General features: G+C 32.4%; 42 protein-coding genes and 1 pseudogene. 19 read left to right on the top strand and 24 right to left on the bottom strand.

Annotated elements, in window-relative coordinates; all coding sequences use genetic code 11:
• Positions 1-506 precede the first annotated feature (506 nt).
• Positions 507-1,262, top strand: a complete 756-nt coding sequence (locus tag H8R24_RS02250) for a hypothetical protein (protein ID WP_187017014.1) — start codon at positions 507-509, stop codon at positions 1,260-1,262.
• A 77-nt stretch (positions 1,263-1,339) separates the two neighbouring features.
• Here H8R24_RS02250 and H8R24_RS02245 read toward each other — a convergent pair whose 3' ends face one another.
• The 13 genes from H8R24_RS02245 to H8R24_RS02185 form a co-directional block, all read right to left on the bottom strand.
• Complete coding sequence (locus H8R24_RS02245) at positions 1,340-2,206, bottom strand: phospholipase D-like domain-containing protein (RefSeq protein ID WP_187017015.1); 867 nt, start codon at positions 2,204-2,206, stop codon at positions 1,340-1,342.
• Between the two features lie 1,051 nt (positions 2,207-3,257).
• Entirely contained in the window at positions 3,258-3,866 is a 609-nt protein-coding gene (locus H8R24_RS02240; protein WP_187017016.1) for a hypothetical protein, read from the bottom strand.
• 3 nt (positions 3,867-3,869) lie between these two features.
• Positions 3,870-4,073 carry a hypothetical protein gene (locus H8R24_RS02235; RefSeq protein ID WP_187017017.1) on the bottom strand — a complete coding sequence of 68 codons (204 nt, stop codon included), beginning with the start codon at positions 4,071-4,073 and terminating at the stop codon, positions 3,870-3,872.
• 238 nt (positions 4,074-4,311) lie between these two features.
• Positions 4,312-5,916 carry a hypothetical protein gene (locus H8R24_RS02230; protein WP_187017018.1) on the bottom strand — a complete coding sequence of 535 codons (1,605 nt, stop codon included), beginning with the start codon at positions 5,914-5,916 and terminating at the stop codon, positions 4,312-4,314.
• Positions 5,917-6,150: 234 nt separating this feature from the next.
• Positions 6,151-7,056: a DUF5655 domain-containing protein gene (locus H8R24_RS02225; protein ID WP_187017019.1), complete on the bottom strand. Its 906-nt coding sequence runs from the start codon at positions 7,054-7,056 to the stop codon at positions 6,151-6,153.
• Positions 7,040-8,053, bottom strand: a complete 1,014-nt coding sequence (locus H8R24_RS02220; RefSeq protein WP_187017020.1) for a virulence RhuM family protein — start codon at positions 8,051-8,053, stop codon at positions 7,040-7,042. Before H8R24_RS02220 ends, H8R24_RS02225 begins: the two co-directional genes overlap by 17 nt.
• Positions 8,054-8,083: 30 nt before the next feature.
• Entirely contained in the window at positions 8,084-9,340 is a 1,257-nt protein-coding gene (locus H8R24_RS02215) for a Shedu anti-phage system protein SduA domain-containing protein (RefSeq protein ID WP_187017021.1), read from the bottom strand.
• 3 nt (positions 9,341-9,343) lie between these two features.
• Positions 9,344-13,129, bottom strand: a complete 3,786-nt coding sequence (locus tag H8R24_RS02210) for a type IIG restriction enzyme/methyltransferase (protein ID WP_187017022.1) — start codon at positions 13,127-13,129, stop codon at positions 9,344-9,346.
• Positions 13,130-13,229: 100 nt separating this feature from the next.
• Complete coding sequence (locus H8R24_RS02205) at positions 13,230-13,844, bottom strand: hypothetical protein (RefSeq protein ID WP_187017023.1); 615 nt, start codon at positions 13,842-13,844, stop codon at positions 13,230-13,232.
• A 137-nt stretch (positions 13,845-13,981) separates the two neighbouring features.
• A complete protein-coding gene (locus tag H8R24_RS02200) occupies positions 13,982-14,257 on the bottom strand; it encodes a helix-turn-helix domain-containing protein (RefSeq protein ID WP_187017024.1) in 276 nt (91 codons plus the stop codon).
• Between the two features lie 2 nt (positions 14,258-14,259).
• Positions 14,260-14,556 carry a helix-turn-helix domain-containing protein gene (locus H8R24_RS02195; protein ID WP_187017025.1) on the bottom strand — a complete coding sequence of 99 codons (297 nt, stop codon included), beginning with the start codon at positions 14,554-14,556 and terminating at the stop codon, positions 14,260-14,262.
• A 92-nt stretch (positions 14,557-14,648) separates the two neighbouring features.
• On the bottom strand, positions 14,649-15,890 hold the full coding sequence (locus H8R24_RS02190) for a hypothetical protein (protein ID WP_187017026.1): 1,242 nt from the start codon (positions 15,888-15,890) through the stop codon (positions 14,649-14,651).
• Between the two features lie 39 nt (positions 15,891-15,929).
• Positions 15,930-17,231: a site-specific integrase gene (locus H8R24_RS02185; RefSeq protein WP_187017027.1), complete on the bottom strand. Its 1,302-nt coding sequence runs from the start codon at positions 17,229-17,231 to the stop codon at positions 15,930-15,932.
• 478 nt (positions 17,232-17,709) lie between these two features.
• Between H8R24_RS02185 and H8R24_RS02180 the strand changes: the two genes are divergently transcribed.
• The 5 genes and pseudogenes from H8R24_RS02180 to H8R24_RS18030 all read left to right on the top strand — a co-directional run bounded on the left by H8R24_RS02180 (position 17,710) and on the right by H8R24_RS18030 (position 21,539).
• Entirely contained in the window at positions 17,710-18,951 is a 1,242-nt protein-coding gene (locus H8R24_RS02180) for a site-specific integrase (protein WP_187017028.1), read from the top strand.
• Positions 18,952-19,023: 72 nt separating this feature from the next.
• Positions 19,024-19,542, top strand: a complete 519-nt coding sequence (locus H8R24_RS02175) for a DUF2975 domain-containing protein (RefSeq protein ID WP_187017029.1) — start codon at positions 19,024-19,026, stop codon at positions 19,540-19,542.
• A 2-nt stretch (positions 19,543-19,544) separates the two neighbouring features.
• Positions 19,545-19,751 (top strand): helix-turn-helix domain-containing protein, encoded by a 207-nt coding sequence (locus H8R24_RS02170; protein WP_187017030.1) that lies wholly within the window; start codon positions 19,545-19,547, stop codon positions 19,749-19,751.
• Between the two features lie 102 nt (positions 19,752-19,853).
• A pseudogene (locus H8R24_RS18035) lies at positions 19,854-20,573 on the top strand (ABC transporter ATP-binding protein); the annotation flags it as partial.
• Positions 20,556-21,539, top strand: a complete 984-nt coding sequence (locus H8R24_RS18030; protein ID WP_222617351.1) for a nucleotidyl transferase AbiEii/AbiGii toxin family protein — start codon at positions 20,556-20,558, stop codon at positions 21,537-21,539. The pseudogene H8R24_RS18035 and the gene H8R24_RS18030, both read left to right, overlap by 18 nt.
• 191 nt (positions 21,540-21,730) lie before the next feature.
• On the opposite strand, the gene H8R24_RS02160 is transcribed toward H8R24_RS18030, so the two are convergent.
• From H8R24_RS02160 to H8R24_RS02135, 6 genes are all read right to left on the bottom strand, one after another.
• Complete coding sequence (locus H8R24_RS02160; protein WP_187017032.1) at positions 21,731-22,747, bottom strand: NAD-dependent epimerase/dehydratase family protein; 1,017 nt, start codon at positions 22,745-22,747, stop codon at positions 21,731-21,733.
• 62 nt (positions 22,748-22,809) lie between these two features.
• Complete coding sequence (locus H8R24_RS02155) at positions 22,810-23,292, bottom strand: Crp/Fnr family transcriptional regulator (RefSeq protein WP_225876756.1); 483 nt, start codon at positions 23,290-23,292, stop codon at positions 22,810-22,812.
• 1,045 nt (positions 23,293-24,337) lie between these two features.
• Positions 24,338-28,000 (bottom strand): nSTAND3 domain-containing NTPase, encoded by a 3,663-nt coding sequence (locus tag H8R24_RS02150; protein WP_187017033.1) that lies wholly within the window; start codon positions 27,998-28,000, stop codon positions 24,338-24,340.
• Positions 28,001-28,324: 324 nt separating this feature from the next.
• Positions 28,325-28,993, bottom strand: a complete 669-nt coding sequence (locus H8R24_RS02145; protein ID WP_187017034.1) for a hypothetical protein — start codon at positions 28,991-28,993, stop codon at positions 28,325-28,327.
• Positions 28,994-28,996: 3 nt separating this feature from the next.
• Positions 28,997-29,941, bottom strand: a complete 945-nt coding sequence (locus H8R24_RS02140) for a HipA domain-containing protein (RefSeq protein ID WP_187017035.1) — start codon at positions 29,939-29,941, stop codon at positions 28,997-28,999.
• 246 nt (positions 29,942-30,187) lie between these two features.
• On the bottom strand, positions 30,188-30,421 hold the full coding sequence (locus H8R24_RS02135; protein WP_187017036.1) for a helix-turn-helix domain-containing protein: 234 nt from the start codon (positions 30,419-30,421) through the stop codon (positions 30,188-30,190).
• A 706-nt stretch (positions 30,422-31,127) separates the two neighbouring features.
• Between H8R24_RS02135 and H8R24_RS02130 the strand changes: the two genes are divergently transcribed.
• The 3 genes from H8R24_RS02130 to H8R24_RS02120 are packed head-to-tail and all read left to right on the top strand — an operon-like array spanning position 31,128 to position 38,169.
• On the top strand, positions 31,128-34,124 hold the full coding sequence (locus tag H8R24_RS02130; protein ID WP_187017037.1) for a SusC/RagA family TonB-linked outer membrane protein: 2,997 nt from the start codon (positions 31,128-31,130) through the stop codon (positions 34,122-34,124).
• An 11-nt stretch (positions 34,125-34,135) separates the two neighbouring features.
• Positions 34,136-35,533: a RagB/SusD family nutrient uptake outer membrane protein gene (locus tag H8R24_RS02125; RefSeq protein ID WP_187017038.1), complete on the top strand. Its 1,398-nt coding sequence runs from the start codon at positions 34,136-34,138 to the stop codon at positions 35,531-35,533.
• Positions 35,533-38,169, top strand: coding sequence for an alpha/beta hydrolase family protein (locus H8R24_RS02120; protein ID WP_187017039.1), 2,637 nt, complete (start codon positions 35,533-35,535; stop codon positions 38,167-38,169). The genes H8R24_RS02125 and H8R24_RS02120 overlap by 1 nt, the downstream gene beginning before the upstream one ends.
• A gap of 47 nt (positions 38,170-38,216) precedes the next feature.
• Here H8R24_RS02120 and H8R24_RS02115 read toward each other — a convergent pair whose 3' ends face one another.
• From H8R24_RS02115 to H8R24_RS02105, 3 genes are all read right to left on the bottom strand, one after another.
• Positions 38,217-38,489: a DUF6520 family protein gene (locus H8R24_RS02115; RefSeq protein ID WP_187017040.1), complete on the bottom strand. Its 273-nt coding sequence runs from the start codon at positions 38,487-38,489 to the stop codon at positions 38,217-38,219.
• A 73-nt stretch (positions 38,490-38,562) separates the two neighbouring features.
• Complete coding sequence (locus tag H8R24_RS02110; protein WP_187017041.1) at positions 38,563-40,116, bottom strand: MauE/DoxX family redox-associated membrane protein; 1,554 nt, start codon at positions 40,114-40,116, stop codon at positions 38,563-38,565.
• A gap of 228 nt (positions 40,117-40,344) precedes the next feature.
• Positions 40,345-40,626, bottom strand: a complete 282-nt coding sequence (locus H8R24_RS02105; RefSeq protein WP_187017042.1) for a hypothetical protein — start codon at positions 40,624-40,626, stop codon at positions 40,345-40,347.
• 658 nt (positions 40,627-41,284) lie between these two features.
• On the opposite strand from H8R24_RS02105, the gene H8R24_RS02100 reads away from it, so the two are divergent.
• The 10 genes from H8R24_RS02100 to H8R24_RS02055 all read left to right on the top strand — a co-directional run bounded on the left by H8R24_RS02100 (position 41,285) and on the right by H8R24_RS02055 (position 56,395).
• Positions 41,285-41,680 carry a plasmid mobilization protein gene (locus H8R24_RS02100; protein WP_317172561.1) on the top strand — a complete coding sequence of 132 codons (396 nt, stop codon included), beginning with the start codon at positions 41,285-41,287 and terminating at the stop codon, positions 41,678-41,680.
• Positions 41,665-42,954 (top strand): relaxase/mobilization nuclease domain-containing protein, encoded by a 1,290-nt coding sequence (locus tag H8R24_RS02095; protein WP_187017043.1) that lies wholly within the window; start codon positions 41,665-41,667, stop codon positions 42,952-42,954. The genes H8R24_RS02100 and H8R24_RS02095 overlap by 16 nt, the downstream gene beginning before the upstream one ends.
• A 17-nt stretch (positions 42,955-42,971) precedes the next feature.
• Positions 42,972-44,957, top strand: coding sequence for a conjugal transfer protein MobC (mobC, locus tag H8R24_RS02090; RefSeq protein WP_187017052.1), 1,986 nt, complete (start codon positions 42,972-42,974; stop codon positions 44,955-44,957).
• Between the two features lie 439 nt (positions 44,958-45,396).
• Entirely contained in the window at positions 45,397-47,745 is a 2,349-nt protein-coding gene (locus H8R24_RS02085; protein WP_187017044.1) for a type I restriction-modification system subunit M, read from the top strand.
• Between the two features lie 11 nt (positions 47,746-47,756).
• The gene (locus H8R24_RS02080) at positions 47,757-48,788 is read left to right on the top strand and encodes a PDDEXK nuclease domain-containing protein (protein ID WP_187017045.1); all 1,032 of its coding nucleotides are present in this window, start codon (positions 47,757-47,759) and stop codon (positions 48,786-48,788) included.
• Positions 48,789-48,791: 3 nt separating this feature from the next.
• On the top strand, positions 48,792-50,081 hold the full coding sequence (locus tag H8R24_RS02075) for a restriction endonuclease subunit S (protein ID WP_187017046.1): 1,290 nt from the start codon (positions 48,792-48,794) through the stop codon (positions 50,079-50,081).
• Between the two features lie 3 nt (positions 50,082-50,084).
• Positions 50,085-51,320, top strand: a complete 1,236-nt coding sequence (locus H8R24_RS02070) for a DUF262 domain-containing protein (RefSeq protein ID WP_225876757.1) — start codon at positions 50,085-50,087, stop codon at positions 51,318-51,320.
• Position 51,321: 1 nt separating this feature from the next.
• Positions 51,322-52,476, top strand: a complete 1,155-nt coding sequence (locus H8R24_RS02065) for an AAA family ATPase (protein ID WP_187017047.1) — start codon at positions 51,322-51,324, stop codon at positions 52,474-52,476.
• Positions 52,477-52,479: 3 nt separating this feature from the next.
• A complete protein-coding gene (locus tag H8R24_RS02060) occupies positions 52,480-53,319 on the top strand; it encodes a hypothetical protein (RefSeq protein ID WP_187017048.1) in 840 nt (279 codons plus the stop codon).
• A gap of 1 nt (position 53,320) precedes the next feature.
• Positions 53,321-56,395: a type I restriction endonuclease subunit R gene (locus H8R24_RS02055; RefSeq protein ID WP_187017049.1), complete on the top strand. Its 3,075-nt coding sequence runs from the start codon at positions 53,321-53,323 to the stop codon at positions 56,393-56,395.
• Positions 56,396-56,657: 262 nt separating this feature from the next.
• On the opposite strand, the gene H8R24_RS02050 is transcribed toward H8R24_RS02055, so the two are convergent.
• Positions 56,658-57,296 (bottom strand): hypothetical protein, encoded by a 639-nt coding sequence (locus H8R24_RS02050; RefSeq protein ID WP_187017050.1) that lies wholly within the window; start codon positions 57,294-57,296, stop codon positions 56,658-56,660.
• Between the two features lie 3 nt (positions 57,297-57,299).
• On the bottom strand, positions 57,300-57,671 hold a 372-nt coding region (locus H8R24_RS02045; RefSeq protein WP_187018521.1), incomplete at its 5' end, for a transposase.

Genomic DNA, 57,671 nt, shown 5'->3' with positions numbered 1-57,671 from the left:
CAATAATTAAAGATTCAACTTGTTCTAATTTTAAACTTGTGAATTGACAGAATTCCTCAATCGATACCAATTCGTTTTCAAGCTTTCTAAGCTCCTTTCTTATCTTTTGTAGTATTCTAGTACTTTGTCGATAACTCTTCCCTGTAATACGTTGTATATCCTTCGGGTAAATACACAATCTTTTATTCTGGCTTCTCATACTCTATCTATGGCTTTGATTAGGCTTTGTAATAGTTAAAACATTATAATCCATTCTGAAAAAAGTTTTAAATTAATTAGAAAGAACTTTGCTTTAAAGCTCCAAATTACAATTATATGTTGAGCTATTAGAGACATCTTAGTCGTTTGTTGCCGTTTGTGTCTTAATGTGCCGTAATGCATCGTACTACCATATAAACATGATAAAACCATCCTATATTTACTTTAATATCAATATTTTAAATCTTAAAAAAGAAATAAATATTGATACAATTTTAAATAATTAACAACATAAATTTTTTCGAATTATGGCAAGACAGAATGGGATTATCAAATTGAAAGGTACTATCGGGGATATTACTTTTTACAAAACTAAAGACGGGCATTTAGCACGTGAAAAAGGCGGAATTGATGCCAACAGAATTAAAAACGATCCTGCATTTCAAAGAACACGTGAAAATGGTTCTGAATTTGGTAGAGCAGGAAAAGCAGGAAAAACTTTAAGAACAGCTTTAAGAACGTTGTTATTAAATTCGTCAGATGGCAGAGTAGTAAGTCGACTTACACAATCCATGGTAAAGGTTATACAAGCCGACACAACAAGTGAAAGAGGTTTAAGAAATGTTATTGATGGAGAAGCCGAATTACTTACTGGTTTTGAATTTAATATTAGAGGTAAATTAGGAACTAGCCTGTTTGCTCCATATACAGCGAATATTGACAGAACTTCTGGAGCTATATCCGTTAGTATCGATTCATTTGTTCCTGCAAATATGATTGCTGCCCCAAGTGGAACAACGCATTTTAAAATTACCTCTGCAGGAGCTGAAGTAGATTTTGAAGCAGAAACTTTTGTTTCTTCAACTTCTGAAACTTTTATTTTACCTTGGGATTTCAATGGAACTGCTACAATTAATCAAACAAATAACGTTACCCCTGCAAGCACAAAACCATTATTTCTTGCTTTAGGAATAGAATTCTTCCAAGAAGTAAATGGTAGTATGTATCCATTGAAAAATGGCTCTTTTAATCCTTTAGCATTGGTACAAGTAAGTGGATTGTAATTTAGTTATCCTTTTCATAGTAAAGCCTAGTCGCGAGACTAGGCTTTATTTGTTAGTATTTGTTATTTTTTGGCATTTTAAAACCCTCTTCCATTTGACAATTGCTTACGATTTGTATAACAATAATCCTTTATTTCTTGAGTCTGACTTATAAAATCAATTACTGCATTTATTACTTTATCGGATTCTACTTCATGTAAATTATTAATATTATTGACTTTTAAATCATAATCAAGAGTTGCCCATAAAGAATCATAATGCCTATCTCTACCCTTGATAATCTCATATTGTAAAAAATCACTATCCAATTCATTTTGGATTGACATTGAATATTCATATTCAATACCTGAAATAATAGCAGACATTCTTAGCTTGTTTTTACCTCTTTGGTTTGAGATAAAAAAATCATAATTGTTGGATCCAATTTTAAAAGAGATACTTTCATCATCTTGAAACGCTTCTACACTATTAAATGAAAATATATCAATTAACTTATTATATAAGCTAGTTTTCCAATCAATATCAATAGATTCTTTTATTTTTTCTTTCAGTAAATAGGTTTCATAGAAACTTAATAATTCTCCAAATTCTATTTTTGACTCTGTTTTATAACCTAACTCTAAGGAATTTATTTCAGAACTTAAAAGTAAATTCATTGATGTTACAATTCCGTATTTTTCATTCAAATATAATTTAGCATGCAAGTTTGGAATACATATAGGTGTAATACCTATGTTCACTACTTGCTTATATGAATCTGGCTCATTATCTCTTATATAAAATTCAACTTCAATATTTCTATTTTTTAAATCCTTTAGTTTTTTAACCAACTTATACCATTTATCGAATTTACAATATGGAGAAACAATTATTACTTTTTCATTAGCTTCATCTAGTAAATTTAATATTTCACCAGAAACATTATTAGGCTTTAATAGTATCATTTTTATTATTAAAATTTTATGCTAAAATATAAACTTATTTTAAATAATTTATTTCTTTAATTACTATATATTCTACTTCAAAAGAAAAAGAAAAAAAAGAAAGTCGCCCTTACTGAGAAGGTTTCAAATAAAGTCAAGTTTTTTTGAAAAAATACTACCCAACTGTTCTTGCTTATTTTAATCGTGTTTGTAAATTCGGATTATGAATTGAAAATGTAAGGGTGGAGATTTTTTCAAAAACCCGTAGGGCTTGAACTTTACTATTTGAAACCGTAGCAGACCTTTACTTTCTTTTTATTTATTTTTTTTGTAGCAGGATGTTTCTTGTTTATACTCCTTTTGAGATGTTTCTTTTGGAATCGGCAATCAAACACCCCCAAGCACCGCAAGGAATGGAGCTAAAATGTAGCGGTAGCGGAATTATAGCGGAATGTATGAGGAGCGCAGTGGCGGGGTTGCGGCAATCGAACAGCCGCCATAAACGCGAGAGTTGAGCGTAGGCACGGAGCGAAACGTAGCGGATATGAGCGTGTAACGGCGGGGAAAAAATATAAGATAGCCTTTGGCGTTCCATGATTTAGGGCATAGCGACCTTTTATCATTAAAGTTTAAAAGAAAATATAATCATCTCTTTGCACTAAATGTACTTAAATGCAGATTGTAGAGCGAGCCAACCCCGATGGCTGTGCGAAGGAGCAACCGCTGAAAAAATATAGGGCGGCAGACATAATACTGCTGGAATGAAGTGAAACGTAGCTTGCGGAGTGTAACGTAATGAAGCGGTATTGTGGATGCATAAGCCCGACCGAACGCAGGAAGAGACCGTGTGAAGATGAGGAACAAGCAGTGCAATAAAACAGATGCTTATTTTCAAGCTGCTGTTTTATTGTGACTGCGCCGTGTCTGTGGAATGGAGGGAAACCTAACTATTGAATAGAATAACTTAATTGCTTATTTACCGAAAATGTTCTTATGGAAATATAAGGTTGACCGACTGTAACAGCCGAACGGAACAAAGGGAACGACCGAAGAGAGACCGCTTGATTGCACGTTATTTATCCTTGAAATCTCTTGGTATAAAAAAACCTTTTATGCAGTTTTGATTTCTTATCGCTATTTGAATGTGATTTTTCTCTTTAAAACCTGCATTTGCATACAAATCATCTCCCTCAAAAAAAACACCCCTAACGGAATCATAATCAGGTTTGTTCATTTTTTTATTTAATTCATGAACCGATTGTATAACTGCACAATCCAAATTTCTCCTTAATAATTCACCTTTTTCATTTCTTACATTAACTGGTAATTTAGTATCGTAATCTTGATGTGATTTACAAAGAAAATTATAGGAGATTTTTAATATTTCTAAAAATTTAGAATCCATTAAATCTAAACAATAACCTAAATCAATTATTACCCCTAATACAGCAGGTTCTTTAATTAAATTTTCTTTTCCCTTAGGAGGATTCTCCATTAACTCTTGAGCAAATTTCAAAGCACGTTCATGATTGTTTTCCCAAAAATAAACTCCATTCCCAAGCCAGTCATAAATATTTTCACTAGGTTTCAATATGAATCCTTTTTCAGAAACTATTCTGTCTCTAATTTCTTTGTCACAACCATGAAAACCTAAAATTAAACCAGTACGCCTAGAATACATAGACTACTTTTTTGAAGTGTTTTTCGAGTCTTGTTTATAACCAATATTAACTGGTTCTGAAGATGAATAAACCTTAGTTAATCTACCAGTTTCAGTGTGAATACCAGCATCAACAAAAAACTTCTTTACATCATTTTCAGACTTTAAAAGGTTTGAAGAATACTTTCTAAGTTCTTCAATATAATCTTTATGTTCTTTTGTTGTCATGTTAACTATGGTTTTATTACGTTGGTAAAAGTATACTATTTACTTTAGATAAAAAAAATAAATATAAAGCACCTAAACAAAGGTATTTTGTAGATACCAATTTAACGTATTATTTTCAATAAAGTTACAAATACAATGTTAAAACTTAAACTATCACTAATTCAACATCTAATGCAGTTTCTATAATTGGGATTTCTATTTAATCCATTGAGAATTGCTATAATTGATTTTTCTGTCATTATAAATAATATTTATCAATTATATCTTTTAGCGATTTAAAATCATTTTCTTCAATTAATTCAAGTAACTTCTCTCTGTCATAAAAAACATCAAGCCTTTTGGGTTTAAAAGTACCTTTATTTAATTCTATTAAATGTGCTATTGCTTCAGGTTCAAACATACTAGAAGTTATATAAACGGCTTTAAAAGCATATCCATTATCAATGTCTACTTGATATTTATCCTTAATAAATGGTAATGTTCGGTTAAAAAACCATTTTAAAGTATATTTAGTGTCATATTTACCTAATGGTATTTGATGTGCCGAATGATACCCTTTTAACTCGATAACTATTATCTCTTTAGGATTAGAAGATCTTATTACATAATCATACTCATACCTTTCCTTTTCTACCTTTTGAGTATCTTTATTAGTGAAGGTTTTCGAGTGATAAACGTTTGGATTTATATCAGCGCTAGGATATTGGTGTTTCAAAACTTGATACATCATTACTTCAAACAATGTACCTTTTAAAGCACCCAACTGAACTTCTTGCCCAGAATCCTTTATTGTTTTTAAAGTGTCTTCTATTGTTTTCTCAAAGTCCTCATTTTCTAGAAATTTTTTATTAAGCTGGAGTTTAGAAACATTTTCTAATATTGAAAAAATATTTGAGCCATAAATTGAACCTATATCGTAACATAGAAAGCCCAAAGATCTTAAAGTGCTTAAAATATATGAAGAGCAACTTCGATATATAACTATTGGTATAATTTTACGTGTACCGGTTGTAACTGAATTTAAATTAATTTGTATTCTGCTTAAAAAGCCATCTAAATCTATTTGATTGTAATCTCTCGACAATAAAATATCAACCACAACTAAAGTTTGCTTTTCTATAGTTTTAGCTCCATTGGCTGTTACAGGGTTTAATCCTGTTGCTTTTGTGTAACCGAAAGCGTCCCACAAAAGATTGTTATGAACTGCTCCCAAGGATGGAGTTATTTTATTTCTGAATCTATTATTTAAAGATGTAATAAGATTTGATTTTGCTAACCAATCTATAATATCTTTCACAAAAAGAGAATCGATAAGCAATTTCGAAAAATGCGTTTTAATTAATTTCTCTTCCGTTTCTTTTACCGTTTGTAATAATATGTATTTAACATCATTTGCGTCTTTAGCCAAATAAACAAAATCGCCGTTTTTTAAAACTTCAATTAAGTCATCGAGTAAATCAATTTTAGCACCTGTTCTTATTAGAGGTGACGCTGTAATTTTTAATGCTTCATAATAGGATATGATTCCATCGTTTATATCTAAACTTTCAATTAATCTATATAATGGCGGTCTATATATTTTTGCAATTTCTTTTATAACATCTTTTGTCAGTTTTTGTCCTGGAAGAAAGTAAACAAACTGACCTTTTCCAAAAGTCATTGGTGAAGATGATTTTACAAGGCCTTTAGCAACAACACGTTTAATAATCTGACGAGAATAGACATTTGTTACATTAAATTTTTCAGAAAGCAAATCACACAGTTCTTTACTTACTTGAAATTTTTTCTTTTTAAGTATTTGTAATAAGTAATTATCGTACTGATTGTTATTAATTAAAGTCATTTTTTACAATTGTGTCACACTGCCCTTATCTTTTAATACTTTAAAAACAGACAAGCATCAAAAAAAATAACAAACAGACATATTTTAAAATTAAATAATTGATTATTAGTGTTTTAATATTTTTCAAATAAAAAAATAAATAAAAAACCAATGAAAAAAATAATACTTTTTGTTACGAGCCTTTATCATTCAGTCTAAATTATCACAGTATTTTTTCAGTTAGACTATTTAGAATTACTTAATAACTTGTTTTATCAAGCTCATTATATACTCTAAATCCTTATCATTTTCTATTTGAATTTGATAATCCCCATTTCCTCTATGGCCAATGTTTGAAACATCTTTTGATAATCCTTTAGGGTCGTCTAATGCTCCTATTTTGGCATTTATAAATACCTTTAACCCTTTCTTTTGCATTTCAATATCCGAAATATTACTGCCTTTTTTGAAAGCTATGTAGAATTTTTGAGGAATAATTTCTATCCCATCAGCAAGATTTATTATTGCAGCTTTAAACTTTTCGTATAATTCAATTGAAGTATCTGAACCGTTATTATAATGGTCTTCCTCTGTATATACTTTTATGTTTTCTTTTACCTCTTTAAGTTTCTCACTATTTTCTAAAAGTGGTTTTATACTTGGTGCTCCACTACTCTTTTTAATGCTATTGATACTTATAGTATTATTTTCAAATTGTTTCACCTCCCATAATTCTATACCAAAATCTTTAAAATCACTTGCTGAAATTTGATTTTCTGTAAAGCTTGGAGAAACAAAAGCTACTCTTGATTGTGACCAATCTACATCTTTACTATGTAAAGTGTCTTTTAATGTTTCGTTGTAGGTAAGTATGAATTCTGCTTTGTTTTGAAGCATTAAATTAAGATACGTTAAACCTTGGTCTACTACACTGTAGTTCTTGTCTCTTTTGTACTCAATAATGATAAATGCATTTGTTTGTTTGTCGTAAGCTAGAGAATCTATACGTTTGTTTTTTATTGCAAATTCTGACTTTACTAATTGCAAACTCATTACGTCTTGAAGATTGTTTTCAAAAATAGATTGAATTTCTCTTTCTAGCTTAAATGGCTTTTCTTTTACTTGGTTTAATTGACCTGAAGTGTTATTGTAGAGAATCATTTTTTTGTTTTTTTATTGTATTTTCAAGCGTTTTTAAATCTATTCTATCTGCTTCTTTGGCATCTTGTGCTTTTCTGTTTTGGTCGAATTGTGTATAGATTTCGTGTACTTGTTGCTCCATTTGCAGGTTGGATATTGCACCTTTTCCTTTTAGGACTGGTTTGTCGTTAAATGCTAATAGCTTGTCAATATTTTGTTGCCAAAAAGAGATAGGAATATCTTTTTTGTCTTTTACCCTTAGTTCTGCTGTTTCTAAAAAGATAACTACCAAGCGGTTTAAAGAATCTATTTCGTCTTGGGTGAGGTAATTTTTTGCAGTGATAATATCTTGTTTTCTTACTACATTACCTTTCCATGAAGTTAGTGCCATGTTGGGTTGCTGTGCATTGGCTCTTGATACTATAATTTCGGCAGCTGTTTGATTAGTTACGGCATACAGTAATTTGTTTTGTGTTTCTGCAAAAAACATTTGCGTTGCTTTGTCTGTGGGGTCGTAATCGCTACTTAGTGCCAATAAGTCTCTTACTTTTTGATAGAATCGTTTTTCAGAAGCACGAACATCCCTTATGCGTGCGAGTAGTTCGTCAAAATAATCGGGTCTGCCGTCTGGATTTTTTAAACGTTCGTCATCCATGACAAATCCTTTAATCATATATTCTTTGAGGTTTTGATTTGCCCAAATTCTAAATTGTGTACCTCTTTTACTTCGCACTCTAAACCCAATTGCTAAGATCATGTCTAGGGCATAAAAAGTAACTTCGTAATTTTTACCATCTGTGGCAGTTGTAAAGTAATTCTTTACAACTGAAATCTCTTGTAACTCTTTTTCTTCTAGTATGTTAGCTATGTGTTGCCCTATGTTTTGTTTAGAGGTGTCAAAAAGTTCTGCTAATTGGTTTTGGTTCATCCAAATAGTACCATCTTTAGAATATAAACTTACGGCTGATTTACCATCTTGTGTGTTGTAAATAATGATATTTTGCTCGTTTTGATCCATATTGTTATGTATGTGTTTAATAATGTTATTTTATAATTTTAAAATATCTTTAATAAAAATATGTTCATCAATTGTATACCAATCATCAGGAAGTTTTGTGTTATAAACTATATGAAATGCTCTTTCAAACAATTCATCGTACGTAATAATATCTAAATTTCTAATATCTCGTCTAAGTCTTTCAAAACAATCTGTTTTATATTCATTGTCTAGGTTTCTACTATGAGGAAATTCTAAATTTCTGTTTCCAATTATTAGTACTGACTTAGGATCTAAAATTCTATATTTTTTTGTATCCAAAATATTTCTACTTTCATCTATAAAATCTTTGCCAGAGCTTATTTCTGTTCTTTGTGCTAATGTTTGACTATATGCCTCAATAAATTCAGGGGAAAAATCCCAAGTATTAGCTCGAGATTTATTTGTTTTATTTTCTTTAAATATTTTTGTTTTAGAAGTTTTTAATTCAATTAATGTTGTGAAATAGGATATCCCAAGTAAATCAACCTTTGGACTACCTGAACCTATGGAATTCTCTTCTCCTACTTTTTGTTCTGATAGAAAATCTCTAATAAATTTAATATCTACATTCAATCCAATAATCCAATCATTTTCTTTTAAAAAATGATGCCATATAACTTCTTCACCTTTTTGTGAAATATTACGTTTAGTTCTAAAATATTCAAAAGGATTTTGACTTTGAACATTATAATTTTTTAACAAACAATAAAAACCAAATACTGCCTTTTTTCTATGATTACTTAAGATAACTTTAATATCTTCATTTGATAATTTAGTGCTTTCAGTAAGTTGTATTAATTCATTTATTTTTTCTTCTTCAGATTTGTTTTTAAATTCTAAAATGTAATTATCAAAACTAACTGCTTTATACTTTTTTTGAAAATCTCCAGTGTCTACAATTTCTTTAAATCCATCTAAAAAGTTTATTAGAGTCCAAAAGTTTTTTACTTCTTCACTTTCTGAAAATTTAATTATTATATCTTCTTTTATAGGTTTTTTTGTTTCCCCTTTATTATTTACTTTTCTAAATTCAATTCGTGGTAAGTAATTATTAGAATCACTTGATTTATAAAATGATACTTTGCAAATAGTTTTAGTCGTTTTTAATTCATTTATAATAAATCCACCATACAAAGTGCCAGACGTGTCTTGTAAGTAACAATTGTTTTTATCGTTATTTTCTTTTATTGTTAACGAGGTAATGTCATCTTTTGAAAGATTAAATAAATTTTCAAAAGGATTTTCAAAAGCATCAATTCTACTCATATATTAACTATTCTCTACAATATTAATTTCTTCCTCTGTTAAGCCATACAGAGTATACACCATTGCATCTATTTCTTTTTCTAGGGTTGTGGTATCTGCTTCTGGGTTGTCTTGTTTTAAGGCTAATATTTGGTCTACTTTGTCTATGAATGGTTGTTGTTGAATTACTTCAATTTCTTTAAGTGGAAATTCATCAATTGTAGCTTTCTTTAAAGTATATGCACCACCTGCTGTCATAACACCTATTTTTGAAAATAAGAACTTCATTAAATTTGAGTTTAATACTGCTAAAATATAATTAAGGTGTAAATCTTCTGATACTAACATAAAACCTCCACTTGATAAATAATGTTTATCATAATCTAATGCAAAACCCCAATTAGCTGCTGTTAAAGGCCATACAATTTTATTCTTATCAAAATTTTGGAAATATGCAATATTATCTTGAATTTCAAACCATTCGTATTTACCAGGCTTTCTTCCTCTTTTATCATTATTTTCTTTAGGCTTTAAATCTTTATAAAATCTTTGTAAATAATCTTTAATTGATTGATTAGATTCAATATCATAACCTCTTTTAGTAAAAATTAAATTTAAATTCGTTTTAGTTAGAAAGTACTTTTTAATATTTGCCCCTTTTATTAAAGGTTTGATATCGTCTGATAAATTTAAAGTTGATTTAATATCATTGTCTATAATAAATGCTGGATCAAACCCTGTTGTTACACCTCTTTTTATATCAATAGTATTTATGTCCTTAATTTTACTACTATTTAAAAATAGTTTTTTTAGTAATATGTTTTCTTTTTGATTTGAAAAATTCCAACTATCAGAATCAATATCATTTTTTAAAATTACTTTATTTCTCTCTTTAATTAAATTTTCAAATTCATGTGTTGGAGACTTTTCTTTATTAAATTCAACAAAACTAAAATCTTCTTTATTTTTATTTTTCTCTAACACAATAATTAAACTAGAAACTAAAGCTTCATCAAATATTGGAACCTGTTCAAAGTTAATTATTGAATAAATTTTATTGTCTGAAATAAATTCTCGTAAAGGTTTACCATATTCCGTTCTAAAGAATTTATTAGTATTTATGTATGAGAATAAACCATTACTTTTTAAAACATTTAATCCTAATTCAAAAAAGTAACTACTTAAATCGGAACTACTGTAATATACTTTATAATTTTCTTTTAAATATGAACTTATTGCAGCTAATTTTTTAGCGTCGATATAAGGAGGGTTTCCAATTATTGCATCAAAACCTAAATAATTACCTTTATCATCCAACACTTCAGGAAATTCAAAACGCCACTCAAAAGCATTGTTATAAATAGCATTGTTTATGGTATCTTCTTTTTCTTGTGCAAAGGTATCGGCATCGGCTTTTAACTTTTTAAGTTTGTCTTTTTCGGCTTTTTTAATTTTTTCGCCAAAAAGTGCTAAATTATCCAGCCGTTGTTTTTCGTTTTCATAAGTACCCACAGCTTTAGATACTTTGTCGATAAATTTATTGTCTAGTGTACTTTTAAAGTTATTTTTTACTTCGTTTATTATTTCTAATACTTGGTATTTTTCTTCTTTACTGTTAGAGTTTTTATAATCGTTTACGGCTTTTTTATAGTCGGTAAAATTGTATTTGACATCTTTACCTTTAAAGGCATCTTTTAAATCGTCTTGCAAATCGAAACGGCTTATTAAAGAGTTACCACATTTAATGTTAATATCAATATTTGGTAAAGTTTGTAAAGCAAGTAGCTCGCCTCTCGACTCCGCTCGAGGTGACAAACTCGATATGGCAGTTTGGTTATAGTATGCATTTTTTAATAACTCTATCCATAAACGTAAACGACATATTTTAACAGAGTTGGGGTTAATATCTACACCAAATAAACAGTTTTCTATAAGGGTTTGTTTTTCTTCGAATAAGGTTTTTTGTATGCGTGTACTTTCGGCATCGTTTGGGTTGTATTCAAATAAATTTCCGTTAGCATCTGATATGTATAATTCGTCGTTATCTATTTGTATATCTACACGTAATGGTATTCCTTTTTCGTCTATTAAAATACCTAATTCGTTTTTAATAACAATTAACTCATTAAGCGCTGATACTAAAAAGTGACCTGAACCTACAGCTGGGTCGCAAATACGTAAACTGTTTATAAGAGTATTGAATCGTTTCGAATCATCGGCTTTAAAGAATCGTGAAGAATAGGCTTTTACATCGTCAAAGTTTTCAATGGTATCGTTTTCTTGTTCTTTAAATTTTTGTGCCACTGCTCTTCGAATAGTTTCTTTACACATATACATGGTAATGTATGCTGGTGTATAAAAAGATCCATCTTTATAACCGTTTATTTTTTCGAATATTAATCCTAAAACTGAAGCATTGATTAAGGTTTTTGTTTCTTGCCCTTCAACTATTCCTTCTGTTCCATCGGTTGCAAAATCATAAGCATCTAAAAATTTAAATAAATAATCTAAAGTTTTAAGTTTGCCTTTGAAACGTTTACCATTACTGTCTTTTAATATCGTACTAGGAAATACTTTCATTTCATCATTATTCAATGCTGAAATTTCAAAGGTTTCGTTTTCTAATTCATTTCTTTCAAATAACGAACTATTTAAATACGGTATGTATTTGAATTTATCAGCATATTTGGGATGTCTTTCATCAACTTTTTTTGCTAATGCTGAAAAGAATAAATTGTTCAAAGCATCAAACCCATCATTAAAATCTGAGTTTAAAAATCGATATTCCTTGGCGTTATTGTGGTAGGTAGCTAATTGCGACTCCAATAATTTTAAAAATAATATTCTATTGATCCATGTTAAACATAATTCTAAACCAACATTAAAGGCTTTATCGATTGTGTTTTCTACTGATTTTACATTGCGTAAATAATCTCTATCTTCTAATGTGAAAATGGTATTTTCTAGCAATGAAGCGTAATCTCTTGTTTTGTTATCTTTACGTTGTATTACTTTTTTACCACCATCTGCTACTTCTTCTAAGCCTATAATATGCAATAATTCGTGGTAGAAGTTTTTGTTTAATTGGTTACTGTCGTTTCCAAAGCTATGTCCTAGTAAATGAACATTAGAAAATATTTTAAAGTATGTGTTTAGTTTATTATCGTCTAATGCGTTTAGGTTTACCGTACTGAAATCTAAATGTACAAAAGGTAATTCCTTTTTTACTTCTTCAATATACTTTTTAGCAATTTCAGTATAAAACAATTCATTTTTTGTGGTGTCTTTTAAACCGTCTCTAAATGCTTCGTATTCTTTTATTAAAGCTTTATTCTTATAAAAATAGTTGTAAAAATCTTCTGCTTTAAACAAAAACCATTCGTAACCATTTGTAGCTATTAAGTGTTTTATATTGTTGTTTTTGCCATCTAAACGTTCGCGTAAGTAATATAAAAGTAATTCTTGTAATGCTTTTTTATTTAGGTTGTTTTCTGAAATAAACTCGGCTTTATTACTTGGTTTTTTTGCTTCTATAATTACACCAATATCTGACTTTGCTGTATTGTCTAAATAAATAGCTAAATCAATTCTATCTTTCGTATTGATGTAGTTGTCTCTATAAAAAGTATTGGTAAAGAAATCTTTGAAGTGCGATTTTATATGTTCTTCGCTTTCACCGTTCTCATCACTTAGTTTTATTGCTGCAATACATTCGTTTAGTTTTTGAATAAAAGTAGTTACATCATTTCTTAATGGCTTATGTTTTCTATATGCTGGATTTAAGGCTTTACGTGTATTTATTTTTGTCATTGGGCAAAATCATAATATTATTTGAAAGTCTAAAAATAGTAATCTTTATCTTAAGTCTATTTGTTATTTTTTATTTATTTCCCTTAAGTATCCCTTTATTTTATGTTTTCAGGTTTGTTCGCTTTATGAAATAGAAAAGAGGGCAAACGGTATCAATTAACTGCAAACGGTATTCTCCCTTGTTAAATACGATATTATTTGGGCTATCATTGTATTGTAACACTAATTTCATCAGTTGTTTATCTGGAATTGCATCGCCAAAGTTCTTTTTTAATTTTATGAATTTTTCGTTGTATGCAGCTGTTTTTAATCGTGATGCTGTAGCAATAGAAATATTGAATATTTTATTCACTCCAATAACAGAAACAGGAGCTAATTGTTTTTTATAGTTGAATGTATTGGATAGAAAATGATAGGTACTCCCTTTTATTTGTACGCTTTTCTCTCTTTTTACATACCTCCAAAAGTCCTTATGAAGGTAACCATAAATCACTGCTCCTGTAACTGCTTGTATTTTGTTATAGTTGGATAGATCAATAGGAAATGCTAGTCGCACTTTCCAATCATGAAATTGTCTTATTTTGTCGAATGAATTAATACTGTAATAACCTGTCTTTGCATTGTGGCTGATGAAATTTAACTCTAGTAATCGCTTAATGTAATTGTTTGTTGTTCGTCTTAATTTAATTTGTTCGATGTATTCTATAAATATCAAATCGTCGTTGTTAAGCTTCGCTTTACCTTGCCTAAAAAGTAATTTTAATAAAAGAAAAAACTGTAATTCTTTAGAATATCCAAACTTTTGAGCATCAATAAACATTTCGATAGGAACTGATATGTGAGTAACAATTGCTATTTTTTTTTAAACGGACGATAATTATCGTCTAGCAGTTTGTTTACGTCTTTCATTTTATAATAAATCTTGTTATTGATTTGACTGTAAGCAATTAGTCCTTGTTCTCTCCAATTGGTTGCAGTACCAGGACTGATTTTCATTAAACGCTGAAATTCGTCATTATCAATAAACATATCCTCTGTATATTGTGACTGTCTACTGGTAACTATTTTACTTAGTTCTACTAATCTTTGTTCGATGTTTTTTAAACTCTCTTGAAATGGATGGCTCATCGTTAGGCTTTTTTAGGATTAATACTTATTAGCGCTAATTCTATTTCGGCACGTTTGTATCTGATAAGATTACCAAGGCGATAGGGGTGGAGTATTTTCTTTTTGTTCCAATCAGATAGCGTAACCAAAGACACTTTTAGGATCTCTGATACCTCTTGACGTGTTAGGTATTCTGTGGGTGTAATGGGTTGGAAATTTAGAGCTAGCGATTTAATTTCTGCTCTTACATCAGTTAAGATGCTTTCTTTTAATTCGTCGGGCGAAACTCCGAATACTTGTGTCATTTTACTTTGTTCCATGTTTAACTTATTTATCGTTATTGTTGGTACAAAGAAAAGGAGAGGTTTCTCGTTTTTTATTGTTGGAGTAACTCCAAAGGGTACTCCAGAGGTTACTCCAAGTTGTTTAAAAGTTGCTGAACTTTATCTAAATCTCTTTGATAACCAGCGCCTAATTCAGATTGTTTTAATTCAAGTTTTTCGATTGCAGTTTTTATATTCTTCTCGTTTTTACCTATTAATTGACTAACCAATATTGCTTTTTTAGTATTTGGCATGTTTTCAATTTTAGGTGAATTAAACAAGCCTAATTTGTCTAATAGTATCACTGCTTGATTAACTGTTAATTGATTTGTGTTTTCAGTATTGTTACTTATTTCAACTTTATTTACCATCGTAGCCTGATTTATTTTTTTGCTATTTAAAAAGTCGGTTATTTTTTTTGCTTCCACCATTGCAGCATAACAGTAGAAATCTATTTGAATATCTTCCATTAGGGATCTATCTTCATCATTCCAGAGGTGAAAATTGATAGATTTAGTTATAAAAAAATTTATTTCTTTATTCTCAAGAAATGGGAATTCTAAAGTAGTTGCATTGTATTTAGTAATCCATTTGTCGATGATATTTGGATTGGTAGTAAAATATGGTGTTGAAGAAATTTTATCTTCAATAAAGTCTAAATATGGATTTATCTTTTCGGCTGGTAAGATTAAGAGGTTTTCTTTTATTTCGCTTTTTAGATAATCAGTGTATGCTTTTATTCCAAAATCATAGCATTGAATAAATGTACTTTGATAGATCTCTCTTTCGTTGCTTATTTCCTTTATAAATGCGTTTAAAAAATCGCCTTTGAATGGTTTGGTAATTTGTGGATGAGGTACTTTGTGTGTTGTGTTATTTGTTTTTTTTAATTTTAAAAATGTAATTAATTCGTCGGCATAATATTTACAGAAGTAATTTAAGAAGTCGGTTTGAATTAAAAATGCTTCGTCTTTTTCATGTGAGAAAGGAACCATGTCATTGTAATGCCTATCAATTTTAGATACAATTAGATTTTGCATGAATTTCATGTCTCTAATTTCACTAATTGAAATATTGTACTGGTCTAAGTATTTTTGAATATAAGATATGTCAGCTTCTTTTACATAATCTTGTTTTTCAACTTCGTTGATTAAATAATCTAAGTAATCATTTTTACTTTCGCCTTTGGTTTGCAATTCTAACAGTACTTCTGATTTGATTTCTGTTAGATAATATTTTAAATCAACCATTACGCCAATCGCAGTAGATTTCTTTAAAATTAAATTATTGTCTATGAGTTTTAAAAAGCTTTCGAAGTAAGTTTCGTCCATAAATTGTCGTTATAAAGTTTAAATATAATAAACTTTATCTTACTTTACTACTTTCATTTTTTTCTCTTCAATATCTTGCTCTTCATTTTGTTTGTTCCAGTACTCTTTAAGTTTATCAGCTTTCTCCGTATTTGTAATTTTGATGTATTTTAAAAATTGTGTCTCTGTTTGATGCCCAGTAATAGCCATAATAGTCAAATTGTCTAATTTGCCATACAAGTTGGTAGCAAAGGAACGGCGGCAAATATGCGAGGTTACTAATTCCCATTTATGATACATTCCTTCTTCTTTTCTTTTCGTATCCTTATTAATTTTGGAACCTTGAACTTTGTCTGTAAATCCTGCAACTTCACACAAATCTTTTACATGCTCGTTAAACTTTTGGTCAGAAATAGTTCTAGGAAATCCCTGTCTTTTTTCTAAAATTGCTTTGACTTGATTGTGTAGCGGAATAGTAACCGTTTGACCTGTTTTTTGGGTTTCAATTTCAATGTAACCGTTTTTGATGTTAGCATCTTTTAATCTTAAAAAATCAGAGATTCTCAATCCTGTACGTAATCCAATTATAAATAAATCTCTGGTGTTTTCTAATCGTTCTACTCCTTCAAAATCGTGATTGAATATTTTATTGATTTCTGTATCATTTAAGTAAATGCTATCAGCTGTCACTTTAGGAACAAAAAAGTTTGGATGTTCAATATGTGGATGCACCGGTAAACCTTTCAATTTTGCATCTCTAGCAATTGTTTTTAAGGTTCCGATATAGTTTCCTATCGTTCCTAAATTTATATTTTGTTCTTGGGAAAGATAATTGACAAATTTGTCATAGAATGTTAAGTCTAAGTCTGTGAATTTTAGCTTTGTTTTAAAGCGATTTTCGAACTCTTCTAGCTTGTGTTGTGTTGTTGTGTATTTTGTGATAGTTCCTTTAGCTATGACTTTGTTTTTGCCTTTAATTATCCTTGTGGGAGCATTTTTTATAAAGGTTTCAATGAAAGGAATAAAAAACACCTGGTCTACAGCTGCATCATCAATAGGTCTATTAAAGAAATTAGCAATCTTCTTTTTTAACCAATGCTTGTCCATAAATTCTCCTTTGCTATTATCGGAATTGAATTCGTCAAAAATGAATTTCTCTAATTCGGTTAATTTAGTATTGACTTCATCCTTGGTAGTATCATCAGCTGTAAGTTTGACTTTTTGTTTTGCAGCACTCCATCTTTTAGGTTCTACCTTCAAATCTGTTGTTGCTGTTAAATCGAATTTTCTTCCATTTTTGAAACGCAAAAGTATATTAGTCACGTTTTTTTCGCCTTTAATCAAGTAGTTTATTGTTGCCATTGGTACGGAACTATTAGGTTTTTCAATACTTTAAAGATAATAAATTATCCCCACATAATCCCCACATTGACTTGATTTATACATAATTAGCTTGTTTTTACTTAATTACAATATATCAAAAAACCCTTATTTATAGGTACTTAACAGCTGTTTTGGTATGTTTTGATATGTATAGAAAAGGTAGGCGCTAGTTCCTCTTTCTCCGCTGAAAAAATCCTAAACGGTAGCAAAACCCTGTAAATCTTATGATTTACGGGGTTTTTTCTTTTGCAGACATACCAAATTATTCATTCAATCTTATTTAAATCGAGATAAAATCGAGACCCTAAAAAATTCAAAAATTAGGGTCTCGCTAAATTACCTCAACACTTGCAAACATTAGGTTCAATGACATGTTCAATAACTCGTTCAGTCAATAAACATCTTGTTTGATTTGAAGAAGAAATTTAAATTGAATAATAATTAATTGGTCACCACAATGAAAACAAAAATCACACTTCACTTTTATGCGAAAAGCACAAAAGCCAATGCAAACGGACTACTTCCAATTTATGTAAGATTAACTGTCGATGGTAAACGATTAGAGTTTAGTACCAAAAAGTTTGTAGAAAAATCAAAATGGTCTAGCGAACTATCAAAAATGAAAGGTACAACGGATGAAGCTCGTTCAATCAATAGCTACCTTGATTTAATGAAATCAAAAGTATTAGATGCTCAAATGGAACTACTCCACCGTAATGAACCTTTATCAATTGAAAACTTCAAAAATAAGTTACTTGGAAATGAAGAACGACAAAGAATGTTAGTTCCTATCTTCCAAGACCACAACAACAAAATAAAAGAATTGGTAGGTAAAGAATATGCACCAGGAACTTTAGAACGCTACACAACTTCTTTGAAACATACTATTGAGTTCATGCAATGGAAATATAATATTTCTGATATTGATATTACAAAGATTGATCACGCTTTTATAACCGATTATGAATTCTGGTTAAGAAGTGTTAGAAATTGTGCGAATAACACAGCTGTAAAATACATCAAGAATTTCAATAAAATTATCAAGATATGTTTGGCCAATGACTGGCTAGAAAAAAATCCATTCGCAAACTATAAATCAAAAGTTAAGGAAGTTGAACGTGTGTATTTATCCGAGGAAGAAGTTCAAGCTATAATTGAAAAAGAATTTAAAACAGAAAGACTTTCTTTAGTTCGTGATATTTTCCTTTTTAGCTGCTTTACTGGTTTGGCTTACATAGATGTCAAAAACTTAACAAAGTCGCATATAAGCTTTGGAATTGATGGTGAGAAATGGATATTTACACACAGACAGAAAACAGAAAGTGCTTCTAAAATTCCAATCTTACCAGTAACACAAATGATAATCGACAAATACGAAAATCATCCGCAATCTATCAATCAAGACAAACTACTTCCTATCCTATCCAACCAAAAGATGAATGCTTATCTAAAAGAAATTGCCGGAGTTTGTGAGATAGAAAAAGAATTAACCTTTCATATTGCCCGACATACTTTTGCAACGACAGTAACGCTTACTAATGGTGTTCCAATTGAAAGTGTTAGTAAAATGCTAGGACATAAAAACTTGAGAACTACTCAGCATTATGCTAAAGTATTGGATAGAAAAGTAAGTGAGGATATGAAGATTTTGAAGAACAAGTTTATAATAAACCAAAGTCCTAAATTAATAGCAAAGTAATTTTTAATAATTAATTATTGTTTTATAATAATTAATTATATATTTGCAGAAATAAATTAAATTTCATAGCAAATGAAGAATGTGAAAATTATATCGACCATTTTATTTTATATAACAAGATTTATCGCAATACTCTATTTAGTAACAACTTTTTATTCATTAATTACTTTACTTACAGAATGGAGCTTTACCTCTAAAGATAATGGCAACTATTTTTCTATCTATTATCCATTTACCCAAACCCCGTTCTTAAATGGTGAGAATAATTGGGGTTACAAAACCTTCAATTTCTTAATTCCTATCGCTTTTTATGGATTATTTTTTTTGCTGGTAAGCAATGTTTTCAGTGTTTTTAGAAAAGAAAAGTTATTTACTCAATATGGTGTAATACAATTAAAATATTTTTATTTGGCAAATATTTCTGTGCCACCCTTAACCATTCTATTAGCCAGTATTTTTGCTGGTAAAATTGAAGAAGGTTTAGAATGGGTTGCTGTAATACATTTCTTTTTAGGTGTATTTGCTTATTTTCTTGCGGCAATTTTCAAGCAGGGTTTACATTTACAAAACGAACAAGATTTATACATCTAATCATGCCAATAGTAATAAACATAGACGTCATGCTTGCCAAAAGGAAAATGCAAAGCAAAGAATTGGCAGAAATTCTAAATATTACACCAGCTAATTTATCGATACTAAAAACAGGCAAAGCTAAAGGTATTCGGTTTGATACTTTGGAAGCTATTTGCGGAGCATTAAATTGCCATCCTGGAGATATTATCGAGTACGTAAAAGAGTAAATTCAATCACATATTTTCAATTATATCAACCGCTTAATTGCTGTTGACAGGAATTCTTTTGCTCAAATTTTAATATAAATAATTATCAATAAAAATCAAAAAATGAACAGTTTAACAATTAAAAATCTCACAAAAACGTATGCAAATGGTGTACAAGCGTTGAGTAATATTTCGTTAGAAATTAACAATGGAATGTTTGGTTTGTTAGGTCCAAATGGAGCTGGAAAATCATCATTAATGCGAACAATTGTAGGATTACAATCAGCCGATTCTGGAGAAATTCTTCTAAACGGAATTAATATATTAGAAAACCCTACGTTTATTAAAGAACAATTAGGCTTTTTACCTCAAGATTTCGGTGTATATCCCAAAATATCAGCTTATGATTTATTGAATCACATTGCCATTTTAAAAGGTGTTTCCAACAAGACTGAACGTAAACAGCAAATCAATTCCTTACTGGAAAAAGTAAATTTATCATTTCAAAAAAACAAAGAAGTACATACTTTTTCTGGTGGAATGCGTCAACGGTTTGGTGTAGCACAAGCATTATTAGGAAATCCAAAAATTATTATTGTAGATGAACCAACGGCTGGTTTAGATCCAGAAGAAAGAAATCGTTTTAACGGATTGCTTTCAGAAATTGGCTCAGAAAGAATTGTAATTCTCTCAACACATTTAGTAGAAGATGTTCGGAATCTTTGTTCGCAAATGGCAATTATGAAGAGCGGAAAAGTCATAGCACAAGGAAAACCTAATGATTTTGTCACTGAATTAAAAGGAAAAATTTGGCAAAAAGAGATAATGAATTTACATTTAGACAAAGACAATTTTGAAGGTGCCATTGTTGCCACCGCAGCACATTTTAAAATTCCCGAAATTTTTATAGAGAAAGATTATTGGGTTACTTATGCTTTGCATCAATTGTTTCATTCTGAAGTAAAGGATTTGATTGTATTTAAAGGAGGTACTTCTTTATCCAAATGCTATAAAATTATTGAACGATTTTCTGAAGACGTCGATATGGTTATTGTAAAAAATGATACTGATACAGGAAATGATTTAAAGAGAAAGTTGAAAGCGGTTACTGATGTAGTCGATAAATCTATTCTTGAAGTGGTCCCTAATGATCCTACTACTAAAAAATTGGGAAGTTTAAGAAAAATTGTTTTTTCTTATCCAAAAGTTGGGATGAAAGGCCATTTTGGAGAAGTAAGAGAAAATATAACTTTGGAAGTTTCTCATTTGGGGAATTTTGCCCCCAACAACATAAAACCGATTTGTACTTTTATTGCCGGCTATATTAAAACCACATCTAATTTAGCATTAATTAAACAATTTGGGTTAGAAGATTTCGAAGTCAAAACACTTGCCATTGAGCGCACATTTTGTGAAAAGATAATTAGTTTGATTCGGTTTTCCTATACTGAAAATCCATTACAGGATTTATCTAATAAAGTACGTCATACCTATGATTTACATCAATTACTGCAAGTTGAAGAAATTAACACATTTGTAAATTCCAGTAAATTTGATGTATTGTTATTGCAAGTTGGCATCGACAATGACAAGGCTATTCCTAACAATAAAAACTGGTTGTACCTGCATCCCAAAGAGGCAATTATTTTTAGGAAAACTTCTATGGTTTGGAATGAATTAAAGAAAATTTATACTTCAACTTTTAAAGAATTGGTAACGGGTTCGCTCCCTAATGAAAATGCTGTTTTTGAAACTTTAGTATTTCTTTCTAATCGAATTGCAAAAATGGAGTGGAATATTAAGAAATAGACTTTCACTTGAATTGACCTTTGGGTTGTTCGCCCACGTTTGTGGCTACGAGGTCGTGTAGCCTCGCAGAACACCGCATTCTTTAATGAACGTTTGTTTTTGCGGAAGATTTCGGACAGCTGGGGAACCACACGAAAGGATTGACTTCGTCCAATTTCATTTCGTGTGGTATCAGCGGGAAGTCTTCTTTATCAATTCGCCAAATGAGTCTCCTTATTTTTTAAATATAGCATTGCATCCTTAATCACCTGTTTTGATTTTTTTGGTTTGAAACCCAATTCTTTCCTTGACTTTGAAATTTCAAAGTCTTGTTGAAGCCCTGAAAACATAGCAATATCTTTAGTACTTAATAAAGGTGCTTTGCCATTCATCTTACTTCCAACTTCCATAAACCAAGATATTATAAATAAAATTGGTTTTGGAACTGCTATTGGAAGTTTTATTTTCAAGTCTGGAAATAATTCTTGTGCAATTTTTGTTGTTTCTTTGATGGAAGTACATTTCTCATTCGCTAAAATGTAGCGTTCCCCATTTCTGCCCTTTGTTGCTGCCAAGTAGCAGCCTTCAGCTACATCTTTTACATCAATCCAATTCAGGGTAATATTTGTTTCAACCGGTATTTCTTTTTTAATTATTAAATTTATAATATTGTAAGATACACTTAAAGGCGCAAAAGCAGTACCACCAATCATTGCGGAAGGCAAAACGGCAACTAATTCAATATTATGTTTTTTCGCTAATTCAAATGCCAATTTTTTACCGTCATTTTTTGAGTTGTAATACCAATCTCTCCTATCAGGGTTATACCCAAAACTTTCCTTGGTAGGAAGTTTTGAATAATTTAAAGCAGCAATAGAACTCACATACACAATTCGTTTTACGCCTGCTTCTGCCGAGGCTTCTATACTATTTCTTATGCCTTCCATATTGACATCGTAAATTTCTTTTTTAGGGTCTTTTGCCCAAAGTTTAAAAACTGCCCCTACAGCATAAAAAGTATGTACCCCTTGCAAAGCATTTACCAATGATTGCCTATCTGAAATATCCGATTGGACCACTTCACAATCTAAACCCGTAAATGGTTCTTTGTTTTTAATGTTACGAACAGAAGCCCTTACCGGAATTCCTTTGTTGATAAGCAATCTTACCAAGTTATTGCCAAGATGTCCATTTGCACCTGTAACTAATGCTAAATTTTTCTGTGCCATATTTTTATTTTTAATGATGGTACAAAATTGCAAAGATGTTAACCGAAGCCACTTAACATTTGTTACTTAATTAGCTGTCGCCGTATTCTGCTAAGACTTTGTGGTTTCATGCCGAGAAAAGAAGCGATATATTGAATGGGTACATAATTAAGTATAGTTGGATAGTTGTCCATTAATTTATGATAGCGTTGTTCGGCCGTTAAGGTTGCCAATTCTTTAGAACGGTTCTCATTGTAGGCAATCGACTGCTGAAAAACCGCTATACTAAAGTCTTTAAAAGCCCCACTTTGTTCGTTAAGAAAGTTTAAATCTTTTTTTGTAATTCTCAGTAATTCACATTCTGTAATACATGCTACATTGTCATTTGACTCTGTCTGATTGATGAAGTCAAAATAGGAAGTGATAAATCCAGGAGGACAATTTATATGCGTTGTAATTTCATTACCGTTTTCATTGTAATGGAATAATCGCATAAAACCAGACACTACAAAATATAAATATTTCGGAATTTTTCCTTCTTCTTCAATAACGCTATTTTTAGGCAAAAGTACTGGTTCAAAAATATTCGTTGCACAGTTTAATATCTGTGTCAGAAAGTAAAACTTTTTGGGAAATGATCTCTATTAAATGATTGTGCATTTAGCAAAGATAAAAAATTTGATTTTTAGATTAAAAAATAGCATCCGTTTTTCCTAGATTAAACGGATTTCTAGTTGTTTTAGGTGAAAAATTTGTGCCCATTCATAAATCAGGCTAAAGATGCGTTCCTTTTTTGTTGCTACACAAAACAGCCCGTATTGCTATTTATAAGAACTACCTAAGCTTACACCAAAATTCTGGATAGAAAAGTAAGCGATGGTATGGAATTATTAAAGTCTAAATTAGGCATCTATAAACTGAATAGTACTATCTCGAATGGTACGGATTCATGAGGTTTCCCAGAAATACAATACTTACAGTCCTTTTTTTTCTTAATTAACCTTTGGCAATAAAAGATTTTTTTTGCCAAAGGTTAATTTATAACAAACTTGATTTGCTTATTATTGTGATATCGTTTATTCCACTAAAATACGCATGGTTTTTCTAAATAGTTGACCCTATTTGTAATTTTCAACAACTAAAGTTGTTTATAGCGAACCAATAGTAAAGCAAGTATATTGGGTATGTTTGCCCTCGTTTGTGGCTACGAGGTCGGGAGACCTCGCAGAACAAAGCATTCTTTAATGAACGTATTTTTTATGGAAGAATTCGGACAGCTGGCAGCTGAGAACAAAGCATTCTTTGATAAACGTTTCTTTTTGCGGAAGACTTCAGACATCTGGAACCTCGCAGAACACAGCATTATTTAATGAACGTATTTTTTATGGAAGACTTCGGACAGCTAGGTGACTTCGTATCAATTGATTGCCATTTAACTAAATTGCACGAAAAAATGATTGAACCCTTTAGTAGAAAAAACATTAATTAAAGACCCTAATTTGTCTGCCCTCGTTTGTGCTACGAGGTCGGGAGGCTTCGGTCAGCTAGGTTTTATTGAGTTGTGGAATTGGAGTTCTTGTTTTTTTACACATTTTCAGTTGTTTTTGTTAATTAATCCCACTCACTCACGAATTCTCTTTTTCTTTCGCTTTCAATACTCATTTTCGAATACATAATATTTCGATTAATAATTTCTATGAACTCGTAATAGTTTATATTATTTTGTTCTACAAGAAAATCTCTCACTTTTTCTAATTGGGATAGTTCAAATTGCATATTTGGCAACCTACTACCCATTGTAACTCCAGGGGAAATATAAAAATCAAGTTTTTTGAAAAGGTCTGAATCACAATTTTTATCTAAAATTATTTTGAGAAAATCTAACATTTTATCTTTGTAGATGCTACTAATGATATTGAATATCAATTCAATAATTTTTTTATTTCCAGTTTTCAGCAATTGATTATGCAAAAAATCAATTGCTTTTTGGCTATCTCCTTTAAATACGCTTGAAAATTCTGAAGCTCGATGAAGAGAAAGACTTTTAAAATTCACTAAATAATTAATCATATTTTCAAAGACTATTCCATAGTTATTCAAATCCCAGAGTTTCTTAAAATCATTTTCATCAAAATCTCTTCTTGACAAATAGTCTCTATCAGCAAAATTATATTTCAATAAGTCAATTATAAAATGTGGGTTTATTAATAAAATTATCTTTAATACCTTTAGATCATAATCAAAATGTCTTCTTGATTTATCTAAATACAAGTAAATCTTTTCAATCTTTTTTAAGTTTTTTATGAAAGCGGATTGATATTGATCGTTAATAATTATGAAAAAGTCACCGTACATAAACATATTATCATTTAATTCTGTTTTTAGAATTATAATATCAAGTAGCTTTTCAATTTCAAATTCAAAATTCAAGTCTAAATCAGAAATCTTTTTCAGAATATCGTCAATAAAACTAATGGTTTTAAAATCATCTTTTTGTATTATCCCGACAATATAATTATAGTCCTCTATTTTTATATACTCATTTGGGATTCTTGTAAAAAACTCTAATAAATAAATATCAATATTTACAGTGTTTTTTAATACTGATTGTAATATTTTGACTTTATCTATATCAAAATTTATATTTGATATTATTTTCCTAAAATATAGATGTTTTGAATATTCATACTCAAATACCTTTTTCAACACCTTAATAAATAAATTAAAATCTTTATTAGCAAGATTTTCAAATGTATCCGAAACGGGGCTAGTTATTGTATCAAAACAAGAATAATTACCATACTTGTTCTCATAAATTATATTCAAGGAATGCATTAAATCTATATAGTCATCAAAAGTATAATCTGAAAAATTATTAATTATCTTTTCTTTTCGTTCAAATTTTTCGTCTAACAATAACCATAATCTAAACTCTTTTGAGCTGACAAGATCTTTCACCTCTTTCTTGATCTTGATTTTTAAATACCCAAGTTTCCTTATATAATTGTGGATAATTGAAGATTCTCTGAATTCTCCATTATTAAAATTTTCTTCAAAAAAAGGAATTATCAGTTTTCTATCAAAATTGATTACTGTTTTCTCATTTTGATGAAGGTGTGAATATCTATGTTTTTCAAAGAAATCATATACACTGTCTTTTAATTCTGCATTTTTATAACAATTGAAAATGAATTCAAAAAGTTTAGTTCTAAAATTCTTTTGCTCTTCATTGAGTACAATATATTCCTGATTAAAATAGAATTGCCTGCCATTTCCACCATAATAACATTCGTAGCTATCAATTAGGTATTTATCGGCTATAAATAGAATGATTTTCGAATAAAAAAGACTGTTTTCATTCACCTTTGAGTATAAAAAATTAAAAAGATTTATTTGAATTTTATAATCAGATTCATAGCTAAATCTTTTATATGTAAATGATTGTGTGAAAACTTTTAATATTTTGGCAAATCTTAGTTCGCTAGATAATCCATACTTTAATAATAATGTCAAAGCAACTTCAAACTTGTCAGGCAGGTTTTGAAAACTCACTAAAAGACTGATTATTTTATCGTCATACAATTCTGAAGAATTGTCTTTGTAAATTTCAAACTTAAGATTATCTATCTCAAAAGCAGTTTCTGAACTTATAATTTTGTTTATAAATACTATTGTTTCAGTTTCTAAATAAAACCAAAAGCTTTCTAAAAATTTTATTGATTTATGCTGGTCTTCTTGAATAGAATTCCATTTTTGATTAACATCATACAATATAAAATCTTTTATTTCATGAAAACCATAATTACTAATTATTGGATTTAAAAGAGACATCAACGAAATTTTACGTTCGTCAAAGTATAAATTCAATAGTTGTTTAAAGGGAATGTGCTGTTCTTTAATGAAAATTAAATAGAAAATATATTCTCCAAGAATCTGGTCAGCAATTTTATAGGTGTTTTTGTATTCGTCAGCAATTTCATTTTTTACTAATAAGCTTAATTTCTCTACTAATTCATTTTTGGTAATATCAAAATGCTTTGAAATTTCATCAATCACACCTGAATTAGAAACATCAATAGATCTAAAAAGCGTTAGTATTCCGGCAGTCTTTAATAAAACTAGGTCATCTTTTATAGTATTGTTAGCAGAAGAAAAATACTCTTCTAATATTAGCGATGCTTTCGTAAGTTTTTCAATTTCATTATTTATCCCAGCTATAGCTCCCATTAGGGCAATTCTTGGGTTTCCTTTTGAAATTGAATGTATTTTATCTGTATAATAATCATTAATATTGAATTCAGGCGATTGCAAGATTTTTGCTAATTCAGATTTCTCAAAATTTGCTAACTCAATTAAACCGTTTTCCTTGAGCTGATATTCAATTTCTTGTTTCAAATAATTCCTAACAGTCATTATAATTTTAATGTCACCTGAATTGAATTCGTTTTTAAAATGTATAATTGAAGTTAAATTACTTTTGAGTTTATTAGCATCATCAACAACAATTATATATTTCTTGTTTTTTGTGATTTGTATTTTTAAATCATCCCAAATTAGCTGATTATTATTTCTAATATATTTTACAATATATCCTGGATTACTTTTCAAATAATTTGTAACTAACTGTATTGAAAATTTGGTTTTACCTACACCTGCTTGTCCAGTAATTAATACAAAATCATATTGCTGTAGCAGTTCTATGCCTTTATCTAGTTCTGTTTCTCTATTAAAAAAGGCATTTGATAAAGGTGTAGCAAATTTTGATTTTTCATACTGAATTACAAATTCACTCATTTCTAAAATTTGACCTGTATCGATAGTCAATCCTAGTTCTTTGGACAAAGAAGGGAAATCTCTAAAAATGATAGTCGCAAAAGCATCTAAACCAATTACTTCTAGTTTAGTATATTCATTTATTGAGTTTTTGTGTTCATTCAGTTCTTCTTGAATTTTCGTTGTAATTTCTTGATTACAGATTAAAATAATTCTAATTATTTTATCTGAAGAAATATCATTTTGATTGAAACAATGTTCAATGTCCTTTTTTAGCTTTGGAACTAATTGATTTTTATCAATGGTTGTAATCTCGCTAAATATATAAGAATCATTATCCGAAATAAAATTATCGGGAGTGCCTTTCTTTGACTTTTCTTTTCCAACAACTAAACCAGTCGGATTTACAATTGGATACCTATAACCAAGGTATAATCTACAAATATTGGCAAATTTATCTGGATTGCAACTTAATAGTGCTTGTTCTATACTTGTTATCATTGTAATGATTTAGATTACAAAAATAACTATAAATTTCTATTTCCTTTTATCATTTAAATCACTTTCAAACCCAATTAAATTAAATTAATCATTACTGGACATCAATCTTGCCTATATGCCCTACTCCAGCAATCCAGATTACAACTACCCCTATTATCTCATACCATTTCCTTCAAAGATAAAATGGTAATTTCAGTGATAAAACATATTAAATTCTAATGCTCTCAATTTGACAATTTTTTTTTCAAAATAAACAAGTAACAGAAAAGCACAAAAAAAGATGCTTCACAGCATCTTTTTGTTTTATAACATTGATTAAATTAATTATAACACTTTAATGGAATAATAAATCTGATTCATTTTTCCATTTTTTTCTACGTTTGTTACATTAATTTCAACTTCTTCATTTTTAACTTTATGAAAAAATAAATTATGTCCTCTTTTAACAAAACCTAGACAATTAATTCCTTTAAAAATTTTCACCGCATTTTTGTCAAATTTATTTTCTGAATCAAGCTCAAATCTAAGTTTATCTCCTATTTCGACACAATCATTTTTTAAACTAAGATGTGTTAATGCTGCAATATTTGAAATAAAATTAATCCCTATTCCGTTATGCTTTTTAGGAAATTCTGCTAAAAATTCAAATGTATCCGTAGCTAATTCACCCTGCGTAATTCCTAATTCATCAAACCAGTCAAGTCCCTCTATATTTGCATTCCAAAAAGAAAGATAATCATATCTATCCGCTCTTGTTTTAGGCATAAGCCTTAGACTTAACGCTGTTTTTAAATTAATACTGTATTCTTTGTCTAAATCTGGAAATTCAGGGTAATTTAAAAAGCCTTCGGAAATAGCTTTTTCAACCTCTTCTTGTTGATATTTAAACACAATCGCATCCCCTGTTGGAATTTCTCTGGTTAAAATTCCAACTAAAAAACGACTTTTCCCTTTTCCTTGTCGCCAACTTAAATAAATTTTTTTTAGTATCATAATTTAGAAGTCATTCAAAAGCTTCTCAATTCTTAATTTTATTAACTTAATAACTAACTCTTTTCTTTTTGGAGTCAAGTCGTATATTTTATTTGCAAATATAACACCATTATCAATGTTATTTACAATGTCTTCAATTATGTTTTCATTATATTTTTTTCTGACCCTAAAAATTGCATTCTCAATCGGTATTGGATAATTTTGAAATATTCGTTTTAATAGTTCAATATGAGGCATTGATTCACCAAACCACTTAACATGAGACACTGCTTTTTCTCCAAATAAATATTTTTCAAGTATTTTATCATCTTCTAAAAAATTATCAATTTTATCTTCTATTACATTATAAGCTAAACAATTTCCATTATCAAATAAAGGCGAAAATCGCCCAGTAACTTCTAAAGATAAATCTATTTTTTTTCTAAAACCAAGATATTTTTGCTTTGATTTTTTAAAACTAATTTCTCTTATAAGTGCCCAATTTTGCTGATGACGATCTCGGTTTCCAATAATACTGTCAAAAACAAGCATTTCAATAAAATCATTTAAAAGCAATGTGTATGTGATGTCTGATTTAAAATATTCTTCTACTAATTGAAAAGTATGATCTGTACCTTTTTTAGTTTCAAATTCAGGTAAAATCCTTATTAAAAGTTGTTGTCCATGCATTAATTCTTCTGTGAATCCTGTAGTCATTGAAGGGGATAAACAACCTCCGAGTCCATCTAATATTGCAGGTTGATATTCTAGTACATTAAATCCAAATTCTTGACCGATATTATAAGCGATAATTTCATTCCAAAATTCCCAAGGGTATTTTTCCTTTGGTTCTTTAAAATAAAATAAATTATAATTTTCAGGATGCAATACAACCTTTTTAATTCTCTTTCCAATAGGAACGAATCTTTGATTTCCTGAAGGCCATTTTGAAATATCAATTAGTTCCAAGTGTTTCCAAATTTAAGTAAAAATCAATAAGTATATTTATATGATTGCATTATTTTTTTATTGTTAATAGAAATTAATTACTATTTCATTCTATCTTTGAAAGATAATATCAATTCAAGTTTATTCTTTTTTTACAATATCAAATTCACCTTTTTTGATAACTTTTAATCCCAAATTGACAAGTATTTCTTCTCTATAAAATAATTAAAGATGCCTTTAGCATCCTTTTAATTAGTCATAACACCTTTAAAAATCAAAAAAGTCTTTTAAAGTTATCCCTAACATATTGCAGAATTTATTAATAGTATATATAGTAACACCTCTTTTATTATTACTTTCCCATCTATTTATAATTTGTCTATCAATATCGTGTTTCTGTGCAAATTCAGACTGTGTAAGGCCAGTCTTGATACGGAGCGACTGGATCCTATCCGCTATTTTATTTTTTAAAATTATATCATCTTTTTCTAATTCTGCCATAGTGCAATTTTGCTCTATTTTTAAAAATTTATGTAATCCATTTGGATTACAAATGTTTTTTGCATAAATTTGTTTTTAATATTAAATTTGCGATTCTTCAAATACAATATTGAAGCATTCGCTTTGAATCTCGATCCGAAAACTGGTAATTTTATGCAACGAGATGATAAGTAAGATGCTCACGTCCTATGGCGTGGGCTCACTTATTGTTGCAAGGTATACCAGTACCCCGGTCGATAAGCTGAGTTCCATGCCATTTTTTATTCCATTGGTTCCTCACTTCCATTCTTAGCACTGTTTCTTTTTTAAGTTTCGCAATACATCATTTGTTTATTGAATTAGTTGGGAAAGACATCGTCTACGCTTGGCTCCAACAAGCAAGGGCGGTGGACTTTCCTTTTCAAAAACCCTTTAAACCCAAATGCCTATGAAGCAGTGAGCAGATGGCAGTGGTCAGTAATCAGTGGTTAGAAGGCAGAAGTTATCTGGTTTGAACAATTTTGCCCTAGCCCTTTGTTCCATTTGCAGAAAAAAAATAAAATAATAAATCCTTTAAAACCAAATGCCTATGAATTAAAAAACAAAAAAACTTCGTGCCGTAGCGCCTTCGCGGCACATCAAAAAAAAGGCCCTCTAACTCTTCTTGGCGGTTGAATAGAGGACCAAAGCTAACAAAACCAATGTTTCATTAAACCCATCCAAAAGTATGAAAAATTCATCACACTTCAAGCCTTGGGTAGTCCAAGTACTGCCCAAAATTTACTCTCTTTTTTTCCTGTGTTGCCTATCAGGAGTTTATGCCCAAAACAAAACGATCACAGGTATCGTGACCGATGACAACGGGGCTTTAGCCGGAGTTAGCATAATACTAAAAAGTAGACCCCTTGCAACCCTCACCGATGAAAAGGGCAATTATGCCATAATAGCAGGATCCAATGACATCTTGGTTTTTTCCTTTATGGGCTACAAATCTGTCGAAATAGCTGTTACCAATCATTCCATAATTAATGTGCACTTACGGGAAGATGCGACCACCCTCAAGGAAGTGACCATCAATGCAGGTTATTATACTGTAAAGGAAAAAGAAAGTACAGGCAGCATTGCCAGAATCACGGCAAAGGATATCGAAACGCAACCTGTGACTAATGTACTGGCAACAATGCAAGGCAGAATGGCAGGCGTTAGTATTACCCAAGAAACAGGAACGCCAGGTGGGGGATTCAATATCAAAATAAGAGGTTTAAACAGTTTACGGACGGATGCAAATGTTCCCTTGTATGTGATTGATGGAGTCCCTTATGCTTCTGATCCCATAGGATACAGCCAAACTTCCTCCGTCTTCCCGAATGTAACCAGCCCTTTAAACAGTATTGATCCCGATGCCATTGAAAGTATTGAAGTGCTAAAGGATGCCGATGCTACCGCTATTTACGGTTCCAGAGGTGCTAATGGTGTGGTACTGATTACGACCAAAAAAGGAAAATCAGGCAAGACACAATTTAATTTTAATGCTTCTACAGGTGCTGGAAAAGCAACAGCTTTTGCCAAATTGATGAATACCAGTCAGTATTTAGCCATGCGGAAACAGGCTTATGCCAATGATGGTATTCCTACTTATCCCGCAAATGCCTATGATACTAACGGAACTTGGGATGTGAACCGCTATACCGATTGGCAAAAGGAATTAATGGGTGGTACGGCCTCTTTTTCCTCCTTGCAAGGCAGTGTTTCAGGAGGAACTGAACAAACCCAGTTTTTGTTTGGGGGCAATTATAAGGAACAGGGAACAGTATATCCAGCCGATTTTTTATATCATAAGGGTGGTGTACTTTTGAATTTAGGGCACACTTCAACTGACAAGCGTTTTCGATTGACCGTGGCAGCAAACTATACTGTTCAAAATAACAACCAAGCTGCCGCAGATCTTACTATAGATGGCAGGTCATTGGCTCCGAATGCTCCTGCCCTTTATGATGCCGAAGGCAATCTCAATTGGGAAAATAATACTTTCGGAAATCCGTTGCGATTCCTGAATGCTGAACACCGTTCCAAAACAAATGATTTGATAGCCAATACACTAGTATCCTATCAAATTTTCTCGAAACTGCAAATTAAAAGTAGTTTTGGCTATACAGACACCAATCATACCGAAACCCGAACCTCTCCTTCCACCATCAATAACCCTTCCTTTGGTATCACGAGCGAGAGTTCGGCTTTGTTTGTGACCAAAACAGCCCGCAGGTCATGGATTATTGAGCCTCAATTAAACTTTAGTACACTATGGGGCAATGGCCATTTGGATGCTTTATTGGGAAGTACTTTTCAACAGCAACTGACTACGCGGTTAAGCCAAAACGGCATCGGTTTTACATCCAACGGTTTAATTTATGACTTGGCCTCCGCCTCCATACGACAGGTATTTTTGAGTGATGAGGTCGTTTATAAGTATGCTGCTTTATTTGGAAGAATCAATTACGACTGGAAGCAGCGGTATATCATCAATTTCACGGGACGCAGAGACGGTTCGAGTCGGTTTGGTCCTGAAAATCGTTTTGCTTTTTTTGGTGCTGTGGGGACTGCATGGATTTTTAGCAAGGAAGCCTTTTTGCAAAATTCTGAAATTCTGAGTTTTGGTAAGCTACGAGCCAGCTATGGTTCTACAGGAAACGATCAGATTGGTGATTACCAATTCCTCAATACCTACAGTTCTTCTGGTCAATCTTATCAAAATGTTGCAGGCTTACAACCCACAAGGCTTTTTAACCCCGAATTTAGCTGGGAAACCAATAAAAAACTCGAAGCTGCTCTTGAACTTGGATTCTTTAATGATCGAATTATGCTGACTGCTGCCACCTTTATGAATAAGTCTTCCAATCAATTGGTGGGGATTCCGCTACCCGGCACAACGGGTTTTAGCTCCATACAGGCCAATTTGAATGCTGTGGTAGAGAATACAGGTTTGGAATTTACTTTACAAACTAAAAATCGAACAGGAACTAATTTTAAATGGAGTACTGACTTTAATATTTCCATTCTTAAAAATAAATTGGTTGACTTCCCCGATTTGGAAGCATCGACATTTAGTCAACGGTATCGGATTGGTCAGCCGCTCAACATTAGTTTAGTTTATGTCTATAAGGGAGTTAACCCAGTTACCGGAATCTATGAGTTTGTGGACAGCAATGGAGATGGACAAATCACCTTTCCAGAAGACAAACAAAAAGTGGTAGACCTAAATCCTAAGTTTTTTGGAGGACTGCAAAATCAGTTGCAATATAAAAATTGGAATTTGAGTTTCCTCTTTCAGTTTGTGAAGCAAAAAAACACCAATATTAGTATAGGGGCTGCTGGAAGAAGAAATTACAATCAACCCGTGCGATTTGTGGACAGTTGGCAGCAGCAAGGAGATAGCGCCAATTACCAGAAGTTTACCACAGGAACCAATTCCCAAGTAATGAATGCCCAAACCTTATATGAAAACAGTGATGCTATGATCGTAGATGCCTCCTTCATAAGGTTGAAAAACATATCTATTAGTTATGCCATTCCACTCCCCAGAACAGCAATTAAATGTAAGGTATATGTAGAAGCACAAAACCTTTTGACTTTTACTCCCTATAAAGATGGTGATCCTGAATTCATAAAATCGGGCTTTTTACCCCCACTAAAAATGATCAATTCTGGTGTTCAGTTTCAATTTTAAAATATACTATCATGAAAAATATATATTCAAAAAATATTGGGTTGCTTATTGTCCTTGGAATGATAACAGCATTATATAGTAGTTCTTGCGACTCTTTTGTTGCCGTTGACTTGCCCAACAACCAATTGACTGGAGTGGTTGTGTTTCAGGATCCAACTACTGCCGACGCTGCCATGCGCAATGTGTATGCCTCCCTCAGGGATTCTGGGATTTTGACAGGCTCAGCCTTTGGTCTCTCCTATCGTTTGGGATGTTATGCCGATGAGTTGGATTTTTATGGTAGTGCCAGTAACAGCACCTATGATTTTTACAACAATTCGTTATTGCCCTTGAATCAAGCAATAAAAACGTATTGGAATACCACCTACAATCAGGTATATGCTGTCAATGCAGTGCTAGAAGGGATTACCGCCTCTACCAAAATCCCAAAGGAAGATGCCAACAGGCTCAAGGGAGAAGCCCTTTTTGTTCGAGCCTTTTTACATTTTTATATGGTTAATCTCTATGGAGACGTTCCTTATATCACCACTACAGATTATCAGCTAAACAAAAGTGTTAGTCGAAAAACTACCCAAGAGGTTTACCAACTTATTATTAGCGATCTTGAAGCTGCCTCAACATTATTGCCCGAAAATTATTATGGTAGTGGTCGAGCAAGACCCAATAAAGCTACAGTTCTCGCTTTGATGGCACGAGTTTATCTTTATACTGAAGCTTGGGGCGAAGCGGCTAATGCTGCCTCAGCGGTTTTAAATCAAACTTCACTCTATACTGATGAACCTGATATTAAGAAGGTGTTTCTGAAAGGGTGCAAAGAAACCATCTGGCAATTGACTCCCAACCCTGAAGGTAAAAACACATTTGAAGCGGCTTCCTTTACCATCTTGGCTGCACCACCGGCCAATGTTGCATTGACTGAATCTTTGGTACAATCCTTTTCCAATACGGATTTAAGAAAAACGGCTTGGATAGGATCAATAACAAACAATACCACTAGATTTTACTTTGCCAAAAAGTATAGTCAATATAATCCAGGATCTGTTTCGACTGAGTATTCTATCATTTTTCGGTTAGCCGAAATCTATCTTATCCGCGCAGAAGCAAGAGCGCACCAAGGCGAAACCATTAATGCCTTGGACGACTTGAATCATGTTAGGCAAGGTGCTGGACTTGTTCCTTTAAATGGTTTGAATCAACAACAGCTTTTAACAGCCATTATGAAGGAACGTCGTTGGGAATTGTTCACTGAGTTCGGTCATCGCTTTTTTGACCTCAAAAGAACGGGAACATTAGATGCTGAATTGGAAGGGTCAAAATTAGGATGGGACAGCACAGATAGGCTATTCCCAATTCCAGAAGACGAGCTTAGTTTAAATCCAAATTTATTACCACAAAATACGGGATACTGATGAAAACATTCTACTCTCCAATAAAAAAAACACCGTTTTACAACTTTTCCCAATGTTTCTTTTTTTTAGTCTTATTATGGTCTTTACCAGTTATAAGTCAGAAGGTTCAACAAAAGAAATTAACTGTGGATGATTATCATCTATGGAGTGACCTACAAATTAAAGACCTATCAGAGAACGGTGAATGGGTCAGTTATACGTTATACTATGAAAGTGGTCTTGATACTTTATTTGTGAAGAATACGATGAATAAAAAGCATTTTCATTTTCCAAAAGGCTACAATGGTAGTTATAGCAAAGCGGGATGGTTTGCGGTTCGCAATCCGAAAGGGCTTTGTTTGATCCACCTTAAATCAGGGAAACAGCAACAAATTGACAATGTGACTTCCTACGCCTTTTCAGGAAATGGGACTGAATTGATTTACTGCACTAAACAATCTGGAGACAGCAAACTAGAAGTATTGCGATTGGGTTCTGAAATAGTAGTATCTGTCGCAGGTGTAAAGCAATTTAAAATGGACAACTGCAAAGAGAAAATAGTCTTTAACTCTGTCACCAAAGATTTATCTACTGTTGAAATCATTTCTTTTGGAAAAAATTTTAAGCGTGAGACCGTCCTTAAAGAAACTAAAGCCACCTATCACGGGTTTGAATGGAATACAAATGATGATGGTATCGCTTTCTTTAAGAAAATGGAAACCTTTAAAAATAGAGAAAATAATACTGTGATTCTCTATGATTTAAAAACCAAAATGAGGTATGAATTGGATGGTAGTTCTTTTCCTAATTTTCCGAAGGACGGTGCTATTGTGCCTTTTGGAATGTATAAATTGACACTTTCTGATGACTTGGATAAGGTTTTCTTCGCGGTTGATTTTCCTACTAAACCTACTAATCCGAAGGTGCAACTTTGGGCAGGAAATGCTCCTTGGATCTATCCACAGGAACAAGTGTGGGCAACGAATAATACGGCAAGAATGGCTGTTTGGTTTCCACAAGAAGACCGATTTCAAATGCTAACTTCTGAAGAACACCCTTGGATTATGTTCACTGGGGATTTTAATTATGCTATTGTTGCCAATCCAAAAATGTATGAACCCCAATTTGAGGTTGGTAATGGACCAATGGATTTTTATCTTTTAGACCTAAGATCGGGAAAGAAAGATCTTTTCTTGGAGAAACAATCTTCCTATATTTTGGCTACTATTCCTTCGCCAAAAGGGAACTACATCGCTTATTTTCGGGACGCTGATTGGTGGGTATATGATATAAAAAATAAACTGCATAAAAACATAACTGGAAACCTTCCAACTCAGTTTGAATCGGAAGCTATTGATAGACCTATTGAACGGACAGCGGTAGGTTGTCCGGGTTGGACAAGGAATGATGAAACGATTGTACTTTATGATCGGAATGATATTTGGGAAATTAATCCTTTGACGGGCAAGTCTATTCGATTGACTCATGGGAAAGAAAACAACATCCAATTCCGTTTTAAATTGCAACACACGAGTTTTTATGGAAAGGAAAATTACAATGGATGGCTATCAACAATTGTGGATCTCGATGATGATGTAATGCTAAATGGTCTTTCAAAAGACGGAAATCTAGGAGTCTATTCATGGTCGCGAAATGCAGCTGAGCGAAAGTTATTTGATTCGAGTAAAAAAATAAGCCAGCTGAAACAAAACGGTACTGTCATTATTTGTAAGGAACAAAGTTTTGATTTACCTCCTCGCATTCTAATTTCAGAATCAGGTAAAAAACTAAAGACCGTAATTCAATCCAATAAGCAGCATTGGAATTATCAATGGCCTATGCTAAAAGAAATAGCCTATAAAGATTCCAAAGGCAACGAATTAAAAGGTTTTTTATGTTATCCGAGCGATTATGATTCCAGCAAAAAATATCCAATGGTGGTGCATATTTATGAGAAACAATTCAATGACAGACACAATTATATCAATCCAAGCAATCATTCCGATGTTGGATTTAATGTTATTGATTTCAATGCTGATGGTTATTTTGTTTTCTTTCCAGACATAAAATATGAGATTGGAAATTTGGGTTTTTCTGCCGTTGATTGTACCGTAGCTGGAACCAAAGCTGTCATTGATTTAGGTTTGATTGATAAACATAGAATAGGTTTAATTGGGCATTCCTTCGGGGGATATGAAACGGATTTTATTATTACACAAACCCACTTATTTAAAGCTGCCGTAGCAGGGTCAGCAGCCACAGATATGCGTTCGTTTTATCTTAGCTACAATTGGAATAGCGGTACTCCTGATATGTGGCGTTTTGAACACCATCAATGGCGCATGGGAATGTCTTATTTTAACAATAAAATGGGATATGAATTGAATTCACCGCTAAACCAGGCTGAAAAAATAAACACTCCTTTATTGGCATGGGCTGGCAATCAAGATAAGCAGGTGAATTGGCTACAAAGTATTGATTTTTATCTTGCCCTACGAAGATTGGGCAAAAAACAAGTGTTGTTATTATATGAAAACGAAGGGCATTCTTTGAAACAAAAAGAAAATCAGCTCGATTTAGGAAGGCGAATAAAACAATGGTTTGATTATTTTTTAAAAGAAGAAAAGAATCAAGGATGGATTAAAGAGAGCTTATAAATAAACGATGCAGTACACTGCTATACTGCATCGTTTTTGTTTTTAGGTTAACTGCCAACTTTGAATAATTCTGTTGGACAGGAAGTTGGTCCTGTCTTTTCATAAGCTTGCGGACCGGTATCGTTTTGTCTGCACATAACACCGCCATCTTCTTGGCACTGCACCTCGATTTGGCATGGTCTGTCGTCTTCATCTGCCGCCCATCCGATTACGAGATTTGGGCTAGCTGAATGAACATTCATTGACATCGTCATCAATGCTCCAGTAATGCCAAGTACAAATAGGAACATTGGCAACATTTTTTTTAAAAAAGTCTTCATAATATTAAAAATTAAAGTTAATGATCTACTCTGTTACAGGTTTTCGATCTTCCTCCTGATACTGGCCAGTATGCTATTGCGAAATGGAATGAATCGTTTTTTCCAATTCTTTTTTTAAATTTTTATTGATTTGATACACCAACAACTGCCTATTGATTATGATAAAAATATGGTGGTCTGTTATATAAAAAGAATGAAGCTTATGGCGTTGTATTCCCGGCAAATAAAAACTCATTAAACAGCTCTTTTTAGTAAGATCATAAACATCAAAAGTGGATACTCTTTTGGAAACCTTTTCGGGTTCATATTGTCCTCGTAAATGAGAATCAACGAAAAGTAAATGCTTATACGCTACTGCAAAACCATTTACCAATAAGGGAGGAACAGCCATTGTCTTTTGTGTTCCATTATTCAAATGTGCAATTTTAATTTGAGGGGTATTGACTGTATCAATGGTTTTTCCACGATAGTTTAATTTCCCGTAGTTGTCGGCTACTATATATTGATTTTTATAAGCATAAACATAGATGATTTTAGCTAGTTCTTTACTATAAGTTAAATGACCATCCGTATCAAATATTCCATCGTTCTTGGATTGCTTTTGGAGCAGTCCATAGGCTAATTTTAATTTAGATGGATTTTGAATATTAAATACCCCTAAAACATTTTCTCGGGTAGCACTACTCAATCCACGAAAGACGAAGTTTAGTGAATCCATTGGAATAGCCTTGGAAAAATAAGGTTGATCCAACTTTTGAACAGTACCTTTCCAATCTGCTGTTGTACCTGTGATTATTAATGGAGCCGAACCGTCCATCAAATAGAAAAAAGGCGAGTTAATCGTTAATTTTAAAGAATGGATCGAATATTTTTTTAAATCAATCACAATTTTATGCTCTTTGGTACTGCTTAGGGTTGTATCTATTTCCAATACATACAATGGAGCCGTATAATTACCCAGATATATTTTTCCTTTTCCATAGCCCGCAATGTAATAGGAATTGTATTTTAAATCCATTTGGTTTACATATTGAATCGGACGGGTAGGAAAACGGCGGATAAAAGGATTCTCCCTATTGATAATATAATCAGAGGACTGGAATAAGAACCAGACAAGACTTCCGCATATCATTATAGTTACTGGAAATAGTGAAATTACAGAGAAAAATTTATTTATTTTATGCCTTTTGGGTTGGTTCCCATAATGCTTTTCAACAGATATCCATAAAGCTATTATGGCTAGGATCATAAAAATAATATTAAAAATTAAATGTTCAGTCCATCCCAATTTTTCTAACACTCCTCCGCAAGAACAGGGAATATCCGAACTAAAATTTAGAATAATATAGATGTAAGATGTGAATAAAGTCATTATTACTAATGCACCATATAATCCCCAAAACCGAAAAGAATTAATTGATAAAGCTAAGGCTATGATTAATTCGATGACAGGAACAAACCAAAAAAGAATTTTAGCGTAAGCACTCAACAAAGGAGACTGCCCCAATTGCACCTGAAAGTTCTCGAAATCCAATAATTTGCTTACTGCTGCATACACAAACAACAAAATGTATAGTAAGGAAACAATCTCGATAATTACCCTTTGTGTCTTGGCATTTAGTTTCATAATCTATAAGTTTTTCGGCAACTGATTATTTGAAAATAAAATTGTTGCAATCGATAAATCAAAAACAAATTTAGCAAGCATTGTTTCAAAAATTAGCATCAAAACCAAGCCAATAGTGTTCAAGAATAAGCCATTTACTCTTTTTAGGAGAGAAAAATAAAAAAGTGCATACTCGATACTATATATCAGGTATGCACTCCTTTAATCTTTGTGAAACTCTTGTTAATTTTAAGCCTCACTCAAGGTCGCCAGTTTTTGATTTAATTCTACAAGACCTGCCTTTTGAAGACATTCCTCGGATAGATTTCTAAGTTCGGACAAGTCGTCTTTTGACAAGCTCCCCAACAAACCAGAATCATCATTTTCTAAAGTTAATCCTCGCATAATAACGTGGTTTAACAACAGTACATTTTTTCGTGAAATTTTCAAATCAATCTTCACTAACTCACTCATCCCAGGGCTACTTAAAACAGTATCAAAAACCTTGGCTACATCATTTGTTGTAATCATAATTATCACTTTTAAATTAATAGTATATGATACAAAGGTATAAAGCTCTTTCGAACTTATCCTAGGTGAAATTTGTCTATGATAGTTGGGATTCAAAAGGCTTGCTTAACTTAGCATTAGACAAGTCAAATAGGGCTCCATAAATTTTATAAAGACACCTCTATTTTTTTTTGACAACAACAAAAACCTTCCTTAAAAAAGTCAGGACTTTGTTGTTTTTAAAAGTTTGTATCCATTAGAAAAAGCACGCTTTCCTTCTTTTAATTACAAAGGAAAATGTATTTCAATTGGAAGCAAAAATAAAACAAATAGTATTGGCGTACCTTTTCTTTGAGTATTGTATTCCGTAACTATTAATCTAAAGCTCCTTTGGAGAATTCAATGCTTAATGTATTGAAACGGCTAATATTAAGAATTACATTGGGGAAGAAAATTAAGATAGCGTTTTAAAGACAATAGGTGCATTATCGATAAATCTTCTGTTTTTTTATGAATCGTAAAAGTAAAAATACGTTAGAAATAGCAGAAAGATTGCCACGTTCCTGCAATCGGCAAGATGTCCGTTTGTATCACAACCGAATCTTGCTGCCCTTTCACTCGGAACTCGTGGGCAGTGACACTGAAAATGGAAAAGTTTTGTAGAATATGAAAAAGAGAAATGATGAAAGAGCAAAACAACAATCGAAACAAATGGCTTCACTTGCGTTTAAAACCAGAGGAATATCAAAAAATACATCGGAAATTCAGCAAATCTACTTGTCGAAAACTAAGTGAATATGCCCGCAAAAATCTTTTGGAAAAACCCTTGACAATGAATTACCGCAACCAATCTCTCGATGAATTTATGACAGAGATGATTCATTTGCGAAGGGAACTCAATGCTTTGGGAAACAACTTTAACCAAGCCGTCAAAAAGTTGCATACGCTACAACAAATTGCGGAATTTAAGGCTTGGATTCTGAGCTATGAACTGGAGAAAAAAAAGCTTTTCAATACCATGGAAGAAATAAAAATACACATCCGAAAAATCTCCGAAAAATGGTTGCAATCATAAAGACTGGACATTCGATACACAACATTTTCAACTACAATGAGAATAAGGTTAAACAGGGCGTGGCAGTCTGTATTGGAGAAGGAAATTATCCTGTGGATGCAACTAAAATGAATGCCACAATGAAACTCAATCGGTTCCTGAAACAGCTTGACTTAAACGACAATGTAAAGCGAAATAGCGTTCATATTTCTTTGAATTTTGACAGTATCGAAAACAACATTTCTAAAGAGAAATTAATGGATATTGCCGACACTTATATGGAAAAAATTGGCTTTGGACAACAGCCGTATTTGGTATACCAACATCACGACGCTGGACATCCCCATATCCACATTGTTTCCATAAAAGTAAGGGCGGACGGAAGTCGGATTGACATGCAGAATATAGGTCGCAATCAATCGGAAACGGCTAGAAAAGAAATTGAAAAATCCTTTGGTTTGGTCGTGGCTCAAAGCGGTTCAAAAAAGCAACCTTTCGAACTTTTGCCTATTCATTCGGGAAAGATTCATTATGGGAAAATCCAATCTAAAAAAGCAATTGCCAATGTATTGAACGCTGTGCTCCCTTCCTATAAATATGCCAGTCTTCCCGAACTCAATGCCGTATTACAACAATACAATGTTTATGCGGACCGAGGCAGTGAAAATTCAAGGATCTTTAAATTAAATGGTCTCGTGTATCGCATTCTGGATCAAAATGGAAAACCCATTGGAGTGCCTATAAAAGCCAGTGACTTTCATACTAAGCCAACCTTGAAATTTTTGGAAGACAAATTCATCACCAACAAAAACAAACCAATAACACATGCCAAACGAATAAAGAACCTTATCGATTTAGCATTTTTAAACCAAAAACTAACGCTTACAGAACTCACAAAAATATTGGAAAAGCAAGGAATTGCCATCGTTTCAAGAACCAATTCTGAGGGATTGATCTACGGAATTACTTATGTGGATCATACCACAAAATGTGTTTTTAATGGTAGTTCGTTAGGAAAGGAATATTCAGCTAAAGCCATACAAGAACGTTGCGGATCAGCTATACCGAAAACTTTGGAAGTTCCATTTGTAAAAACAACGAAAATGTTGCCTAGCACTGCTAAAGTGGCAACTGCAAATGAAGGAACTTCTAAAGAAACAATATTGGGGAATACTCTAGTCGGTGAATTATTAGAAATATTAATCGAACCTGAGTATGTTAGCAATTATCTTCCCAATCCATTAAAGAAAAGGCATAAAAAAAGAAAGAGAAAAGGGCAATCTGATAATCCATAAAAAAGAAAATCATGGCAATGCAAACTGGAGAAAACGAACAGGCTTTGAGAAAAATTTTAGACATGACCAGACTCATCAGCATCTTGGTTTTGAGTCTTCATTTCTACTACTATTGTTATACCGCTTTTGAACAGTGGCAATTCGTGAGCGAATTCAGCGATAGTATTTTAGGGAATATTTACAAAACAGGTTTATTTAAATCCTTTTATACATCCAAATTCTTTGCGCTTGGTTTTTTAGTGATTTCACTCCTAGGAGCAAAAGGACGCAAAGATGAAAAACTAAAGTACAAAAAGGCCTTTGCATATATTCTGCCGGGGATTCTGTTTTATTTTTTGGGTGGCTTTCTATTCTATCTCAAAATGGAAATCGTTCAGGTTTCAATATCGTATATGATTACCACTATTGGTGGTTATCTTCTGATGTTATCAGGCGGTACACTCCTATCCCGAATCATAAAAAACAGGCTCAACCACAAAGACATTTTCAATAAAGAAAATGAAACTTTTCCACAGGAAGAACGACTTTTGGAAAACGAATATTCCATTAATCTTCCTGCTCGATACCATTTGAAGGATAAGCTTAGAAACAGTTGGATCAATATCATCAATCCTTTTCGTGCTTTAATGGTGTTAAGAACGCCAGGTTCGGGTAAATCCTACTTCGTTATTCGGCATGTGATTACCCAGCATATTCGCAAAGGGTTTACGATGTTTATCTATGATTTCAAGTTTGATGACCTTTCCAAAATTGCCTACAATACTTGGATTAAGTATAAGCATCTGTATCCTGTTGTTCCAAAGTTTTATGTCATCAATTTTGATGATCTCAATCGTTCCCACAGGTGCAATGCCTTGGATCCAAAATCAATGACAGATATAACTGATGCAACCGAATCAGCTCGTACTATTTTGCTGGGATTAAATAGGGAATGGATCAAGCGACAGGGGGATTTCTTTGTAGAATCTCCTATTAACTTTTTATCAGCCATCATCTGGTATTTAAGGAAATACAAGGATGGAGAATTTTGCACATTACCCCACGTTATAGAACTGATGCAGACGGACTATGACAGCCTGTTTACATTACTGCGAACCGAAAAAGAAATAGAGGTCTTGATTAATCCTTTTGTCAATGCCTATCTTAACGATGTAATGGAGCAATTGGAAGGTCAGATTGCCTCCGCCAAAATTGCTATGGCCAGACTTTCATCTCCTCAACTCTATTATGTTCTATCTGGCAATGATTTCACATTAGACATCAATAACCCTTCAGCACCTAAGATTGTTTGCATGGGAAACAATCCGCAAAAAATACAAATCTACGGAGCTGTCTTGTCGTTATATGTAAACCGTTTGGTCAAACAAGTGAATCAAAAAGGCAAGCAGAAAAGCAGTCTGATTTTTGATGAGTTTCCAACAATCTATCTCAATAATATAGATAGTTTAATAGCCACAGCACGCTCCAATAAAGTAGCCACTTGCCTCGGAATCCAAGACTTTAGTCAACTTCGAAAAGACTATGGTCGCGAACAGGCTGACGTGATTATGAACATCACTGGAAATATCGTCAGCGGGCAGGTTACTGGAGATACAGCAAAACAGCTTTCAGAGCGGTTTGGAAAGATCATGCAGGACAGGGAAAGCCTATCCATCAATAGCGGCGATACTTCTATAAGCCGCTCCAAACAATTGGAATCGGCTGTTCCTCCTTCCAAAATTTCGTCGCTAAGTTCAGGTGAATTTGTGGGTATGGTTGCCGATGATCCTGATTGTAAAATTGAATTGAAAACATTCCATTGTGAGATTTTAAACGACCATGAAGCCCTTAAAAAAGAGCAAGAAAATTATATTGACATTGAAGTCATTCGCAAACTGGATAATGCGATGGTACAACGCAATTATCTCCAGATAAAACAAGATATCCAAGACATTATTCACTCGGAAATGGAACGCTTGCTGAATGATCCGGGACTGGCTTATTTGGTTATTAAGAAAAAGTAAGGATTTGAATAATTTAGATTAAGATGCCTTTTGGATAAACATCAAACAAATCGAGTTAAACCAGCACCTCTTGGATATATAAGACCGGTTAAGTCTCATTGAACTCCACTATTTCATCAACTTATTCTACAAAATTAACTCAAGAAAGAAAACGAGAGTAATAAAGAAAAATCAGGTATTCAATTCTCATAAGAATAATATAAATCGATACAATGTGGAAAACCGTAAAACTCTTCTCTTTATAAAGTGTATTTTTGAAAACCAACCATAAAAAATGTTTTCTAAGGGCAAATTTTCAATGTATAAAAAGTGAATAAGCTGTTCATAATTTGAATAGGTTATAACTTATAAAAATCATAGATTTACATCTTTCTTTTTTTAAGCTAAAAATGCAAATACTACAATTTCTTTTTTTAAAACAGAACAACATTTCAATACAATGAACCAATCCGTACACAATAAATTAGTTTCCTTTATATGGTCAATTGCCGATGATTGCCTTCGCGACGTATATGTTCGTGGTAAATACCGCGATGTAATTCTCCCTATGGTCGTTTTACGCCGATTGGATGCCTTATTGGTGCCAACCAAAGAAGCCGTGATGGAAGAACTAACATTCCAACGGGACGAAGCGGGTTTTACCGAATGGGATGAAAACGGATTACGAGCTGCTTCTGGTTATGTGTTTTACAATACCAGCCAATGGACTTTGCAACGCCTACATGATACAGCAACCAATAGCCAACAATTGTTACAAACCAATTTCGAAGATTATTTGAACGGTTTCAGTGCCAACGTAAAAGAAATCATTGAAAAATTCAAATTAAGAAGCCAGGTTCGGCATATGGCTTCCAAAGATGTGTTATTGGATGTATTGGAAAAATTTACTTCTCCAGATATCAACCTGACCCCATTTGAAAAATTAGATACCAACGGTCGCAAACTACCTGCCTTATCCAATCTGGGAATGGGCTATGTGTTCGAAGAATTGATCCGAAAGTTCAACGAAGAAAATAACGAAGAAGCGGGAGAGCACTTCACCCCTCGTGAAGTAATCGACCTAATGACACACATTATTTTCGATCCAATAAAAAACAATTTGCCTCCGGTAATGACCATTTACGATCCCGCTTGCGGTAGTGGTGGTATGTTGACCGAAGCACAAAATTTCATCAAAGACGAAGAAGGCGAAATCCGAGCCATAAATTCCGATGTGTATTTGTACGGTAAGGAAATCAATGATGAAACTTATGCTATTTGCAAAAGCGACATGATGATTAAGGGCAATAATCCCGAAAATATCCGTGTGGGTTCTACCCTATCTACCGATGAATTTGCAGGAACTACTTTCGATTTTATGTTGTCGAATCCGCCTTACGGGAAATCCTGGGCATCGGAACAAAAATACATCAAAGACGGAAAAGACGTAATCGACAGCCGTTTCCAAATCCGATTGAAAAACTATTGGGGAATCGAAGAAGATGCCGATGCTATTCCGCGTTCTTCGGATGGGCAGTTGTTGTTTTTGATGGAAATGGTTAGTAAAATGAAACCGCTTTCGCAAAGTCCTTCGGGAACACGAATTGCCTCCGTACATAACGGAAGTAGCCTGTTTACGGGTGATGCTGGTGGTGGCGAAAGCAACATTCGTCGTTATATTATCGAAAACGATTGGTTGGAAGCCATTGTACAAATGCCGAACAATTTATTTTACAACACGGGTATAACTACTTATGTTTGGATCTTGAGCAACAACAAAACCGCCAACCGCATAGGCAAAGTACAACTCATTGATGCCGGACAATTGTTTCGCAAACTACGTAAGAATTTAGGAAATAAAAACTGTGAGTTTGCTCCCGAACACATTAGCGAAATCGTAAAAACCTATACCGATTTGGCTGCTGTCGAAAGAACGGCCGATGACGGAATCGCTTCTAAGGTATTTGACAACAGTGATTTTGGTTATCATAAAGTAACGATCGAAAGACCCAAACGCCTCAAAGCCCAATTCACTGCCGAACGTATTAAAGAACTACGCTTTGACAAATCGCTAAAAGAAGCCATGGTTTTTGCTTATGAAACCTTTGGCGAAGGCATTTATGAGGAAATTGAAAAGCATAAAAAAGAAATCTTGGACTGGTGTGAGAAGAACGAATTGAACCTCACCGCTGCCAACCAAAAGAAATTAGTCGCTAAAACTACTTGGGACAAACAAGCTTTTTTATTGGAACAAGCCTCTATTTTATTGGATAGTTTTGGCGATGTGCTATACACCGATTTTAACCTGTTTACACAAAAAGTAGATGCGGTAATCAAGGATAAAAAACTAAAATTAGGCGCTTCCGAAAAGAATGCGATTCTCAATGCCGTAAGTTGGTATGATGTCGAAGCCGAAAAAGTGATAAAAAGTACGGTGAAACTTTCTGCAGATAAACTAAGCAAGCTTTTAGCGCATTTGGATTGCACTGAAAAAGAGTTGGCCGATTACGGTTATTACCCAACAGCAAAAAAAGGGGAATACCTTACTTATGAAACCGAAAGCGACCTTCGCGATACCGAAAACATACCACTAAAAGAAGACATACATACTTATTTTCTAAGAGAAGTGAAACCTCATGTAGCAGAAGCTTGGATCAACTTGGATGCAACCAAAATTGGCTACGAAATTAGCTTTAACAAATATTTCTACCAACACAAACCCTTGCGTGCTATTGAAGCGGTAACGGCTGACATTATAGCTTTAGAAAAAGAAAGTGATGGTTTGATTGCCGAAATTTTAAATTTGTAAGTCCATTAAAAATGAATCAAATAAACCCAAACATAGAGGTAAATGAGTTATTCAACGCTATAAACCAATTAATTAACGAAGCCAAAACCAGAGTTGCTATAACAGCAAATGCAGAAACCACGGTACTCAACTGGAAAGTAGGGGTTTATATCAATGACTTTGTATTACAACAAAATCGTGCTGAATATGGCAAACAAATAATAGCCAACCTTTCGTTATTGCTTACCCAAAATATAGGTTCTGGTTGGTCATCAAAACACTTGCTGCATTGTCTCCGCAGTGCAGAGACTTTCTCAGAAAAACAAATTCTCTCCGCAGTGCAGAGACAATTGAGTTGGACACATCTAAAAACTATTTCGTACGAAAAAGACGCTCTAAAACGACAGTTTTATTTAGAAATGACCATCAACCAGCAGTGGAACACCCGAACCTTAGCCAAGCAAATAGACAAAATGCTTTATGAACGTACCGTTATTGCAAAAGAGCCGCAATTACAAATAGAACAAGCCGTTCAAGACTTGAATATAAAAAACACAATCAATCCTGATTTGTTTTTTAAAAACACTTATGTACTCGACTTTTTAGGTCTAAAAAATTACCATTCCGAAAAAGATTTAGAAAACGCACTCGTAAACAACATCGAAGCTTTTATTTTAGAACTTGGCGTTGGTTTTGCTTTTATCGAAAGGCAAAAACGAATTTCAATTGATGCGATCGACTATCATTTAGACCTATTGTTTTACCACCGTAAACTAAAAAGACTCGTAGCCATAGATTTGAAACTAGGTAAATTTAAACCCGAACACAAAGCACAAATGGAATTGTACTTGCGCTGGTTACAAAAAAACGAAATGCAAGAAGGAGAACAAAAACCCATTGGCCTTTTACTTTGTAGCGAAGGCAACACCGAACACATAGAACTCCTAATGTTAGACGAAAAAGACATTAAAGTGGCCCAATATTTAACCGAACTACCCAGTAAAGAATGGTTTGCAGACAAACTGCACAGAGCCATTGAAATTGCCAAAAACAACAGCTTATAAGCCATGCAAAAAGCACTAAAAAAATACGACCAATACAAAAACAGCGGTGTAGAATGGTTGGGGGAGATTCCTGAGCATTGGGAAGTGAAACGTTTTAAACACATTTTCTCTGAAAAGAAAAAAGAAACTAACGTAGAACTAAATTGTGGATCTATTAGTTTTGGTAAAGTTGTTTATAAAGATGATGAAAAAGTACCAGAGTCAACAAAAAGATCTTATCAAGTTTTATCTAAGGGTGATTTCCTAATAAATCCATTAAATTTAAACTATGACCTTATCAGTTTAAGAATAGCGCTTTCTGATAAGGATGTTGTGGTAAGTTCTGGTTATATTATTTTAAATGAAAACTTAAAACTAGATAAGAATTATTACAAATGGTTGTTACATATTTTTGATGTAGTCTACATGAAAACTTTAGGTTCTGGTGTTAGACAAACACTGAGTTTTACACATATTGCAAATTCCGAACTTGTTTTTCCAAAAATAGAAGAACAAACCGCAATAGCCAATTTCCTTTATGACAAAACCACCAAAATAGACCAAGCCATTGGTATCAAGCAAAAACAAATCGAACTGCTCAAAGAACGCAGACAAATACTAATTCATAAAGCCGTCACTAGAGGTTTAGATGAGGATGTAAAGTTGAAAGATAGCGGTGTAGAATGGATTGGGGAAATTCCGGAGCATTGGGAGGTGAATAAACTTTTTGGTCTATGTAATTTCATTCGAGGAAATTCAACTTTCAGCAAAGATGAATTATTATGTAATGGAGATTACGTTGCCTTACAATATGGGAAGACATACAAAGTAGATGAAATTAATGATAGCTATAGCTTTTATGTTAATGATGAATTTTACAAAGAAACTCAACTCGTGAAATATGACGATACAATTCTTATTTCAACATCTGAAACAATTGAAGATTTAGGTCATTCGGCTTATTATAATAGGAATGATATAGGATTGATTGGTGGGGAACAGATATTATTGAACCCAAACAATAAAAAAATAAATGGTCATTATTTATATTTTTACTCTAAACTATTTTCAAAGGAATTAAGAAAGTATGCTACTGGAATAAAAGTATTTAGGTTTAATGTAAATAACTTAAAAACGATTTATCTTTCAATCCCATCTCTTTCAGAACAAAAACAAATTGTTGAATACATAGAAACAGCCACCATCAAAATCGCCACTGCCATTTCCTTAAAAGAGCAAGAGATTGAGAAGTTGAAGGAATATAAAATGAGTTTGATAGATGGGGTTGTAACTGGGAAGGTTAGGGTTTTTTAATGAATGAAAAATAGAATAAATAATAATTGTAAATTTGCATTAAATAATTTAGAAATGGAAGAGCAATCAATTGATATAACAGAGATGAACCCAATCAACACTTCTGAAAACGCAAATTTTGAAGAAGATAATGTTGAGATAGAGCAAAATGACGAATCGTTATTGCTAATGGACAAACCATTTGATCCAACCAAAATTAATATTGAAACCAAAACACCTTCACTTGATACCCTTATAAAAAGAGTATTACACAAAAGTATTCAAATGAATACCGAAAGTTATTTTCAGCGTCAAGACGATTTATGGGATCCAGTTAAACAAAGTCGTTTAATTGAATCTATTTTAATTCGATTTCCTTTACCAGCTTTCTTTTTTGATGCAACAGATGATAACGAATGGTTAGTAGTTGACGGATTGCAACGCCTCAGTAGCATTAGAAATTTTTGTGTTGTAAAAGACCCTAAAAAGAGATTGAAATTAACCAATTTAGAGTTTTTATCGCATCTTAATGGAATGACTTTTGACGAATTGAGTGGAGATTTACAGCGTATAATTGAAGAATCGCAAGTGGTAATTTATAAAATTATGCCCGGCACACCTACTGATGTGAAATTTAATATTTTTAAACGAATCAATACCGGCGGGTTGGTACTTGAACCGCAAGAAATAAGACACGCTTTGTTTCAAGGAAAACCAGCTGTTTTTATTGCAGAATTAGGAAAGAATGCTGATTTTTTAAAAGCTACTGCAAATAAAATAAAAACACATCGCATGTTGGATCGTGATTTTGCAAATAGATTTTTGTGCTTTTATCTTTTTGGTTACGCAAACTATACGCCAGACTTAGACACTTTTATGAGTAAAGCCATGGCAAATATTAATGAGAAAACTGATTTAGAATTAGAAAAAATAAAATCAGATTTTAGCGAAGCAATGAAATTATCCAAGACTATTTTTGGTGATGAAGCATTTAGAAAGGTTTCCAATAATTATAAACGACTTCCCCCTATAAATAAAGCATTATTTGATGCAATTTCAACACAATTTGCTTTATTATCAAATGAAGAAAGAGAAATATTAAAATCAAGAAGAACACTTTTTAAAAAAGCATTAAAAAACAGTTTGACACAGGATTCACTATTTTTCATTTCTGTTACAAGTTCAACTGGTGATAAAAACCGAGTTTTCAAAAGACATAATACTATTGAACTGCTTATAAATCAAATAATTTCCGCTTAATATGATACAAACATTAGAAATAAAAAATTTCAAAACAATAAAGAATAAAAGATTTAATTTAAAGAACTTAAACTTAAATCTAGGATTAAATGGAATGGGGAAATCAACATTTATTCAATCTATATTATTACTTAAGCAGTCAAAGAGCCTTAGTGGTGGTCAATTAAATTTGCAAGGCGAATATGTAAATATTGGGACAACAAAAGACGCTTTGTATCAATATGCAAAAAAAGGAGAAAATTTGTGTTTTGAAATTCAATTTGATAATTCAGATGTTTTTTCAATGGAATTTGATTATAAAATTGATGCTGATTATTTTAGTTTTAACCCCAAATTAAACATGTATGGTGAAAGTAATGAAGCTATAGAAAAAGCAGAAAAATCTATTTTCAATAGAAACTTTCAATATTTAAATGCAAATAGAATTGAACCAAAATCAATTTATAATAAAAGCTATTCTAATGTTGTAAATGATAATAATATCGGAAACAATGGGGAGTTCACAGCGCATTATATAGAGAGTCATGGAAATGATGAAGTTCTATTTGATAATTTATTGCATAAAGACACTGTAGTAAAAGATACAACAACAAATATAGATATTGTGAATAGAACTTTAATTAATCAAATTAATTTATGGATGGGAGAAATATCTCCTGGTGTAAATGTTAGAACAACATCAATTTCGTCTGAATTTGTATTGCTAGAATATGTTTTTAAACAACCAAATTTTGGAAACACGAATCGTTTTAAACCTGAAAACGTAGGTTTTGGAATTACTTATGGACTTCCTATTGTCACTGCACTTTTGACTTCCAAACCAGGACAATTAATAATAATAGAAAATCCAGAATCTCATATTCATCCTCGAGGTCAAGCAGAATTAGGAAAACTTATAGCTAAGACTGCAATGAATGATGTACAAATAATTATTGAAACCCATAGTGATCACATATTGAATGGCATCAGAGTAGCTGTAAAAGAAGGAGATATAGATAAAGATAAAGTGGCTATTTTTTATTATGACAAAATTGTAGAAGCTAGTGAACAATATTCTAAAATTACAGATATCCAATTAGATAAAAAAGGAAATCTTAGTGAATATCCAGAAAACTTACTTGATGAATGGAGTAATCAATTATCAAAATTATTTTAACATATGGAAATGATATTTAATGAATTAAGCATCTTTCCTTTGTCTAATAATGAATATGAGGCTAACAATAAAATGGAAAAATTTTCTAATGCTGTAGCGGTGGCAAGAAAAAAAGGTTTTAGAAATATCCGTTCCTATCATAACATAAATCAAATTGATTTGTCAGAAAAATATTCAGTACATAATTGGATTCATAACAAAAATATTTCTAAAAACTATAGAGATATCCTTTTTGGAATGATAATACAACCTTTTATTAATGAAGATGATGAATTAGTTGAAGAAAGATATATAAATGCAAATTATTATTTTGAAGATGAAGAGAATGGTATTAAAAAACAAGAATGTGTCGGATTAGCTTCTGCATATTTGTATGAAACGTTAAGTATTAGTCTTTCCTCATCAAAAATTTGGGACAAACATTTAATACCAATAGTAATAGAAACAGAAAACTCAAGAACAATTGATAGTGTTTTGAATATATCATCAAAAGAAGTTCTTGATGTAGAGGAAATAAAAACATTCATCGAAAATTCTGGAGATGTTATTCTCATAAAAACTGATTTACTCCCTAAAGAAAAAAAAATACATTTAGCTTCTCATCATGGACAATCAGAATTACAATCTTTGTGTGATAAATTAAAACTAAGTGATTACGTTATTGAAATGCGTTCTACAAATTGGGGAGGTAAAAATTTTATTAGAGAGACCTACTCTAATGGTGTAATAGAAATAGTTCTAGTAAATTCACAGAGAGAATATGCGCTATGGGTTCAAACAACTGGAAAAAATTTAAGAGAAACACGAGCCATTTCTGAAATTCTTAGAAAAAAATATTCATAACATGCCTAGCCAAACCAACGAAGCCGCACTAGAAGCCGCCATAGAAAAAAATCTAACAGGAACTTGTCTGGAAGATTTAAAAAAAGAAGGTCAACTCCAAGAACGAACCGAATTGTACCGTGGTGGTAATGGCTATTACATTGGTTATGCTTCTGATTTCAATCCAAAATATGCAATTGATGAGGTTCGGTTTTGGCATTTTCTGGAAGAAACTCAAAAAGAAGAACTGGCAAAAATCCAAAAACAAAAAGATTGGAAGTTAAAGATATTGGAACGTTTGGATCGTATGGCAAAAAAATACGGCATCTTGCGTTTGCTTCGCAAAGGATTGGATGTAGACGATGCGCATTTTACCTTGTTGTATGTAGCACCCTTAGCGAGTAGTGGTGCAACTGCAAAAGCCAATTTTGAGAACAATGAATTCAGCGTAAGCCGCCAAATCAGGTATTCTTTAATCAATCCAAGAGAAGAAATTGATATGGTCGTTTTTGTGAATGGGGTGCCTATCGCCACAATGGAACTCAAAAACCATTGGACGGGACAAAACGCCAAAGTTCACGGACAAAACCAATACAAATACAAAAGAGACATTAGCCAACCGCTGTTAAATTTCGGTCGCTGCATCGTGCATTTTGCCGTCGATACGGATGAAGTCTATATGACCACCAAATTAGACGGAGCGGGCACTTTCTTCCTCCCTTTCAATCTAGGACATAATTACGGAAAAGGCAATCCACCCAATCCTTTTGGACATAAAACAGCCTATTTGTGGGATGAAATCTTAACACGTGAAAGTGTGGCCAACATCATCCAACATTTTGTGCGTTTTGATGGGAAAGAAAAAGATGCCTTAACAAAGAAAACTTTGTTTTTTCCTCGCTATCATCAATTGAAAGTGGTTCGAGCTATTTTAGCCGATGCAAGTAAAAAAGGTGTGGGTCAAAACTATTTAATTCAACATTCAGCTGGTTCTGGAAAATCAAACTCCATCACTTGGGCAGCTTATCAATTGATAGAAACTTATCCTGAAAGTGAAACCACAGCCGGAAGTAAAGGGATAAGCAATCCCCTTTTTGATTCGGTCATTGTAGTAACCGACAGACGATTATTAGACAAGCAACTGCGAGAAAACATCAAAGAATTCTCGGAGGTAAAAAATATAGTGGCTCCCGCCTACTCTTCCAAAGAATTAAAAGAAAGTTTAGAAAGTGGTAAAAGGATTATTATTACCACGATTCAAAAATTCCCTTTCATAGTGGATGGAATAGCCGATTTAAGCGACAAACGCTTTGCGGTAATTATAGACGAAGCGCACAGCAGTCAAAGTGGTTCTGCTGCCGATAATATGAATCAGGCTATGGGAAGTAATAACAACGAGGAAGAAAGTGAAGATCCGCAAGACAAAATTTTGGAAATCATGCGTTCTCGAAAAATGAGTAAAAACGCCTCTTATTTAGCTTTTACAGCTACACCAAAATCCAATACTTTAGAAAAATTTGGGGTGCCACAAGAAGATGGTTCTTTCAAACCCTTCCATTTGTACTCCATGAAACAAGCCATTGAAGAAGGTTTTATCTTGGATGTTTTGGCCAATTACACGACTTACAAAAGTTATTACGAAATTGAAAAATCAATAGAAGAAAATCCGCTATTCGACACTGCAAAAGCCCAAAAAAAATTAAGGGCGTATGTAGAACGAGACCAACAAACCATTGCCTTAAAAGCGGATTTAATGCTCGATCATTTTATCAGTAGTTTGGTCAATACCAAAAAACTAAAAGGAAAAGCCAAAGCTATGGTGGCCACACAAAGCATCGAATCGGCCATTCGGTATTATTTTGCCATTCGACAAATACTCAAAGACAAAGGAGTGCCATTCAAAGCCGCAATTGCTTTTTCTGGGAAGAAAACTGTGGATGGCATTGAGTATACCGAAGATAGTTTGAATGATTTTCCGGCACATTTAGACACTACAAAACCGACAGATTCAGGGTATATAAGTGATAAAATTGCAAGATATTTTAATATGGATGGCTATCGCATTTTAGTGGTGGCCAACAAATACCTCACTGGTTTTGACCAGCCTAAATTGACGGCGATGTATGTCGACAAAAAACTACAAGGAGTTATGGCAGTTCAGGCTTTATCAAGATTAAATCGATCAGCAGATAAATTAGGCAAGAAAACGGAAGATTTATTTGTCCTCGATTTCTTTAACTCGACCGAGGAAATGAAACTATCCTTTGACCCTTTCTACACGGCAACATCACTAAATAAAGCCACTGATGTAAACGTATTGCACGAAATCAAAGCCATCTTAGACGAAGTAGGTGTTTACGAATGGGCTGAAGTGGAGGATTTCATAGACAAATATTTCAAAAAAGTAGACGCGCAACTTCTGAGTCCAATTATTGATGTGGCTGCCGACCGTTTCAACTTTCAATTAGAACTCGAAGACAGCGACAAAGCCGATTTCAAAATTAAAGCCAAGCAGTTTGTTAAAATTTACGGCCAAATGGCTTCCTTATTGCCCTATGAAGTAATAGGTTGGGAAAAGCTATTTTGGTTTTTAAAATTCTTAATACCAAAACTTATTATTGTTGATCCCGATATTGATGCCTTAGACGAATTACTAAATTCAGTCGATTTATCTACTTATGGACTGGAAAGAGTAAAACTCAACGCCAGTATTGTTTTAGACGAAGCAGAAACCGCATTAGACCCACAAAACCCAAATCCTAGAGGTGCTCACGGTACTGACAAAGAGGAAGACCCTTTGGATTTAATCATAAACAGCTTTAACGAAAGATGGTTCCAAGGATGGGAAGCCACACCCGAAGAACAACGAGCAAAGTTTGTGAATTTGGCTAAAAACATGCAAACTCATCCCGATTATAAAGAAAAATATTCAGCAAACGCAGATACACAAAACCGGGAAATTGCATTCAAAAAAATATTTGATGATGTAATGGCGCAACAACGTAAAATAGAACTTGACTTATACAAAAAAGTAACTCAAGATGATGCTTTCAGAATTGCCATGCAGGATACTTTGAAAAGGATTTTGAGTGCTTGATAATCATTATGTTTTATTTCGAAACTAGATAAAAAATTAAGGTTTTTATTCTTAACTTTTTATACGGGCAAAGTCGGCAAGTCAAGCCCTTACTTCTGTGAGTTATATAATTAGTTTACTATAGCCCCATATTACTATATAATCCATGATAACTAGGATTATTAGGGTCTAGTTGTTTTAATTTCATTGCGGTTTGCAAGGCTTTTGCTTTATAATTGGATAGAAAACAACCATAAATAACAATAAGATCAAGAAATAAAATTTATTGATGTACCACTAAAACGGGATTGGAATATGAATTTTCTAATTTTGATATTAGATTAGATTTAGACAAACCTATTTTTCTAAATAAATCTGGTTTCTCATCTACAACACATATAATACCATCAAGATGAGATGCAATATAGTCTTTAAAATCATAAGATAGTTTTGTGTATTCAATAGTTAACACTTGTTTTAAAAATGGTTTTAAATAAATTATTAATGCCTCTAAATTATTTGTAGCTTGAATTGTTATTTCATTCTGAATTTCCAAAACTAAAATTTTAACTTCAAAATTTGTATTTTCCAAAACTTTACAAAAATTATCTAAATCAATGGTGTTTAATTTTTGTCTAAAATCTGAAACGATGGTGAGATAAAGTTTCTCAAAAGCAAAAGCAGGAGGCCGAATTATTAAAACTGGTGTACGCCGTACTTTTTCTAAAATATTTTGAGCATTCTTTCCGACTTTTGTTCCTGCACCACCTGTGATAATTAATAAATTAGCACCTCTTATTTCTAAATTTTCTTTAATACCATCTACTACATTTATACTCTGAGAAACACCATAAAATTTATGTTTTACATTGTTAGATTTTAATTTATAATAATTTAGGGCTTGCTGAAAAAGTATTCTCAATTTTCATATAACTGGATTTAATTTCACCAAATAATCACTTTCATAATTGGGATTTCTTAAGAAAAGAGATAAAATCAGGCCATTCAAAAAGAGCCAAAAATATTCCTTGCTTAGCTTTAGAATATTCATCACAAAGAATATGGCACCTATCCAAGATTCGCTGGTTTGTGCCAATCTTGCCATAATCTTATTGAGTTTGTATTTTGATTTCCCTTGCCCGAATTTGCCTTCTATATGATTTCGTTCCCCTCGTTCATTTTTCAATTTGGTTTTTTCATATCGACTTAAATCTTCTTTGGGCTTTCTGCCCAATGGTTTTCCAGTGTGCCGTATGTTTCTGTCTTTTAAGAACTTCCTGTTTTCACGATTCATATA

This window comes from Flavobacterium muglaense (assembly GCF_014305155.1).
GTDB lineage: Bacteria > Bacteroidota > Bacteroidia > Flavobacteriales > Flavobacteriaceae > Flavobacterium > Flavobacterium muglaense.
This window is presented reverse-complemented; position numbering and strand designations above follow the sequence as displayed.

What these genes read in the sequence shown, in the direction of transcription:
- H8R24_RS02250 (WP_187017014.1), top strand. Translation starts at nt 507, where the DNA reads ATGGCAAGACAGAATGGGATTATCAAATTGAAAGGTACTATCGGGGAT.
- H8R24_RS02245 (WP_187017015.1), bottom strand. Translation starts at nt 2,206, where the DNA reads ATGATACTATTAAAGCCTAATAATGTTTCTGGTGAAATATTAAATTTA.
- H8R24_RS02240 (WP_187017016.1), bottom strand. Translation starts at nt 3,866, where the DNA reads ATGTATTCTAGGCGTACTGGTTTAATTTTAGGTTTTCATGGTTGTGAC.
- H8R24_RS02235 (WP_187017017.1), bottom strand. Translation starts at nt 4,073, where the DNA reads ATGACAACAAAAGAACATAAAGATTATATTGAAGAACTTAGAAAGTAT.
- H8R24_RS02230 (WP_187017018.1), bottom strand. Translation starts at nt 5,916, where the DNA reads ATGACTTTAATTAATAACAATCAGTACGATAATTACTTATTACAAATA.
- H8R24_RS02225 (WP_187017019.1), bottom strand. Translation starts at nt 7,056, where the DNA reads ATGATTCTCTACAATAACACTTCAGGTCAATTAAACCAAGTAAAAGAA.
- H8R24_RS02220 (WP_187017020.1), bottom strand. Translation starts at nt 8,053, where the DNA reads ATGGATCAAAACGAGCAAAATATCATTATTTACAACACACAAGATGGT.
- H8R24_RS02215 (WP_187017021.1), bottom strand. Translation starts at nt 9,340, where the DNA reads ATGAGTAGAATTGATGCTTTTGAAAATCCTTTTGAAAATTTATTTAAT.
- H8R24_RS02210 (WP_187017022.1), bottom strand. Translation starts at nt 13,129, where the DNA reads ATGACAAAAATAAATACACGTAAAGCCTTAAATCCAGCATATAGAAAA.
- H8R24_RS02200 (WP_187017024.1), bottom strand. Translation starts at nt 14,257, where the DNA reads ATGAGCCATCCATTTCAAGAGAGTTTAAAAAACATCGAACAAAGATTA.
- H8R24_RS02195 (WP_187017025.1), bottom strand. Translation starts at nt 14,556, where the DNA reads ATGGAACAAAGTAAAATGACACAAGTATTCGGAGTTTCGCCCGACGAA.
- H8R24_RS02190 (WP_187017026.1), bottom strand. Translation starts at nt 15,890, where the DNA reads ATGGACGAAACTTACTTCGAAAGCTTTTTAAAACTCATAGACAATAAT.
- H8R24_RS02185 (WP_187017027.1), bottom strand. Translation starts at nt 17,231, where the DNA reads ATGGCAACAATAAACTACTTGATTAAAGGCGAAAAAAACGTGACTAAT.
- H8R24_RS02180 (WP_187017028.1), top strand. Translation starts at nt 17,710, where the DNA reads ATGAAAACAAAAATCACACTTCACTTTTATGCGAAAAGCACAAAAGCC.
- H8R24_RS02175 (WP_187017029.1), top strand. Translation starts at nt 19,024, where the DNA reads ATGAAGAATGTGAAAATTATATCGACCATTTTATTTTATATAACAAGA.
- H8R24_RS02170 (WP_187017030.1), top strand. Translation starts at nt 19,545, where the DNA reads ATGCCAATAGTAATAAACATAGACGTCATGCTTGCCAAAAGGAAAATG.
- H8R24_RS18030 (WP_222617351.1), top strand. Translation starts at nt 20,556, where the DNA reads ATGAATTTACATTTAGACAAAGACAATTTTGAAGGTGCCATTGTTGCC.
- H8R24_RS02160 (WP_187017032.1), bottom strand. Translation starts at nt 22,747, where the DNA reads ATGGCACAGAAAAATTTAGCATTAGTTACAGGTGCAAATGGACATCTT.
- H8R24_RS02150 (WP_187017033.1), bottom strand. Translation starts at nt 28,000, where the DNA reads ATGATAACAAGTATAGAACAAGCACTATTAAGTTGCAATCCAGATAAA.
- H8R24_RS02145 (WP_187017034.1), bottom strand. Translation starts at nt 28,993, where the DNA reads ATGATACTAAAAAAAATTTATTTAAGTTGGCGACAAGGAAAAGGGAAA.
- H8R24_RS02135 (WP_187017036.1), bottom strand. Translation starts at nt 30,421, where the DNA reads ATGGCAGAATTAGAAAAAGATGATATAATTTTAAAAAATAAAATAGCG.
- H8R24_RS02130 (WP_187017037.1), top strand. Translation starts at nt 31,128, where the DNA reads ATGAAAAATTCATCACACTTCAAGCCTTGGGTAGTCCAAGTACTGCCC.
- H8R24_RS02125 (WP_187017038.1), top strand. Translation starts at nt 34,136, where the DNA reads ATGAAAAATATATATTCAAAAAATATTGGGTTGCTTATTGTCCTTGGA.
- H8R24_RS02120 (WP_187017039.1), top strand. Translation starts at nt 35,533, where the DNA reads ATGAAAACATTCTACTCTCCAATAAAAAAAACACCGTTTTACAACTTT.
- H8R24_RS02115 (WP_187017040.1), bottom strand. Translation starts at nt 38,489, where the DNA reads ATGAAGACTTTTTTAAAAAAAATGTTGCCAATGTTCCTATTTGTACTT.
- H8R24_RS02110 (WP_187017041.1), bottom strand. Translation starts at nt 40,116, where the DNA reads ATGAAACTAAATGCCAAGACACAAAGGGTAATTATCGAGATTGTTTCC.
- H8R24_RS02105 (WP_187017042.1), bottom strand. Translation starts at nt 40,626, where the DNA reads ATGATTACAACAAATGATGTAGCCAAGGTTTTTGATACTGTTTTAAGT.
- H8R24_RS02100 (WP_317172561.1), top strand. Translation starts at nt 41,285, where the DNA reads ATGATGAAAGAGCAAAACAACAATCGAAACAAATGGCTTCACTTGCGT.
- H8R24_RS02095 (WP_187017043.1), top strand. Translation starts at nt 41,665, where the DNA reads ATGGTTGCAATCATAAAGACTGGACATTCGATACACAACATTTTCAAC.
- mobC (WP_187017052.1), top strand. Translation starts at nt 42,972, where the DNA reads ATGCAAACTGGAGAAAACGAACAGGCTTTGAGAAAAATTTTAGACATG.
- H8R24_RS02085 (WP_187017044.1), top strand. Translation starts at nt 45,397, where the DNA reads ATGAACCAATCCGTACACAATAAATTAGTTTCCTTTATATGGTCAATT.
- H8R24_RS02080 (WP_187017045.1), top strand. Translation starts at nt 47,757, where the DNA reads ATGAATCAAATAAACCCAAACATAGAGGTAAATGAGTTATTCAACGCT.
- H8R24_RS02075 (WP_187017046.1), top strand. Translation starts at nt 48,792, where the DNA reads ATGCAAAAAGCACTAAAAAAATACGACCAATACAAAAACAGCGGTGTA.
- H8R24_RS02070 (WP_225876757.1), top strand. Translation starts at nt 50,085, where the DNA reads ATGAAAAATAGAATAAATAATAATTGTAAATTTGCATTAAATAATTTA.
- H8R24_RS02065 (WP_187017047.1), top strand. Translation starts at nt 51,322, where the DNA reads ATGATACAAACATTAGAAATAAAAAATTTCAAAACAATAAAGAATAAA.
- H8R24_RS02060 (WP_187017048.1), top strand. Translation starts at nt 52,480, where the DNA reads ATGGAAATGATATTTAATGAATTAAGCATCTTTCCTTTGTCTAATAAT.
- H8R24_RS02055 (WP_187017049.1), top strand. Translation starts at nt 53,321, where the DNA reads ATGCCTAGCCAAACCAACGAAGCCGCACTAGAAGCCGCCATAGAAAAA.